Origin of the sequence: Burkholderia sp. AU31652, from assembly GCF_002223155.1 — a bacterium.
In the GTDB taxonomy this organism is placed as follows: Bacteria; Pseudomonadota; Gammaproteobacteria; order Burkholderiales; family Burkholderiaceae; genus Burkholderia.
In genome coordinates this window covers 225,374-283,044 of the sequence record NZ_NKFG01000008.1, presented here as the reverse complement: position 1 = coordinate 283,044, position 57,671 = coordinate 225,374, and the positions used below count along the sequence as shown (strand labels likewise).

Sequence of the window (57,671 nt, the reverse complement as noted above, 5' to 3'; positions counted from 1 at the left end):
TTTGGCGGGCGCACGTTACCTGGTCAAGGTCAAGGAGATAGCCGTGGTCAAGACTCATTCTTTCAAGAAATCCGCTTCGCTCATCCGATCGGCAGCGAAATTGTCCGTCATCGCTTCCGCCGTCGCGATGTCCTTGACCGGTGCGCTTGCGGAAGGGACGGATGCTTCACATACGCCGTCGGGCGCCGAAATCGCCGGCACCGCGAGCGGCATTCCCGCCTGGACCCCCGTGGGCAACGTCGGGGCGGGCTGGAGCTACGGCAAGCGCCGCGCGGATTTCTTCAAATACAAGTCCGACAAGCCGCTGTACACGATCGACGCCAGCAACGTCGACAAGTACGCGGACAAGCTCAACCCGGGCCAGATTGCGCTGCTGAAGAACCTGAAGGGCTTCACGATGCCGGTCTATCCGTCCCGGCGCACGTGCGGCGTCCCCGATTTCGTCGCGGAGAACACGAAGAACAACGCGGGCTTCGCCAAGATGTCGGCCGACGGATCGGAACTCACCGATGCCCACCTGCCCGGCTACCCGTTCCCTGCGCCCAAGACCGGCGCGGAAGTGATGTGGAACGCGAAGCTGCACTACCGCGGCGCCGGCGTCGAGATGCGCGACATCATCACCGTCGTCTCCCCGCGCAAGGGCGCGTCCGACTGGATCAAGAACGTGTCCGACGCGTGGATCTACCAGCCGTGGGGTGACAAGGCCGGCACGACGTTCGCGAAGGTCAATCAGATCGAAGGCAACGCCTACTACGCGTACAAGTCCCCGGCGGCCATTGCCGGCCAGGCCGCGATCTTTACGAACTATGCGGACAAGCCGACCGAAGTCTTCTACTACTTCCCGGGGCAGCGCCGGACCCGTCGCATGCCGTCGTATGCGTACGATGCGCCGCAGATCGGCTTCGACAACCAGTACAACATCGATGAAGCGCTGGTCTTCTCCGGACAGACGGACCGATTCTCGTGGAAGCTGCTCGGCAAGAAGGAAATGATCGTTACCTATAACGACCTGGGCATGTATGACTTCTCGGACAAATTTGAAGATGCGTACGGCCAGGACTTCGTGAACCCGGCGAAGCGTCGCTACGAACTCCATCGCGTGTGGGTCGTGGAAGCCACGGTCAAGCAGGGGATGCGTCATACCGCGCCCAAGCGCCTGTTCTACGTCGACGAAGACAGCTGGAGCTACCTCGGCGCGGTGGACTACGACGCGCAGGGCAACATCTCGAAGGTCCGCGAGGGCTACATCATTCCGGTGTACGAAACGGGCAGCTGCGACACGCTCGCATTCGCGCAATACAACCTCGTCGACGGCCGGTATCTCGTGGACGGTTCGATGCTCGCGGCCGGACGGGACGCGAAGTGGTCGGTCGACTCGTCGGCGGACCAACACTACAAGCCGAGCTTCTACAACGCCGATAATCTCCGTGCGTTGAGCGAGCGTTGACAGGGGCCGAGACAAAATGGCTACCACCTCCTCCTTACAGCCCCGCTCCAGCGTGGTGCTCGTGCGCGCGGCGATCGCGGCGCTTGTCGCCGTCGGGTGCGGCAGCGCGCACGCCTTCACGTTCACGATCGGCAACGTCGAAGGCAGTTTCGATTCGACGATATCGGCGGGCGTCGGCATTCGCACCGCGTCGCCGAGCAGCAATCTCGTGTCGCCGACCTACAACGTGGCCACCGGTGCGCAGACGGGTGGCGGCCGGCTCGGTCAGTTGAGCGGCCTCTCCGATCAGGGCGACATCAACTACGGCAAGGGCGATCCGTTCACGAGCTATCTCAAGGGCAACCACGAGCTGGTCCTGAAGATGCCGTCGCAAGGGCTCACGTTCATGGCGCGGGGCACCTGGCAGTACGACTACTCCGGCACCCGCACGACAGGCGCAACCAGCGGACAGGACCTGTTCTACAACCCGTCGCCCAACCTGAGCGGCGGGCTCCCGTCCGATGCCGAGAAGAACATCCGCTTCAAGCCGCGCCTGCTCGACCTGTGGGTCAGCAAGCAATTCAACGTCGGCGACCAGATTGCCCGCGTCCGCGTGGGTAACCAGGTCGTCAGCTGGGGCGAAAGCATCTGGGAAGTCGGCGGGGTCAATGCGACGAATGCGATCGACGTGAATCGCGCGTCCCAGCCCGGCGCGCAGGTCAAGGAGATCATCCTGCCCGCGCCGATCGTGAGTGTCGCGTCCGGCGTCGGGCACGGCGTGAACGTCGAAGGGTACTACCAGAGCAACTGGAACCAGAATTACCTGCCGCCGGTGGGCAGCTATTGGTCGAACCAGATCGTCGGTCCCGGCAACAACACGTACGGCGTCTCGACCATCCATCCGAAGAACGGCGGGCAGTATGGTTTTTCCATTCGCTACCAGCCGGCGGGAACCGACCTGAATCTCGGCTTCTACACGATCGCGTACCACGACAAGTTCCCGCAAGTCTCGCTGAGTTCGACGGGCGGGACGGTGTTCCGGTTTCCGGAAGACCGCCACATGATCGGCGTCAGCGCCAACTTCCCGGTGGGCGACTGGGCAATCGGCACCGAACTCTCGTACCGGCCGCGAGATGCCGTTCCGCTGAATCCGGCCAGCAGATGCGTCGCGCAAGGGGGGAACTGCTGGGTCGACGAGAAGCGCTTCCAGTGGCACCTGACGACCCTCTACTCGCTGCAGCCGGGCAATTCCGCAGCGTTCCTGAAGCTGCTCGGCGCCCAGACCGCCACGCTGACGACCGAGACGGTGATCATCGCTTATCCGGGGCTTCACAAGAGCTACGGCGGATCGCCGATTTCGCCTGGCGCGCTTCTGTGGGGGAACGAATTCAACGACTTGTTCGCGACCGGCGCACTCAACACGCCGGGTAGTGCCCAGGGAACGAAATACTCCGGCGGGATCGACGTCGATTTCAACTGGGTTTACGACGGCACCGTCATTCCCGGGTGGCAGGTCAACCCGGGGATCTTCGTCCGGTACGGCCTGTTCGGCAATACGCCGAACGTGAATGCCCAGTTCATGCGCGGCGTGACGGCCATGAACCTGTATGTGAACTTCATACAGAACCCGGCGAACTGGCAGGTCGGCTTGAACTACACCCGCTTCATGGGCCCGACCAACCCGCTGGCCAACCCGCTACGTGACAGGGACTTCGTGGCAATCGTCGCATCTCGCAATTTCTGAGGTCAATATGAATCAACCGCCTGTTTCCGACGCAGCCCGACCCGGCAAGCTGCTTAGAATTCTTCATTCGCTGGAAAATACGCTGTTCGGTCACAGGCGTCTCGTGCTGGGGCTCCTGGTGCTGTTCACGGTCGTCATGGCCTGCTTCGCCGTCAAGCTGCGCATGGATGCCGGGTTCGAGAAGCAGCTGCCGCTGGGCCACGAATACACGCAGACGTTCAACGAGTATCGCGGTGACCTGCTCGGCGCCAACCGCTTGATCGTCGTCGTCAAGGCCCGCAAGGGCAGCATCTGGACGCCGGCGGCGTTGAAGCGCCTGTATGAAGTCACCCAGGCGGTCACCTTCCTGCCGAACGTGTCTCGCAGCAGCGTCCAGTCCCTCTGGACACCGAATTCATTCGTCAACGAGATCACCGAGGACGGATTCCGGGCGGACCCGCTCATTCCCGGCACCGTGACGCCCGATCAGCTCGACGGCAACACGGTCGGCGCCATTTCGCGCTCGACCGCCCAGGGCGGCTTCGTCGGCAGCCTGGTGTCGCGCGACCAGAGCAGCGCCATGGTCACCGCCGATCTCAACGAGCTGGATGCCAAAGGTGAGCGGGTCGACTACGTGGCATTCGACAAGGCGCTCGAATCGCAATTGCGCGCCAAGTTCGAGGATGCGAACTATGAAATCCAGATCATCGGTTTCGCGAAACAGATCGGCGATATTGCAAACGGCGCGTCGTCCGTCCTGAAGTTCTGCGCGATCGCCCTGCTCCTGACCGCATTGGCCGTCTACTGGTACTGCCGCTCCGTTCGCCTGACGATCCTGCCGCTGACCTGCTCGCTCGTCTCGCTCGTCTGGCAGTTCGGCACGCTGCATCTGCTCGGCTACGGGCTCGACCCGTTGGGCGTGCTGGTTCCGTTCCTGGTGTTCGCGATCGGCGTTTCACACGGCGTCCAGCAGATCAACTTCATCGTGCGCGAGATCTCCCACGGGAAGTCGGTGGAGCAAGCCGCCCGGTCCAGCTTCAGCGGGCTGCTGATTCCCGGCACGCTCGCGCTGGTGACCGCGTTCGTTTCCTTCGTCACGCTGATCCTGATTCCGATCCCGATGGTGCGCGAGCTCGCGATCACCGCTTCGCTCGGCGTGGCGTACAAGATCGTCACGAACCTGGTGATGCTGCCGCTGGCGGCGTCGTTGCTCAAGGTCGACGGCAATTATGCAAAGAATGCAGAGCTGCATGCCGTTCGTCGTGGCCGCGTGCTCCGCGTGCTCGCCAAAGTCGCCGTTCCGCGCAATGCGGCGATCGTCCTGCTGGCCGCCGTCGTGGTGTTCGCCGTGGCGGCCTGGGAAAGCCGGGACCGCGTGGTCGGCACGCTGCAAGCCGGCGCGCCCGAGCTGCGTGCCGACGCCCGGTTCAACCAGGATTCGGTTTCGATTGCGTCGAGCTACGACGTCGGCCTCGACTGGATTTCGATCGTCTTCGAAGCGCCGCCCCAGTCCTGCAACAACGTGGAGGTCGGCGCGTACCAGGATCGCTTCGTCTGGTCGATGCGTGCCGTCCCCGGCGTGTTGTCGGTCGTTTCGTTCTCGTCGTTGCTGCGGCAATACAGCGAGGGATACAACGAAGGCAATCCGAAGATGTCCGCGATCCCCATCGATCCGGATAACTATTCATCGCTGGCCGGCGAGGTGGCCCGCACGCCCGGCGTCATGCGCAAGGACTGCAGCATGACCGCGGTGAACATCTATCTGGCCGACCACAAGGCGACCACGATCACCCAGGTGATCAACGCCGCGAAGCATTTCCGCGACACGAACAAGCTGCCGGGCGTGAAGATCCGGCTCGCGTCCGGCAACGCCGGCGTGCTGGCCGCGGTCAACGACGAAATCGAGCGCAGCGAATTGCCGATGATGCTCTACGTCTATACGACCATCGTCCTGCTCGTCCTCGTCACGTACCGTGACCTGCGCGCGGTCCTCGCCTGCTGCCTGCCGCTGACGATCGGCACGTTCATCGGGTATTGGTTCATGAAGGAGCTGCAGATCGGCCTGACCGTCGCCACGTTGCCCGTGATGGTGCTGGCGGTGGGCATCGGCGTCGACTATGCGTTCTATATCTACAACCGGCTGCAGCTGCATCTCGCCAACGGCGTCGGCATCGTCAAGGCGCTCGAACAGTCGATCCTCGAGATCGGGACGGCCACCATCTTCACGGCGATCACGCTCGCGATCGGCGTCGCCACCTGGTCGTTCTCCGAGCTCAAGTTCCAGGCGGACATGGGCAAGCTCCTGGCGTTCATGTTCATCGTCAACATGGTCATGGCCATGACGGTTCTGCCCGCCTTCGCCGTCTGGCTCGAGCACATCTTCCCGCGGCGCAAGCCCGCCCGTGCCCCCGGCCTGCTCGCCCATTGAAGAAGAAGAGGATTCCATGACCCTGTATCGCAAGGTTCTCTCCCTGACGGCCGGCGCCGTCGTCTTTGGCGCGCTGCTGGGCAGCGTGCCAGGCGCCGTAGCCGCACCGGAACTCCGGCCCGTTCCGGCCGTCCAGTCCAGCATCGCGACCCAGTCCCCCGTGCTCGATGCGACCTGGGCCGGCCAGCGGGTCGTGAGTGTCGGCGCGAACGGCATCGTCATGCTGTCCGACAACCGCGGTGCGACGTACCGCCAGGCCAAGTCCGTGCCCGTGAGCTCGACGCTGACGTCCGTCAGTTTCATCGACGCCAGGACAGGGTGGGCGGTCGGCCACTGGGGCGCGATCCTGAAGACCACCGACGGCGGCGAGACGTGGGAGGTTCAACGTCTCGTGACGAGCGAGGATCGCCCGCTGTTCGGCGTGCACTTCATCGACGCCAACCACGGCGTGGCCGTCGGACTCTGGTCGCTCATCCTCGTCACCGATGACGGCGGCAAGACCTGGACCAAAAAGGAAGCCGTGCTCCCGAACGGCAAGAAGTCGGACCTGAATCTGTTCGGCCTCTTTTCGAACGGCAACGGCGAGATCTTTGCCACGGCCGAGAAGGGGCAGCTCCTGATTTCCCGCGACAAGGGCAACACGTGGGAAAGCGTGGAGACCGGTTACAAGGGGTCGTTCTGGTGCGGCGTGGCGCTGCCCAACGGGGTGCTGCTGGTCGGCGGGCTGCGCGGCACGCTGATGCGAAGCGAGGACAACGGCCATACCTGGTCACGCGCGACGCTCGACACCCGGAACTCCATTACCGCGCTTGCGTCCCGAGGCGCCACGGTATTGGCGGTCGGGGTCGACGGGCTGCAGGCTCAAAGTACCGATGACGGCAAGACGTTCCAGCGCCTGCGCACCCAGACCGGGACGACGTACACCGCGGCGCTTCCCTCGACGGGCGACAAGTGGCTGATCTTTTCTCGCGACGGGGTCATTGCGCAGTAACGGTCGGATGTCTGATGCGCGTGGCGGGCCGCGATCGTGAATCGCGGCCCGCTGGGTCGAAGCCTGCCTGACCGCGGATGGAAGGCGGGCCAAACGGCGAGCAAGTTCTCCCGCCTTGGTGGCACGGATCACCCGAAGAGGAAGCGGCTCACGGACGAGCCGCCGTGTCACGCCACGCGCGACACCCTCCCCCGTCAGCCGGATTTTCGCAGTCGATAGCCGACGCCGTGCACGCTTTCCACGATGCCCGACGCCCCTGCGGCCGCCAGCTTTCTCCGTAACCGGCTCATGTGGCTGTCGACGGTGCGCGTGGATGCGCTGACGTCCGCCATGCACGCATCGAGCAATTCGACGCGCGTAAACGCGCGATTCGGCAGCCTGGCCATGTGAGCCAGCAGGCGAAATTCGACGAGTGTCACCGAAACCGGCGTTTCACCGGAGGACGTTCTCACGCACGCCATGTAGCTTTCCGTATCGACTTCGAGCGCCCCCACCCGGAGGCGACGTTCAGGCGCGAGCGCACCGGAGCGGCGAAGAATCGCGAGCAATCGCGCGACGACCACGTCCGGGTTGAACGGCCTGACGATGTAGTCGTCAGCGCCGGCGTGCAGTGCGCGCAACTGCTCCCCGTCCCGGTCACACGCCGACATGACGACGATGGGGGCACCGCTTTGCCGTCGAAGCCTGGCGAGCATGTCCAGGGTGTCCGCACGCAGTTCACGGACGTCGAGAATGACCAGATCCGGCTTCAGGTTCAGTTGCGTGGCCAGCACGGTCTGGGAGGGGTGGGTCTGGAATGTTCGAAAGCCGTTGCGCGTCAGGCAGGTATCGAGCGTCGACGACATTTCCGGTGCGTCATCCGCGATGAGTATGAGCGAGTGCATGTTTGAATATCCGGGTCGTTGCCTTTCGTGCACGCGGCCACCTTCCGGACAGCGTTCAGGCGCTGCAAAGGGGTCCCCGTTCACGGGCATCGCTCGTCGAATTGAAGACGGCGTTCGGCATGACACACGCCGAAGCCATCGGGATGGAGGCCGGTGAAGAACATTTCCCGCACCCGGACCGGGCCGGACGCCGCGCAAGGTCGATCGGCTGACGGGTCCGCTGGTTGCAGCGGCTCGTCGCCGCGAAGCAGGCTCCGGTCTTTCCCCGGTTGCTGACGCACACAGGTCGCCACCCGGCATCGGCGCGTCGAGGGGCGACCTCTCTTTCCTCGTGCTCGCGTTGCCCTTCAAAGCGCAAGGATGCGTTCATGACTCGAGCGCGCGATGCCACCGGCAACGTCCAGTCTTGCCGCAACCGGCCGGCGAGCCCTTGCCTTCGGGTGGTAGACGTCGCCGCACACATCATGCTCGCGACGTCCACGTGCGGCTGAGGCCTTCGTGCCGACGAGCGTCGGCACGAGAGAAGGCCCTCAAACCGCGGTTTCCGGCACCGCGGACGGGAATCGGGAGATCCTCCGGATCAGGTCCGAGGCTTTCTCACCGATCATGATCGTCGGCGCGTTCGTGTTCGCGCCCACCAGCGTCGGCATGATCGACGCATCCACCACGCGCAAGCCTTCCGTTCCCCGTACGCGCAACTGGGAATCGACGACGGCGAGCGCGTCGTTCCCCATGCGACACGTTCCGACCGGGTGGTACACGGTGTCGGTCCGCTCGCGCAGCAACGCACGAATGTCGTCGTCCGAGCGCGACCGGGACGCGAACAGGTCCTCCGTCACGAACCGGGCCATGGACGGCGCGGCCATCAACCGCCGGGTCAGCTTGTAGCCCTCGACCAGGACTTCGAGATCATCGTCGTGATCGAGGAATGCCGGGTCGATCAACGGCGCGTCCAGCGGATCGGCGCTTCGCAGCTTGACCGACCCACGGCTTTTCGGCCTCAGCAGGCACACGTGACAGGAAAGACCATGTCCGAGCCGTACCTTCCTGCCGTGATCGCTGACGGGCCCGACGACGAAGTGCATCTGAACGTCCGGTCGATCCAGATCGGGACGCGTCTTCAGGAACGCGCCGCCCTCGGCGAAGTTGGTGGTCAGGGTGCCGGTTCGCGAGTTCCGGTATTGCCGGATGTCGCCCAGCGTCTTGATCGCGCCGCGTACCGATACGCCGAGCGCATCCAGGCTGTTCGTCTTGTAGCTGACGACGAAGTCCGGATGATCCTGCAGGTTCTCACCCACGCCCGGGAGATCGGCGACGACCTGGATCCCGTGACGCTCGAGTTCGTCCTTCGGCCCGACGCCGGACAACATCAGCAACTGCGGCGATTGAAGCGCGCCGGCGGAAAGGATCACCTCCTTCTTCGCCCAGACCGTCTCGACGTTCCCGCCACGCGTGACTTCGACGCCAACGGCCCGCTTGCCGTCGAACACGATGCGCCTGACCTGTGCGCCCGTCTCCACCGTCAGGTTGCCGCGCGTCTTCAGGTGCGGAAAAAGATAGGCACGTGCCGCACTCCAGCGCTCGCCATTCTTCTGGGTCACCTGGTAAATGCCGACCCCTTCCTGCTCCGCACCGTTGAAATCGTCCGTGACGGGCAGGCCGCACTCTCGTGCGGCGTCCAGCCAACGCGCCTGGAATGGATTGTCCGTCCGCAGGTCGCTGACCCACAGCGGGCCGCCGCGCCCGTGCCATTCATTGCCAAGTCGCTCGTTATGCTCGCTTCGCTTGAAATACGGGAAGACGTCGTTCCAGCCCCAGCCTTCGTTGCCGAGCGCGGCCCAGTCGTCGTAGTCGGCATGATGGCCGCGCGTGTACACCATCGCATTGATCGCGGACGATCCGCCCAGCGCCTTGCCACGCGGCTGGTAGCCGCGTCGCCCCTGCAGCCCCTTCTGCGGCACCGTCTCGAACGCCCAGTTGTTCAGTTTGGACGGGATCATCAGCACCAGGGCGGCCGGCACGGTGACGGGCCAGCCATCGCCCGTGCCGCCGGCTTCGAAGAGGCACAGCGTCACATCGGGATCTTCGGTCAAACGCGAAGCCAGCACGCTGCCTGCCGAGCCGCCGCCTACAACAAGATAATCGAATGAGTTCTTCACGGGTCTGTGTCCTGGATAGATGCCTGAACGCTTCACAAGCAACTACCTGATGCAACGATTCCGCCACGCGCGTCGCGGCCTCAGCGAGCCGTCGCGCAATCGGCTTCATGCCGTCATGCATCAGCACTGCGTGGCCGCCTCGGCAACGTTGGAGGTCATCCATCGAACCGCGTGCGGCCACGAAATGGCGAGAAGCGAAATCAGGTCGCTTCAGCCAACGTTTCAATGGTGCCGCGCGGCGCCGAGTAACTTTCGAAAGCTCGCGATGCCCTTCTCGATCCACGCCTGGGCGCCCGGGGAAATCGCCCCCATGTCGAAGAACCCGTGAATCATGCCGTCGCACCGGATCGTGTCGACCTTGACGCCGCTCGCATGGAGCAAGCGGCCATAGGCCTCGCCCTCGTCGCGCAGCGGATCGAATTCGGCGGTCAGAATGACCGCGGGCGGCAACCCGGCAAGGTCCTTCGCACGGATCGGCGCCAGTCGCGGATCCTCCCGGTTGGTCCCGTCGGGCACGTAATGCCGCTCGAACCAGGCGATCGTCTCGAGGTCGAGAAAGTAGCCTGCGCCGTTTTCCTTGAACGAAGGAAAGCCGGCGCGATCCTGCGCGACCGCGGGGTAGATCAGGAACTGGGCGGACAGCGCAATGCCGTCGGCGTGCAGTTGCTGGGTCACGACCGCGGCCAGATTGCCGCCGGCGCTGTCTCCGGCCACCGCCACGACGTCGCTGCCGCCCAGCTCACCCGCGTTCGCGATCACCCATTGGGTGGCGGCAATCGCATCGTCCGCCGCGGCCGGATACGGATGCTCGGGCGCCAGCCGGTAATCCACCGAGACGACGACCGCGTTGGCGCCACGCGCCAGCTCCCGGCAAATGTTGTCGTGGGTATCCAGGTCGCCGATGACGAACCCGCCGCCATGGAGATAGACGACCGTCGGCAGATTGCGCTCGTGGGTTGGACGATACAGCCGCGCCCGCAGCGATCCGGCCGCGCCGGGAACGGTCAGGTCTTCCACGCCGTGAATGTCGACCACGGCCTCCGGTGCGCGAACGGCGCGCGCCAGATGCTGCATCAATCCGCGAGCCTCTTCCGGGCTGGACTGCGGCAGCGGTTTCGCGCCGGACCCGGCAAGGGATTCGAGAAAACCAGCGAGGTGCAAATCGAGTGCCATAACATCACCTTTATTCGAACGTTGCGCGGAGATCAGCGATACACGAGGACTTCGGCATCCGGGCTCAATTCCGGAATGGTCTGGCGCTCCTCCTCGTACTCGAAGTGGTGCTGCCACGGCATGCGATCGCCACGCAAGTGCATCTGGTGTTGCGAGCGCATCACGTACCCGGCATTGAAGTTGTTCGGGTCGGTCCACGGCAGCCGCTGCATGTCGGCGTCTTCGGCGCGCAGGCACGGCTCCACCGTCTTCGCCCCCACCTTCTCCATATGCGCGAGGACGCGGCAGGTGAATTCGCAGACGAGATCGGCGCGCAGCGTCCAGCTCGACCGGTAGTAGCCGTAGATGAACGCCATGTTCGGGATACCCTCGATCATCATTCCCCGATACGAGACCCGCTTGGTCATGTCGACCGGTTCTCCGTCGAGGTGGAACGCGATCTGGCCGAACGCGCTCATGTCGAAGCCCGTCGCCGTCACGACGATGTCCGCCTGCAGGTGTTCGCCCGACGCCAGCACGATGCCGCTTTCGTCGAACGACTCGATGGTGTCCGTCACGACGGACGCCTTGCCGTCCCGGATGGCCGCGAAGAGGTCGCCCTCCGGCACCGCCGCCACGCGCTGCTGCCACGGGCGATAGCTGGGATTGAAGTGCTTGTCGACGTCGAACCCTTCCGGCAGCTGTTGCCGGGTCTCGTTGATCAGCCAGTCGCGAACGGCGTCCGGGTTCGCCGCGGACAGGTTGATCAGGTCGAACGTCTGCTTCAGGTGCGCACGCCGCAGAATCTCGGAGCGCCACTCCTCGGGCAGGCTCAGTTCGCGAAGCGTCGCGTCCAGCTGGTGGGTCCAGGGAACCGCCGTGAAGAACGTCGGCGACCGTTGCAGCATCGTCACATGCGCCGCGGTGCCGGCCATCGCCGGGATCAGCGTCGCGGCGGTCGCGCCCGAGCCGATCACGACCACCCGCTTGCCGGCATAGTCGAGGTCTTCCGGCCAGTGCTGCGGATGCACGACCGTTCCCTTGTAGCGGTCGAACCCGTTCCACTTCGGCGTAAAGCCCTTGCGATGGTCGTAGTACCCCGCCCCCAGCCACAGGAAGTCCGTGGTGATCGAGAAGTGTTCGCCCGTATCCTTGCGCGACACCTCGACCGTCCAGCGCTTCTGCTCGCTCGACCAGCTCACCGTTTGAACACGATGCCCGTAGTGGATCTTCGAACCGAGGTCGTATTCCTTGATGACATCGCCCAGATAGCTGTGGATCTCCTCCGCCGTGGCGATCGAGCGGCCCTGCCACGGGCGGAATCCGAATGCGTACGTGTACAGGTCGCTGTCGGAACGCGCGCCGGGGTAGCGATGGGTCCACCACGTCCCGCCGAAGCCATCCATGGCTTCCAGGATCGCGAACGAGCGGTCCGGCAAGTTCATGCGAAGATGACAAGCGGCATCGAGCCCCGAGATCCCCGCCCCGATGATTAGTACCTCTACGTGCTCAGGCAAACCCGAATCTGCTTGATTCTTAGTCATGAGATCCCTCCGATGACCCGTTATTGAAAATATCCGTAACGCCGCACGACTAGATCATTCGACTTGGTCATGTGACTACGAAGAAAAAAGACGCTCGCACGCGCATGCCGGCGACAACGCTGCAAACCCGCACGCGACAACCCTCCCTGCACCCGGCCGTACATGCACGCGGGTCATCGAGGTGTGCCTCCCGGTTTGACCGGTCACCCCGAACATGATCAATTGACCAAGTTCCACGGTTCCCAGTCTATGCAGTCGAGGGACAATTTGAATCAGGAGTTTCCATTACCCGATCGGTCGCGACGGTGGAGTGCGCCGGCCCGCGCGGCGATCGACGCGTCAAACCTCGAAGCTGTCGGTTTCGGCAAGCCGCCGGACAAAGGAAGCAGCGCGATCCAGCAGGTATCTCGCTGCCGGGATCGTGCGGGCCGCGGTGATGATGCCGTGATGATGCCCGGGTAGATGGAGATGCTCGACCGTGCTCCCCGCGCGGGCCGCGCATGACGCGTAGGCAATGCCTTCGTCACACAGCGGATCCAGCCCCACCGTGGCAATGAACATCGGCGGCTGCCGCCGGCCCTCCGCATGCAGCAACGGGGACAGGCGTGGAAGATCGAATGGCGTGCCGGCCGGCATATAGTGTTCCCGGAACCAGCGCATCGACTCGGCGACCAGCGGAAATCCGCCTTGAATGCGCTGGTAGGACGGAAGTGACGCCGTCAGGTCCGTCACGGGATAGAACAGGACCTGCCCGATGATCGCGGGTCCCGCCGCCGATGCCGCATTGGCGATGAGGGTCGCCATATTGCCGCCGGCGCTGTCGCCCGCCAGGATCACCCGGGACGCATCGATGGCGAGCGCAGAAGCGTTGGCCGCCAGGTAGTCCAATGCCCGCTCGCAATCGTCGAGCGGAACCGGCCATCGGTGCTCCGGCGCCAGCCGGTACTCCACCGACGCGACAGCACACCCGCCGTGCCGCGCGAGATGACGGCAGATGCCGTCATGCGTATCCACGCTGCCGATCACCCACCCGCCGCCGTGAATGAAGACGACCAGCGGTTTGTCCTCGACGCGCTCGCCGCCGGGCGGACGATAGAGCCGTACCCGAATGCTGCCGTCCGCGACGGGAACGTCGATATCGTCGTGGGCAACCGCTTCGTCGGCGGCGAGGCCGTTCAATTCGCAGGCCCGCACGAAGTTCACGCGCGACTGGTCGACGGAAAAGCTGCCGTAGTGTCGCCCGCCCAGTTCGCGGAACGCCCGAACGGCGTCTCGCGCATCGTCAGCCACCTCGGTCAGCGGCAACCAGTGCACCGATGTCATGGGCATCCCCGCTCAGATCGCCGCGAACACGCTTTGATCCCATTGCGTCACGGCGCGGTATTCGTCCACCGTGCCCGGCCAGTTGTTGATCACCTTGCCTTGCGCGTTCTTGTACCAGCTCGAGCAGCCCGCCGAAAACGCCGAGCCGGCCATCGCCGCTTGCAGCTTGTCGTTGTATTCGTCGAACACGGCCCGATCGACGTCGACGGCCTTCACGCCAGCCGAAGCCATGCCGCCGATCGCGTCGATGATGTAGTTCTGCTGGATCTCGAGCATCGACACAATGGAGTTGTGGTTCAGGTTCGTATTCGGCCCATACAACATGAACATGTTCGGAAAGCCCGGCACGGTCATGCCGAGATACGCTTCCGGGCCGTCTTCCCACGCCTGGGCCAACGTGCGGTCCGTGCCGCGCACCTGCAGGCTGCCCTGGAAAGCCTGACTCTCGAATCCGGTTCCGAACACGACCACGTCGAACGGAAGCAGACGGCCGTCCCGGGTCACGATGCCCTCGTCGACGAACGATTCCACCCCCGCCGTCTCCAGCGCGACGTTGTCGCGCATGAGCGCCGGGTAGTAGTCGTCCGATCGCAGAATCCGTTTGCACGCATATTCATAGTCCGGCGTCAGCTTCTCGCGCAGTACCGGGTCGGGCACCTGGCGATGAAGGTGCGCCAACGCGAGACTCTTGCCTTCCTGCTGCGCGTTGGATCCCATCCGGGTCCGCTCGAACCCGGACTCGCGGAACGCGTGCAGCGATTTCCGGCTTTCTTCGAACAGATGGGGCTCGCGCTCGTAGGCATCGAGCTGCTCCGCCGAGAAGACGATCTGGTTGCGCGGCATGATCCAGTTCGCGCTTCGCTGGAATACCGTCAGGTGATCGACCTTCGGCGCGATGAGCGGCACATACTGCACGGCGCTGGCGGCGTTGCCGATGCTTGCCACCCGCTTGCCGCTCAGGTCCACGTCGTGCCGCCACTCGGCGGAGTGGAAATACTCGCCGTTGAAATCCGCCAGGCCGCGAACCGCGGGGATCATCGGCCGGTTCAGTTGCCCCCATGCCGGCACGAAGAATCGTGCGGTCATCCGGGAGCCGTCACTCAGTGCAAACCGCCAGAGGCTTGCCTCTGCATCCCATTCTGCACTGCGAATCTCGAGGTTGAATCGCAGGTGTTCCTCGAGGTCGAACCGCGTGGCAAGCGATTTCAGATAGTGCAGCAGCTCGTTGCGGCCGGCATACATCGCGCTCACGCGCAAATGCGGATGGAAGCTGTAGCAGTACAGGTGCGATTCGGTATCGCATGCCGCGCCGGGATACGAATTGTCCAGCCACACACCACCGAGGTCGGGACGCTTCTCCAGCACGACGAAGTCGTCGATGCCTGCGATTTTCATGCGGGCGGCCATGCCGAGGCCTCCGAAGCCTGCACCCAGGATAACGATCTCGTGGTGCTCAATCCTTTCTACATTGTTCACGGTGCATTCTCTCTATTTACGTTACGGCGACTGCGGATTGGCCGGCGTCGGTTCAGTAGGCCTGTTCGTACAGGCGCAATGCGTCCGACTCCGTGACGACGACCGGATTGTTCAACAGCAAGCGCTGCTGCTTCATCGCATCGGCCGCGAGGGTCGGCAGGCTCGCTTGCGTGACGCCCACGTCGCGCAGGCGTCGCGGCGCGCCGGAGCGGTCCATCAGGTCTTCCAGGAACGCGATGAACGCCGCCGTGCGCGCCGTGGCGTCGCCCGTTCCACCCGCGCCTACCACGTCTCCGAGTTCCGAATAGTGCGAAGCGGCCGCTTCGGCGTTGAAACGCAGCACGGGCGCCAGCATCAACGCGTTGGACAAGCCATGCGGGATATGGAAATGGCCCCCCAGCGGATACGCCAGTGCATGGACCGCGGCCACCGGGGCATTGGCGAAGGCTTGCCCCGCCAGCGTGGCGCCCAGCAGCATGGCCTCGCGGGCGCGCCGGTCCGCGCCGTTTTCGCAAGCCGGGATCAGGTTGCTCACCAGCAATCGCAGCGCCTCACGCGCGAGCGCGTCGGAGAGGGCATTCTTCTTGTGCTTGCTGGTGTAGGCCTCGATGGCGTGAACCATCGCGTCGATGCCCGTCGCTGCGGTATGGCTGCGTGGCAGACCGACCGTCAGCTCGGCGTCCAGGATCACCTTGTCGGCATACAGCTGACGTGCAACGATGCCCATCTTGGTTGTTTCGTTAACCGAAACGATGGAAATGTTGGTGACTTCCGACCCGGTACCCGCCGTCGTCGGGATCTGCACCAACGGCAGGCGCGCGCCCTGAACGTTGCCGATTCCGTACATTTCCGCGATGGATTGCCGCGACACGGTGAGCACGGCGGCCAGTTTTGCGATGTCCATCGACGAGCCGCCGCCCAGGCCAATCACGACGTCCGCCTCGGCACTGCGTGCAAACTCGACGCAGCGCAACACCACGTTCTCCGGCGGGTCGGCCACGACCTCGTCAAACACCACCACGCGGAATCCCTCGGCCGCCAGCGACGCTTTCGCCGGTTCCAGCACACCGGCCTTGTGCAGCCCTGCATCGGTCACGATCAGGACATGGCGACGCTCCGTCCATGCCGCCATCACCTGACCCAGGCGGCGCGCACAACCCCATTCCTGGAGAATGGACGGAACAGTTTCGAAGAGCATCGACTGCGGGAGCATTTCCATTGACGTTTCCTTGATGCGGACGTTGGCCGTTAGACCTGGGTGCACAGGTACTTGATTTCCAGGTATTCCTCGATGCCGTAACGGGAACCCTCGCGGCCCAGGCCCGACTGCTTGACCCCGCCGAACGGCGCGACCTCGTTGGAAATCACACCGGTATTCAGGCCGACCATGCCGTACTCGAGTGCCTCGCCCACACGCCAGATGCGGCCGTGGTCGCGTGTATAGAGATAGGCGGCGAGCCCGTACTCGGTGTCGTTGGCCATCGCGATCGCTTCCGCTTCATCCTCGAAGCGGAACACCGGGCCGACGGGCCCGAAGAGCTCCTCGCGCGCGACGCGCATGGCCGGCGTTGCATCGGCAATGACGGTCGGCTCGAAAAACGTGCCGCCAAGCGGATGGCTTTTCCCGCCCGTGACGATTCGTGCGCCCTTGCTCACGGCATCGTCGATCAGCTGATTCAGGTGGTCGCAGGCGGACTGCTGGATCAGCGGCCCCTGCTGCACCCCCGGTTCGACGCCGTTTCCTACCTTGAGCGCCTGGACTCGCCGGGTGAGCGCGTCGACGAAGCGGTCATGAATGCCGGCCTGGACGAGAAAGCGATTGGCGCATACACAGGTCTGGCCGCTATTCCGGTACTTCGACGCCATCGCACCTTCAACCGCGGCGTCGAGATCCGCGTCGTCGAACACGATGAAAGGTGCGTTGCCGCCGAGTTCGAGAGAGAGTCGCTTGATCGTCGCGGACGACTGGCTCATGAGCACGCGGCCGACTTCGGTCGAGCCGGTGAACGAAAGCTTGCGCACGACCGGGCTGGCCGTGAGCACCGCGCCGATCTCGCGCGACGGGCCGCACACCACTTGAAGGACACCGGCCGGAATGCCCGCGCGCTCAGCCAGGACGGCAAGCGCAAGCGCCGTGAGCGGCGTCAGGTCCGCGGGGCGCACGATGATGGAGCAGCCTGCGGCCAGTGCCGGCGCGACCTTGCGCGTGATCATCGCGGCAGGAAAATTCCACGGCGTGATCGCGGCACACACGCCGATCGGCTGACGAATGACGACGATGCGCTTGTCGCCTTGCGGGTGCGGAATGACGTCGCCGTAGACTCGCTTCGCTTCTTCGGCGAACCACTCCACGAAAGAAGCCGCATACATGATTTCGCCGCGGGCTTCCGCCAGCGGCTTGCCCTGCTCCGACGTCATGATCAGTGCGAGATCGTCGGCATTCGCCACGATCAGGTCGTACCAGGCGCGCAGGAGCTTCGCGCGCTCGTGGCTGGTCCGCTTCTGCCAGGCTTGTTGGGCAAGCGCCGACGCGGCAATGGCTTGCTCGACCTCCGCGGCGCCGAGGCTGGCCACGCGGGCCAGGATGTCACCCGTGGCCGGATTCGTGACGGGAAACGAGCGGCCGTCCGTGCCCTCCGCCCATCCCGACGCAAGCCACGCACGCGTCTCCAGCAGCGCGCCATCTCGCAGTTGGGCGCGTAGCGCCGAAGGGTCAATCGCTTGGTTCGTCCTGCTGTGCATTTCGTTCACTAGCACCGTCTCCAGAAATTCTTGTTTTTCAACCTCGCGCTTTCAGCCGACAGGCGAAAGCTGCCCAGGCGTCAACACGCGGACGCCTGCTTCATCTCCCGGGATTTCGCCTGACTTCCTGTGGCCGATGCGCGCCAATCTCCGCGCCGCCCCAAAGCTTTCGCAAAACGTTGTCCGCCCTGGGACAGTCCGCGCTTGCGCAGCGACGTCCAATTGGGGATGAAACAGATGTGTAGATCATTTGACATGGTCATTTGACCATAAACCATTTTTTGCGGCAACTCAGTAGTTGCACGGGCCTTCGCGACTCGTGGGGAGATGGCTGCGCCAGGCCGGGGAGTCGCTCGGTGAATGCAATGCCAAGGAGAATCCGGCAGATGCACTCGGCGGCGTATCAAGCCAATGCGACGCCACGTGCCGTCAACGGCGCGGGGATATTTGCCCTACCTGACGGCCCGATCCGATCCGCAACTATGCGATTTCCCAAGGCAGTGCTCGCATATGCGTCGATTGCGCCGGAGAGAACAGCATCAATGGCGTCGGTCTGTTGCGCAAAGATGACTATCTGGTCCTCGTTCACGCCCACCGCTTTCGCTGAGTCGTGCTGAACCTGTCCGGCAATGATGCCAAGGCGGGCATCGGAGCGTTCGGCAAATGCCGCATAGCTGTTGAGGCCCTTCTGGTTTCCAGCACGAACCAGAAAGCCGTCTCCGATCCCCCATACAGGTACGCTGAACGCCACCGTCCCGGCGCGTTCAGGCGTAGTGAAGAGCGGGACGTTCATATCCCAGCGTCCAGCTTCAACGCCGGGTAGCAATTCACTGAACGTCGTCAGACGATGCTCGATCTGCGTGACGCCAATCGCCCGAAGAATTGCATCGGCCAATTCAATGTCAGCACCCGTAGCAGCACCCCCGGGTTCCGTCCATCCAAAAGGGGGTTCGTCAATGTACGCAATCGTTACCTTCATCGCTATGTCTCGCGAAATGGGAACGGCCACCGAATCTAGAGCCGATTGGCAACGATTCTACCTATGCGCGCGGATGTCGCTTCCTTGCCGAGAGCAGCCGGACGCAATCGACCCCGAACGTCCCGCAACACTGCTTTCCCAGCATAGGTGACAGAGCTTGAGGCAGAGAGAGTCCTGCTTGAACTCAGCGCTTCGACCGGCAGAGCGGTGCATCGACAATCGGCCTAGAAATCAGGACGTTACGGCCGGATCGCTTGGTTCACAACGCGAATCGACAAATTTACTGCGGACGTAGGCGAATTGACGACATTATTTTGGAAAGACCGTCAATAAAGTCGCCAACTCAGGGTCCGGATGCCTAGATTGGCGGGGATTCTGGAGTGACAGATTTAATTTGCTCTACGCCACTGCACAGACCGCGTGTGGTCTACGCCGATCGTGGTTGCGACTCCGAGCGACATCGGCAATCGTTGCGAAATCGCGGTATCGAGCCGGTGATCGCCAAGCGTCGTACCGCACATGGCAGTGGCCTTGGCAAATATCGCGGGGTCTTGGAACGCGCGCATGCTTGGCTGCATCACTTCCATCGCCTTCGTATTCGTTTCGAGCGACGTGCCGATATACACGGCGCGTTCCTCAAACTCGGTTGCTGCCTGATCTGCTGGAACACCCTCCGGCGCGCCGAACAGTCTTTATGAAACCGTCTCTAAGGCGCGACCAAGAAATTTGTTCGAGTTCGATTCTCACAAGTAGATAGACCGGTCTAGAATAGCACCGCCTGTTGCCCTCTAAGAGCATCGTCCCATGTCAAATCCAATGCAAATGAAGGTTCGAGCGGCGGCCATCTTCATTCTCGCTGCCATTGCTCTGTCTGGCTGTGCTGTTATGCCGCCTGCGGCGCCTGACCCACAGCAGCAGTTGGTGAACGCGACGCGAGATGACAACGTTCGCTACACCAAGGCACTGAGGGCATATCAAGTCATGGGCGGCGACTCCGCTGCCCACAGCCATGCAGAGATCCTGGAAGCGTATCAAGACCTCCTGTATCAATACTCCGTTGCAACGACAGGTTGGGTCCGGGTTGTCTATCCCACCGGTCCGCAGACCCTGCCGCCTTCATTACGGCCATTTCCCGCTCGTTCCGGAACGCCCTCATTGGCGGACGTGAACCGGAACTATGAACACGCGCTCGAAATCGATGTCGCCGTGTGGGAGATCGGTAAGGCAGCGAATTGGGGCAATCCGTCGAAAGAGGGCATACCAAAATACACCGGTCCGCTGGTGTTCATGCCCATTGCGCCGCCGCTGCCGCCCTTGCAGGATGCGCACGATCCGAAGTACGCGCGACTCATTTCGATTACCAAGAAGGTGGACGAGGCCCAGAAAACAGATCTTCTCAACCAGAGGATAGCTGTCGGCAAAGCACTGAGTGAGTCCCGAGCGATGATGCCAGCACGCTCTTCTGGGAGCGATGCCTTTAACCCGATGACTGGGCAGTCGTACGCAGCGCCGCAGGCGCAACCACAGCAACAAGAGGTTCAACGCTGGTGTATTCAGTCCACCCCAGGTGTGACCGCGCGCGTGCCGTGCTGATGCAGAGGTAGGTGCTATCCATCCGTCAGCGCCCGAGCAGCACCGTCGTGCAGGTTGTTGACGATGGGGATCCGCGACGCTATCGGACGGGCTCGACGCGAGCAGTAGACGGCAGCGACGGCGCCACGTGCCACGGCAGCAGCTCGTCGATACGGTTGGCAGGATGGTTCGAGATGCGGTCGAGTACGTAGGCGAGATACCCCTCGGGATCGAGGCCGTTCAAGCGCGCCGTGCCGATCCGTGGACCAAATTAATGTCGTCACCGTTTGCGATGTAAAAATGTCACTTCGCCGCCTCGCACCGGCGATGAAGGGCGAAACCGTCGTGAATTCATGAGGTTGCACGTTACGAACTGAAGTTGTCACCGGCCACGTCTTTGCGAAGATCATTGTCAACTTACGCGCGGTGCCGTTGCAGTGCCGGCAGCCCCTGTCACGCGTTATGCGAAACCTGAGTTTGAGCAGGTAATCGTGCCGGGGTAATAAGAAGGATTATCTCGCGGGCGAGTCCCTCGGCGATGTCTGCTGACAGCTGCGAGCGATACCGGGTGGCTGTTCTTGAGTCGCGCGAAAAGGCCCTTTACGACCCTGAGCGGGCGTTCGGCGCACGACCAGCTCAAAGTCTCGTACCGAAGGCATAGCGCTCGCTCTGAGAGCAACGGTGATCTTTAAGGCTTGACCCGATGATCCGTGAATTCATAGTCAGACATGCAATCGACCGTGGGATCTCGCTCAATAGCCGAAATATGAACTGTATCGTCGTCTGTAAAAGTGTAGGTGTAGACATCGGGGGTGGGAACGCCCTCTGTGAAGACGGAAATCTTGTCGCCCTTTGTTTCCCACTGGCCTCGCTCCTCGTTTAAAAGCTGAGTCTTTTCAGGATTTTTGAAGAACGCGATTTCGAACTTTCCGTCTGATGATCTTTTCATGGCCCACGACATATAGGAACATTTTCCACTCTCGTCCCTTTGACCCTGCCAGTTACCAACCAAATGGCTGTCGAGAGCCAAAGCGAGCTTGGATACCGAAAGAAGAACTGCAACAAGCAAGATATTTGTAGTTATGAGTTTCATGGCGAATTTCAGTAATGGATAAGAGCTGTAACGTCGGTAAGAAGCTGCGCTACAAGCGAAAGGCCGAATGGCTGTCGGCGCCGACGCCGTTTTGATTGCAGCCGCCCCCGGATGCGTTGGACGCCCCGCCCGCAACCGAACAAAGGGCAATCACACCGGCTCTACGGCAACTGAGCGTGAAACTTGAGCGGGCCATTGACCGACCGGATGCATCCGGCGAGCGATGCTTCGTGGCCGAACTGAGTCAGGCGCTCTGGCGCTGTCTGTTTGGTCTAGTCCAGCCTTATACACATGGGCACCCACCCCACTGCAGCACCGACACTCATCACCCCAATGATGTAGCAGTACGTGCGTCCTATTTGCCAAGGCCCAGCGCAGAAACCTACGCCGCCAATTTCGAGATCGACGTCACTCACACCTCTCGTCGCCCTTCAGCGTCCCAATACGTCTAGTCCCCTGATTCGGTTCCGTGATCGTAGTCCCCAAGCGCAGCTAGCTGTCCGTTTGGGTGAAAATCCTTCCAAACCCCGTGTTCGACGCCGTGTTCGTACGTTCCTTCGGACGCGACAGTGCCGTCCTCTCTGTATTCAACAAAGAGGCCGTGCCGAATCCATCGTTGCTTATCGGCAGCCAAGTATCTGCAATAGCGATATCTAAGCGAACCGCTTGGATAAAAGACTTCCGCGATATCCAATTCCGCCATTGCGGTATCCCATTCGCTTGCAATTCACCGTGACATCATGATGTCATTCGTCTTGCAATCTATCGTGGTAGAACTGTCTTGTACTTCCAGCCTCGCGCTTGTGATAGCCATTGGTCGTACATCACTTGGCGATCTACCAGTTCCATGCTCAGCGCTGCCATGGCCATGTACTCCAGCACGCGCCAGTTCGCGTCGTCCCCCTTCCTGAAAGTGGCGTCGATTGCGTCCAACGCCAGTTCCAACTCGTTGTGCTTCAAGAACTCCTCAAATTCGGCGATCTCATCCGCGCAAACGCCCTCGGCAGCTTCCGACAGGTGGGCTCGCGCCTCGCGAAGATACTCCGAGATCCTGCTCCAGTTGGAGTGGAGGTCGCGATCAGCCAGCATATGATTTCTCTTTAAGTCGGACGTGCCAATTGTCGGCAACTTCAACCCAAGTGTCGACTGACCGCTCCTGGCCGAACCGAGCCACAGAGCAACCCTAAAGCTGGCGGACCGGCTTCGACCACAACCTTGAAGTAACTTCACAGGTCAACGTTGAGCGAGGGAAATTCCAAGTAGCGTGAATCTCGACACTGCGTGCGCCACGGCAGGCAGAGTAACCGTCTAGTCACCGCGATGAATGCACCACCAGGCTGCTGACGGTGCGCGCGGCGCATCCGGTCGGCTTTGCACGCGAATACACGCTCCGTCACGCGCCTTCCGGATGGCAAAACCTCGTAATTTCAGTGTAATATCCGCTGCAGAAGACCATTTGTATTATCAATCGAAATAATGAAAACAGTCAGCCGGATTCGATCCGGCGACTGATACGGGGAAAGCTTGAACTCGCCATTCAATACCGGGGCATCCGGATCCGTTGGGCCGTCCGTGCCAGTTCACGTCGGCCGGATCTCTTCTTCTCTACGCCGGCACTTCCCGCGCGGCCGACCCCATTCCGACTGATATCCCGCGCTGAACGGCCCGCGCCGCGTCGCTCGCCTTCGTAGCACGCGGCCGGTACGCCGCCATCCCGCGATTCGGACACACGTGCGCATACCCGCGCGGCGCCGTCACGTCGATCGTTCAAAAGAAGAGGATTACTGAATTATGACTGCGTGTACCCACTGCGGAACCGATCTGCCCGGCGGTCTCAAGTTCTGCAAGCAATGCGGAACCCCGGTTGCGGCCATCCGGACCGAAGCGGCCAGCGCACCGTGCCGGAACTGCCACGCCGCGCTGATGCCGAACCAGCGTTTCTGCAACAAGTGCGGGACACCCGTCGCATCGGTCAATGACGCCGGTGCGATCGAGATGGAGGTGGAGGTGCCCGCGCCGCCGGCCGAGCCCGCACTGCAATCCGCACACGTGGCCGTGGAATCCGCTCGCGAATCTGCATCCGGCACCGTCGACGCGCAAGATACGCAAGCGGACATCAGCGGCGAATCGATGGCGGCGAACACTGCAGGGAACGACCTCTCGCGCGTCGCGAATACCGCCGATCCGGTATCGGGTCGTGCGAACGCACCGCTGCCATCGCACGACGCCGCGACCACTGCCACGCCCATCGCAGCGGCAGACCAGCGGGGCGATACGGTCGCTTCGTCGCAAGCCTCGCCTGTCGTCACGGATGCGCAATCCGCGCCTGCGGGCGTATCGGCGCATACCGCGGCGGCACTCGCCGACGGCGAAACAGACGGGGTCGATGCGGCGGCCAAGCCTCACGACGTACCGGTTGCCGATGTAACGTCGGCGTCGGCCGAATCCATGCGTCCGCATTCCGGTGTGGTGCCCCCGCCGATACCGCAGACCCCGACGACGAACGACGCTACGTCGGCAAGACTCAAGATCGTCGCAGCCGGCGTCGCGGTCGCCATCGCCTGCGCGGGTGGCGCGTTCTGGTGGCACGGCCGCCAGGCGAGCGCACCTGCAACGCCCGAACCGGTCGCCGCATCCACGGTTCCTGCGTTCACGGCCAACGCCGCATCGGACATCGCGGGACCCGGTTCCGCCACCACCGGCGCGGCTGTTGTGACGACACCGCCCGACGCACCGGCGTCCGCGCCGACCGATACGGCCGCCGCAGCCATGACCTCGCCCGCGTCGGGCCCGGCCGTCGTCACGAATGTCACGACGGCTCCGGTGCCCGCGACGCCGCCGGCGTCGAACGCGCCGCCCGCAGCCGCGAACGCGCAGCCGCCGTCGCCCTTCGCGAAACTGCAGGACGACACGCCCACCCCAACCGCCCCCGCCACCGTTGCAGAGGCACCGCGCAACAAGCCGCACCCGACACCGCCGGCCCGCCCGTCCACGGCGGCCAACCCTGCCGCGCCCGCCGTCGACGGCCTGCTGAAACGCGCGCAGGGCGACCTGTCGCGCGGCCAGTACGACAAGGCGATCGCGACAGCGGAAAGCGTCCTGGCGATCGAGCCGGGCAACCGTCCGGCGAAGACGTTGATCGCCAAGGCAAAGGCGCGGCAGATGGATGCACTGCGCAACAACAGCACACTTGAATGAAGCGCCGGAGAAAACCGACATGACAATCCAGAAAACCCTCGCCGTGGCCTGCGCGGTCACCTTGCTCGCCAGCGGCTGCGCCACCCAGAACGGCACCGGCGGGATCTCATCCGAATCGGTGCTGCGCTGCACCGCGCTCGGCGCCGGCGGCGCGCTGGTCGGTGCGCTGATCGGCGGCACCAAGGGCGCGATCGGCGGCGCGGTGGCCGGGCTTGCCGCGTGCGCCGTGATCGAAGTGGCAACGCGGCAGACGAAGACGGCGGCCGAAGTCGATCGCGATTACCGCGCGAACAACCGCAACAACCTGCCGCCGTACGCGAAGATCGACGCCTACACCACGGTTGTCACGCCGCGCTCCGCGGTCAAGACCGGCGAGCCGATCAAGCTGGCCTCGCAGATTCGCGCGGTATCCGGCACGAACGAGCCCGTCCAGGAAGTCAAGGAAGTCGTGACCGTCTACGCGCCGTCGGGCGAGCAGTTCAAGCGCGGCGAGAAGATCGTCAACGCGACGCCGGGCAGCGGCGAATTCGACAACAGCTTCACGCTGAAACTGCCGTCGGGTGCGCCGCAAGGCACGTACACGCTGAAAAGCCAGGTCTACCTGAACGGCAAGCCGGGCTCGACCCGGCAATCCAGCATCCAGCTCGCGCAGGTCGACGGCGTCACCGTCGTCGCGCTGCTCGACGCCCCCGCCGCACACTGACCGGCCCGCCCCTGCAAGGAGATTCAACGATGTCAACGCTCGATCAAGCCCCGGTGTCGGGAAAGTTCGGCCTGCTGCGTGCCGCCGAGGCCGTCACGAACTGGCGCGCACTCGCGATGTGCGCGTTCGCGCTCGTCGCCAGCATGCTGATGGCCATGCTCACGATCCAGGTACTCGGCCACAGCCCCGTGCTCGGCCTGCTGTTCGTCATCGCGACGCTCGCGATCTCGCTGATCGGCTATTCCGCGGTCGGCATCGTGCTGATGCGCGATGCACAGGGTGAATCGGTCGGATTCGTCGACGCGCTGCTGCAGGCCACGTTCAGCGTCCACCGCCTCGTCGGCATCGGCGTACTGCTGGTGGTCGGCTGGATCCTGCTGCTGCTCGCGTTGCTGATCGTGTTCCTGGTCTGCAAGCTCCCGGGCGTCGGCCCGCTGCTGTACGCGATCGCGTATCCGGTCGCGGCGATCGCCGCGGGCGCGATCTTCGCCGGCATGGGGTACGTCGGCTATCCGCTCGCCGCGCCCGCCATCTGGCAAGGCAACACGACGCTGCAGACCGCCGCGCGCCTGCTGCAGATCGGCCGCCGCCAGCTGCTCGGCGTGATCGTCCGGATGTTCGGGCTGCTGCTGCTCGTCGGCGTGCTGTCCGCCATCGTGTTCGGCATTCTCGGCACCGGCGCCGCGATCGCATCGTCGATCTCGGCGGCAACCGGCACCAGCCCGCTGGGTGGCCTGATGGGCACGCTCGGCGGCCTGGGCGGCCTCGGCCGGCACGCCAGCGCCTACGGCCTTGGCGCGGAGGCGGCGGGAGGCGGATTCGACTACCGCAGCATGGCCTACCTGGGCGCGTACGGCTTCGGCAACGGCCTGCTGTTCGCGATCGGTCTCGTGATTCCGTTCCTGACGTTCGTCAACGGCACGTGCCTCATCTATCTGCAGACGGTCAGCGGCGTCGATTTCTCCGCAACGGAAGAGAAGCTGAGCCAGCACGTCGCGGACGCGAAACGCCACGCCGAACAGGCACGCGAACGCGCCGCCGATCACCTTGCCAAAGCACGCGACTCGCATGCCGCCAGCACGGCGAGCGCAGCGGAGACGGCTTCGCTGCCGGAGTCGGATCCGAAATCGGCCGCCGCGGACGAGGCCACGGCCTGTGCGCAGTGCCACAAGCCGATGGCCGCCGACGACCTGTTCTGCGGCGAATGCGGCGCGCGCCGTCACGCTTGACGACAGCGTGACGGCGCATCAAAGCGCGGCCCGCGGCCAGGTATCGCCGCGGGTCGCGGGGTTCGGGCAAACAACCGGCACGTATCGGCGGCCGGTTTCCTGAACGCGGTCGATCGGTTCGCGCAACACGTCGCGTCTACCGGCGCGATGACGAAAGCGCGACGCTGCGCGAACATCCCGCGCTCGCGTACCCGGTCAACCGGCCCGCGCAAGCGGCCTGAGCGCCCGCCGCACGTGGCTTGCGCAACGGCAAGCCGGCAGCCTGACCCGACGCTCGCCTTCGCGACCGTGACAGCGACAGCGAACGCCGCAGCGCACGACCCTGCCTACACCCGCCCTGCCAGATGAAACCGTGACGCCGGATGCCACAGCTGCACCGACGTCGCGACCTGCCCGCCGACCCACGTGCGCCGCCGCAGCAGCAGACACGGTTCGCCGATTTCCATTACGAGGTGCCGGCGCACCTGCGCATCGGGCTTCTGCGCGTAGATGCGGAATTCCGCGCGCTGGATCGGCGCGAGCCGCACCATGTAGTGGTTCGGGGTCTCGACCGTGAAATCCTGCTCGAGATAGTCGGGAAACAGCGCCGGATTGACGTAGCGATCCTCGAACTGGATCGGCTCGCCCTCCTCGCAATGCACGATGCGCGAATGAAACACCGGCCCCGTGCGAAGTCCGAGCGCCTCGATCGCTTCGGGATCATCGCTGCTTTCGATCATCAGCACGCGTGCACTGTGCCGGTGGCCGCGCTCGGCGATCTCGTCCGCGATGTTGCGGATCTCGAGCACCGTCGATTCGTAATGACGGCGCTCGACGAAGGTGCCCGCCCCCTGGATGCGGGTCAGCACGCGCTCGGCGGTCAGCTCGCGCAGCGCACGCGATACCGTCATCCGCGCCACGCCGAACTCCTTGACCAGTTCGGCTTCGGTCGGAATCGCGCCACCGGGCTTCCAGTCCCCGTTCGCGATCCGCTCGACCACGTAGCGCTTGATCTGCTGGTAGGCCGGCAGCGCGCGTGCCGGCACGTCGTCGCCCGGTACGGCCCCCGGCCGGGCCGCCGTATATCGTTCCGCTTCGTTCATGCGCCCTCGATCGAATGAAGATGGGATGACCTGCCGACCGTCGCCCCGCCGCTGCGTCACGCCAGCGACGGCGGTACGCCCGCGACGATGGCGGCCGCGCTCGCGATGTCGTCCGCGAGCGGCCGGTCGTCGTGATATGCCGGCACGCGGTCGCGCACGTAACGCCACAGCGCGTCGGTCGGCGCCGCCCGCGACGCTTCGTTTTCCTGCAAATCGTACGCCTGCGCGGCGGCCAGCAACTCGATCGCGAGCACGCGCGTGGTGTTCTCGATGATGTCGAGCGCCTTCAGCGCGGCCGGCGTCGCATGGCACAGGTGGTCTTCCTGCAGGCCCGACGTGATGCCGCCGTCGAGGCTCGCGGGCGCGGCGAGCCGCTGGTTCTGCGCCACCAGCGCGACCGCGGTGTACTGCGCGATCATGAACCCGGAACACGTGCCGCCCGGCGCCGCGAGAAATGCCGGCAGCCCGCTCACGAGCGGATTGACGAGCCGGTCGAGCCGTCGCTCGGCAATCGCCGCGACCTGCGCCATCGCGGCCGCAAGGCTGTCCATCGCGAGCGCGATGCCCGCGCCGACCGCATGCGCCTGCGAATGGACGGCCGGCGCGTCCCGGGTGCCCGCGACGATCGGATTGTCGGTCACGGACGCGAGCTCGCGGTCGACGACTTCCGCCGTGACCGCCAGCACGTCGCGCGCCGCGCCGTGCACGTGCGGAATCGTGCGCAGGCTGAGCGGGTCCTGCGTATGTCGCCCGTTCGCCGCGGCGAGCATCGCGCTGTCGGCGAGCATCGCACGCAAACGCGCGCCGACGTGCCCGATGCCGGGCGAAATGCGCAGCGCCAGCGACGCCGGATCGAACGCGGCGAGCTGGCCGCCGAGATTCTCGAAGCTCGTCGCCGCGATCCAGTCGGCCCAGTCGAGCAACCGCTCGGCGCGCGCGAGCGCGAGCGCGGCGAGCCCCGTCACGCACGGCGTGCCGTTGACGAGGCTCAGCCCCTCCTTCGCGCCGAGCGCCAGCGGCTCGCGGCCGATGCGGCGCAACGCTTCGTCGCCGCGCACGCGTTCGCCGCGATGACGCGCGTGGCCGTGGCCGATACAGACGAGCGCGACGTGCGCCATGTGGGTCAGGTAGCCGACCGACCCGTGCGCCGGCACTTCCGGCAGGCAATCGTGCTCGAGCAGGGCGACCAGCTGGTCGACGATGTCGGCCCGCACGCCGGAATGCCCGTGCGCGTAATTGTTGATCGCGGCCGCGATGATCGCGCGCGTTTCCGCCGCCCCGAGCGGCGCGCCGACGCCGACCGCGTGGCTCATCAGGATGTTGCGCGACAGCGTGCCCTGCTGCGCGGGCGACACGATCACGTCGCATAGCGCACCGACGCCCGTGTTGACGCCATATGCGCGAATGCCGCGCGCGACGATTGCGTCGACGAGTTCGCGCGCCGCGACGACACGCCCGCGCGCGTCGTCGGTCAACGCGAGCGGCGCGCCGGCCGCCACCGCCGCGATCTGCCGCCAGTCGAGCGGCCGGGCCGAACGAAATACGGTCATGGCGGCCTCAGTTCGCGGCACGGTCATGATGGCTCGACACGAACTGGCGGAAGCGTTCGGAGCACTGGCCGCCGAACAGTTCGCCAGGCGTCCCGTCCGCATCGACCTCGCCCTGATGCAGGAACATCACGCGATTCGACACGTGCCGCGCGAAACCCATCTCGTGCGTGACGACCAGCATCGTGCGCCCTTCCTCCGCGAGCGAGCGCATCACGCGCAGCACCTCGCCGACCAGCTCCGGATCGAGCGCCGACGTCGGCTCGTCGAACAGCATCACCTTCGGATGCATCGCGAGCGCCCGCGCGATCGCGACCCGCTGCTGCTGGCCGCCCGACAGATGGGCCGGATAGTAGCCGCGCTTGTCCGCGAGGCCGACGCGCGCGAGCAGCGCCTCGGCTTCCTCGACCGCTTCCGCGCGACTGCGCTTCTGCACGCGCAGCGGCCCTTCGACGAGATTGTCGAGCACGGTCATGTGCGACCACAGGTTGAAGTTCTGGAACACCATCCCGAGCTGCGAGCGGATGCGGTCGACCTGGCGCCGGTCGCCCGGATGCAGCTTGCCGTCGCGCGCGCGCTTCATCTTCAGTTCCTCGCCGGCGAGCGCGACCGAGCCGTCGTCGGGCGTTTCGAGCAGGTTCAGGCAGCGCAGGAAGGTGCTCTTGCCCGAGCCGCTCGCACCGAGGATCGAGATGACGTCGCCTTCGTGCGCGTCGAGCGAAATGCCCTTCAGCACGTGGTGATCGCCGAACGACTTGTGGATGTTCCTGACCGACAGGGCGACGGGAGCAGCGGTATTCATCGATTTCTCCTGGAAGGAAGGACGCGGTCAGGATGCGACACGTCGCGCATTGCGTGCGTCGGCCGCGGGTGCGCCGGACGGCTTCGGCGCGCGCAGGTGGCCCGACAGCCGCCATTCGAGCGCGCCGAGCAGGCGGACGATGATGAAGTTCAGGCCCAGGTAGATGAGGGCCGCACACACGAACACCTCGGTCGTCCGGTAGGTTTGCTGGATGATCTGCTGCGCGACGCCCGTCACCTCCCACACGGTCACGAGGCTGGCGAGCGCGGTCGACTTGACCAGCAGCACGGCTTCGGTCGAATACGCGGGCAGGCACTGGCGCAGCGCGATCGGGCCGATCACGCGGCGCAGCAGCGCGAAGCCCGACAGGCCGATCGAATAGCCGGCCTCGATCTGCCCGACCGGCACGGCCATCAGCCCGCCGCGCAGGATCTCGGCCGTGTAGCCGGCCGTACACAGCGCGAGCGACAGCACCGCGCACACGTACGGCTCGCGCAGCAGCGGCCACATGAAGCTCTCGCGGATCACGCCGAACTGGCCGAGCCCGTAGTACACGAGAAACATCTGGATCAGCAGCGGCGAGCCGCGAAACACCAGGATGTAGGCACGCGCGAAGCGGTTCGGCAGCCAGCGCGGCGACACGCGCATCGTGACGATCACGAGCGACAGCAGGCCGCCGAGCACGAGCGACGCGAAGAACAGGCCGAGCGTGGTCGGTACCGCCGCGAGCAGCTGGCGCAGCGTGTCGAACAGGAAGTCGAAATCGAGTGACATGGGCGCTCCGTCAGTTGCGTGCGAAGTTGCGGCGGAACGACCGGCCGACGATCGCTTCAGCGCGGTTGAACACGCGGTTCGACAGCCCCGTCATGACCAGGTAGAGCGCACCGCCCGCGACGAAGAACACGAAATACTGATGGGTCGAATTCGCCGCGATCTGGCTCGTGCGCAGCAGCTCGGCGAGCCCGGTGACCGAGATCAGCGCCGAATCCTTCAGGCTCAGCTGCCACACGTTGCCGATGCCGGGCAACGCGAAGCGCAGGACCTGCGGAATCAGGATGCGCCGCAGCACCATGCTGCGCGGCATGCCGATCGAGCGCGCCGCTTCGAGCTCGCCCTTCGATACCGCGAGCACGGCCGCGCGATACACCTCGGCCTGGTACGCACCGGAAATCATCCCCACCGCGAGCGCGCCGATCACGAACGGCGGCACGCCGATGAAGCCTTCCGCACCGAACCACTGGCCCACGGCCGTGACGAGCGTCGAGCCGCCGAAATAGAACAGGTAGATGACGAGCAGTTCGGGCACGCCGCGAAACACCGTCGTGTACAGGTCGCCGAGCAGGCGGGCGCTGCGATAGCGCGACAGCTTCGCGGCCGCGATGCCCGCGCCGATCACGGCGCCGACCGCGAGCGCGGCAAGCGTCAGCGCGACCGTCATCAGCGCGGCGAGCAGCAGCACACCGCCCCAGCCTTCGGTTCCGAAGCCCAGCATTTCAAGGATCGCCATGCGTGCCTCCCGGCAAGCGTTGATAGGAACGGCAGGATGCGCGCCGCCGCGCTCAGCTCATGCCGCTTGCGCGGCGGCGGCCGGACGTGCGCTTACGGGGTGACGTCGGTCTTGAACCACTTGTCGGCGAGCTTCTTCACGGTACCGTCCGCGAGCGCGGCGCCGATCGCCGTATCGAACTTCGTCTTCAGGTCGGCATCCTGCTTGCGGAACGCAAGCCCTTCGCCCGGCCCCCAGATCGGGCCGCCGAGCTTCGGCCCCGCGAGCACGATCGATGCGGTGTCCTTCTTCGTGTTGTTCGCCGCGTAGTACGTGACATCGTCGAACGACGCGTCGATGCGGCCGGCGACGAGGTCGAGATCGCGCTCGGGCGAGGTCTTGTACACGCGGATCGACGCGATGTCCTTGAAGCTGTCGTTGATGAACTTCGTGTAGACGGTGCCCGACTGGATGCCGATCGTCTTGCCCTTCAGCTGCTTGCGCAGCGCGTCGACGGTCGATTTGTCGGCATTCGCGTCGCCCGACAGCTTGACGATCGGCGCGCCCGGCGCCGCCTTCGGCAAGATCTTCGTATCGGTGACGGCGAACGTCGCGGGCGTCGCGGCATAAGGACGCGAGAACAGCAGGATCTTCTCGCGCTCCGGCGTGATCGAGATCGCATCCATCAGGACATCGAACTTGCCGGCCTGCAGCCCCGGGATCATCCCGTCCCAGTCCTGCGCGACCATGTTGCACTGCACCTTGATCCGCTCGCACACGTTGGCGAGCAGTTCGGGCTCGAAGCCGCCGAGCTTGCCGCCCGGCAGCGTGAGGTTCCACGGCGCGTAGCCGCCCTCGAGCGCCACCGTCACCGTCTTCCATTCCTTCGCCTGCACCGGTGCGGAAAGCGTGGCCGCTGCCGCTGCGATGATGCCGATCGTCCTGACTGCCCACTTGATGCGCTTGCCGTTCACGAGATTTCTCCTTGTGTTGAAGATCGTCATCCCTTCGGTCATGCAAGCGGCCTCAGGAATTTGTCTATACAAGCATGCAAGAAGAAAAAACGAGCGACAAGCGTTGATCAAAAAAAACCGGGAAAACGCGGGAAATCCCCTAATTCCGGGGCTCTGACGTGCCTCGCGGTGGTGATTCCCGGCACGAACATGGTGCATTTCATCTGATCTTTCGATCAGGATGACTAGACAAATTCGTGATTCGAATGTTTCGCTAAACACACTAAAACAGCCGGCGAATCGTGCCGTCATGCCGGCAGGCGCATCGCTCGCACGCCTCCCGCGAACTGGCGACTGCGCGACGCGCAGGCCCCGTCCTCACCACGCGGCAAACACGTCCTGTGCGATCCCGAAGCCCGTGCTCATCCCGGCGCCGCTCGTCACGACGACGACGCGCGTGCCGTCATCCGGCGCCTCGATCACGCAATCGGCATCGGCTGCCGACGGATAGCTGCCGGTCCAGCGTTCGACGATGTCCAGTTCCGGCGCATCGAGCGTCTCGTGCAGCAGGCGCAGGATCTGCGCATCGATCTCCTGCGTCGCGAACGGCAGCGGTGCGGCGCCATATTCATGCGAATCGCCCACCACGAGGCTGCCGTCGGCGCTCTGCACCGCGATCAGGTGGATGCCGTAACCGAGGCACACGGGTTCCTCCGCTTTCAGGCGCGTGCGCAATGCGTCGGCGGCGGGCAGCGCCGCGAAACCCGCGTAACGCAGCAGGCTCAGGTCGCTCATCACCGCGGCGCGCAGCGCCAGCGAGCGACGCGGCCGCACGCGCAGCATCTGTAACTGGCACAGCCGCACCGCGTGCCGCGCGAACCAGTCGCCGACCAAGTGACGGCTGTCCGCATTGCCGCAGACGATCACGCGCTCCGCGTGCAACACGCCGCGCGACGTACGCACGGTCGGCGTGCGCACCTCGTGCACCATCTCGCCGTAGCGAAACGCCACGTCGAAACGTTCCGCCAGCCAGGACGCCAGCAACGGGATCGCCGTACGCGGCTCGATGCGCAGTTCATGCGGGCTGTGCAGCACGCCCTGCGCACCGTCGAGCCGCAACTCCGGCGCCACTGCCGCCGCTTCACCGGGCGTCATGACCCGGCAACCGTCGGCCATGCCGGTCTGCATGAACGCATCGATCAGGCGCATCGCCTCGGGGCGGCGTGCAATCAGGTGGAGGCCCTTGTGAAGCACGTCGATGCCGGCTTGCGGCGCGACGTCCGCCCAGACCTCGCGGCTCGCCCGCGCACGCCGCCAGCTGTGTCCGGCGTGCTGCCCGGTGACGGTGATGAAGCCGAAATTGCGGATCGACGCGCCCACGCATGCGGCATCGCGTTCGATCACGCAGACACGCAGCCCCTTGCGGGCCGCCGTATAGGCATGGGCGAGGCCGACGATGCCGGCGCCGACGATGATCACGTCATAAGCGTCTGCCGCTGCGATGGCGTTCACGATTGCACGTTCCTTCTGTCGAGATGACACGCGCCGCCTTCAGGGCGGGCGTAACGGTTGCTGTTTGCCGCGTCCCATGGACGGTTTCCCGGCGGCGAGGCGAACGGGCCGGCTCGCGTCGTTCGTTCCCGGGACTGGCGCACGATCCCGCACTATCTCGACGCGAGATGACATTCGAATGAAAAGCCACGGAACTGCATAAATTGGCAGATTTTGCCATTTCGACACGTGGCGTATCCCGCTTCGCCGGTCAGCGCGGCAGCGCAGCGGGATCGTAGCGATTGCGCGGATTCCACAGCATCCATCCGTCCGTGCCGGCCGCGTCGGCGGCGTCCACCTGAGCACGGATTTCCGCCGCGTCGAATGCGCGCCGGTCGAACGCATAGTCGCGAAACGCCTGCAGCCAGGGCCGGAAGCGCACGCGGTCGAGCCCGGTGCGGCGCATCGCCTCGGCGAGCGAGCGCCCGACGATCTCGCCCGGGTGATCGGTCGGCTTGCGGCAGCCCGGGAGGCCCCACGTGAAACCCGACGGATACAGCATCGGCGAAATGTAGTCGACCAGCCCGCCCAGTGCGCCGAGCCGCTGCCCGATCTGCGTGTCGTCGGCATTCCAGCACACGTAGCCGAAGATGTCGGCCGACAGGTAGAGGTTGTAGGGCCGCAGCCGTGCACGCGCGCCTTCCAGGAATCCGGTGATCGCGGCCACGCGGTTCGCCTCGGTGTTGGGCTCGCCGAACCGCAGGCCGCTCGCGTCGGGAAAGCGCAGGTAGTCGAACTGGATCTCGTCGAAACCCATCCGCGCGGCCTCCTCTGCCACGTCGAAGTTGTGTTCCCACGCGGCGCGCACGGTCGGGTCGATCCAGCGCAGGTGTTCGCGATCGCGCCAGATTCCGCCGGCCGCGTCGCGCACCGCCCAGTCGGGATGCGCGGCCGCAAGCGGATCGTCCTTGAATACGACGAGGCGCGCGATCAGGTACAGCCCGCGCGCATGGAATGCGCGGATCAGCGCCGGCAGGTCCGCGACGCGCGGCCCCGGCTCGCCGCCTGCGCCGATCGCTTCGCGCGCGGCGCTGCGATACGGCGTCATGCCACGATCGCCCTTCACGTCGATCACGAACGCGTTGACCGCCGTGCGACCCGGCAGCGCGAGCGCCGCGTCGCGCAGCGTGCGGTCCGCGACACCGTAAGCCGACAGGTAGACGGCCTTGGGACGAAACGGGACGAGCCGCACCGTGCGCGCCGACTCGCCGGCGGCGAGCGCGACCTCCGCGCGTCCATAGCCGGGGGCGGTCACGCTGAGCGTCGCGTCGCCCGACGGCGCGGCAAACGTGCCGGCGGCCGACGCGATCAGGCTGCTGCCCGACGCATACCCGAGCGCGCCCGCCACCGGCCGGCCGCTGCCGGCATCGACGACCGTCACTGCGACAGTGCCGGCCCGGCCGACAACACACGCAAGTGCCAGCAGCATGCCCGCGAGCCCGCGGCCGACCCGCGCCCCAGATCGCCACCCGCATCGCCACGACTCATGCGGCTGCCGCCCGGCGCGCGCCCCACCGACGTTTGCCCGAATCTCCAATGCACACCTCGCGACGCGAATTCCCGTGGACATTGTTGCGACTCCGGCGCAACGCCACGTGAGGCAGATCAACGGTACGCCACGCGCTACCGCGCGCTCCGCATCGATCGAAGCGTGCGTCTAGGGCCGTGCACGCGTACCGGTTCCCTGACAACCGCTGCAAAGCCGGATCACGCCGCGGCGCTCCGGGTTCTGCCAGTGGAACCGCACATCGATACCGCCGCGCGCCGGCACGACGACGTGCCGGACTTCCTGGACGCCCCGGTCGCGCGCCGACACCGTGTAACGCCCCGGCGGCACGCGTGCGAACAGGAACGGGCCGGCCGTGTGTGCGTCGAGAACCGTCGACTTGCCGGACGTCAACGTCACATCGACATCCGACAGGTAATGCCCGCCCTTCGTCGCGAACATGATCCGCAGGTTGTAACGCGGCGCGGCGGCACGAAACGCAGCGACCTCCTCCGCCCCGATGCCGCCCGTGATGTACACGGTGCCGTTCTGCTCAACGGGCTCGGGCAGCGCTTGAGCCGGCGCGTTCGACGCAGCGGCCAGCAAACAGGCCGACAGCAGCAGCGACCCGGCGATTCCAGTCCGCATTTCATTCTCCCGGTACAGGCACGCGGGTGGCGATGCGGCTCGTTCGTTCGGGCGCGTCACGGCCGGCGTGCCGCGACGTGACGCATGCGCATCGTTGACGAAGCCAGCGTCGCGCGGAACGCCGATTTCCCGTTGATGCAGGTCAAGCACACCAGACAGGCCAGCGGCGCGGCGCAACGGTGCGAGACCGTCGGTCGGTACGGCGGCCCCACAAGGCCTGAAGCGGCGGCTGGCCGGCGCCGTTGTCCGTTCCGGCTGTCAGCCGATATTGCACGGCGCGTCGGAAATTTCCGACACGACGCCCCGACATCGGACAGCAAGCTCAGACCGCGCTGATTGTCGGGCCCCGGTCCGCCGCCAATACTGGAGACGTGACAGGACGCAACGTGTTCCGCGGCCGGCAAGCCGGTTTTCCAGCCAGCCGCCGCGAGATCCAGGAGCTGGCCATGACTCACCCGACCGCAGCACAAGCCGACGACGCCATGCCGGATCGCGACCTTCCTGTCGGCGCCCACCTCGTGACACGGCGCCACGGTTACGTGCATCACGGGATCTATATCGGCGACGGCAACGTGATCCATTACGCGGGCCTGGCGCACAGCCTGAGCGGCGGCCCGGTTGAAATCGTCTCCGTCGACGGCTTCTGCGCCGGTTTCGAACTCGCGATCGTCCGGCACACGCGGCCCCTGTACGACGGCACGGAAGCGGCACGGCGCGCGGCCTCGCGCCTTGGCGAATGCCGCTACCGGCTGCTCACCAACAACTGCGAGCACTTCTGCCTGTGGTGCCTGTTCGGCGTTGCAAGGAGCGACCAGGTTGCGTCGTGCCTGCGCAACCCGGTTCACGGCATCGCGGTGGGCGTCATGCTGCTTGCCTGCGTGCTGGCCGCGCGGCTGCATGCGGCAGCCTTCGAACGCACGCCGGACGCCGGCACCTGCCCGGTTCAGTGCGGGGCCTAGCGACGTCGCTCGACAGCGTCGGCGGATGCCGCATGCACCCGCCCCCAGCGCTTCGCCTGCGCGATCGCGATACGGATCGCGCTGCCCTCGGCACGCCCTCGTCGCAGCAACGCGTTGGCGATCTCGATCGCCTTGCCGCGCACCGGCGGCGGCAGGTTCCGCATCGACGGCGGATAGCGTTCGTCATCCCACGGCATGGTGGCTCCTTCTCGTACCCGCGTGCCGATCCCGATACCCTTGTCGGCGGCTCGCACAGCAGGTTCACAGCCATTGTGCGGCCCCGCGACGTTCTGCCGGGCGTGAACCCGAACGGAAACGGCATCCGCGAACGACGGCGGCGAACCCGAGATCCGGCATTCGATCACGGTCGCTCCCGCGCGGTTTGCAGCAATCCGTTCATGCAGCGCGTATCGCACGCATCCGTCATCAGGTAGCGCGGCAGCGCCATGGCGGGATCCGCGGGCCGAACGGGCCGTGCGTCGATCGTGAACGCCGCGACATAGCCTTCGCGGGCGGCCAGCCGATCGGTCGTTGCATCATGGACGCCGAACGGCCAGGCCAGCAGCCGGATCGGCCTACCGGTTTCCGACTCGAGCCGTTCGCGGGAATGGCTCAACTGGAACGACACGAATCGTTGGTAGTCCTCCTCAGACCGCCGTGCGTGCTCGGTGCGGAAATTCGGATGCCAGTAGGTATGCGATTCGATATCGTATCCGCCGGATTGCCCGAGCACGCGCAGCTGATCCCATGTCATCGCGTAGCTCGCGTTCGAGATCGCCGATGGATAGATGAACAGCGTGACCGGTACCGGATGCGCGGCCAGCAACGGGCGCAGCATGTCGTAGACGGAGCGGTGACCATCGTCCACCGTGATCGCGACCGCCCGCGCCGGCAGCGCGTTCGCCTGACCCGCGTGCCAGCGCACGATGTCGGCGAGCGGCACGATGCGGTAGCCGCTCGCGTCGATCGCATGCAGTTGATCGAGGAAGGTCCCGGTGCGCACCGTCATCGAATCCAGGCGTTGCGCGGCAAACCGATGATAGACGAGGATCAGCACGCGCTGCGGCACCGGCTCGCCCGTCACCGTGTCGGCGAACGATACCCGCGGCCAGCACGACAGCAGCAGCAGGCAGACGATCACGCGGACGCTCATGCCGCACCACGCGCAATGGCCGCGCCGCTGGCCTGCGCAACCAGTTCCGCATGAATCCGCTCGACGTCGGCGCGCGTGCACAGCGCGGTGCCGGGATGCTCGACCGAAGCCGCCGATGCCGCCAGCGCATAGCGGCATGCATCGTCGAACGGCGCGCCGCGTGCGAGCGCCCAGACCATCCCACCGACGAAGCTGTCGCCGGCACCCACCGTGCTGCACACCGTCGCGGGCCTGCCCGGCAGGCGCAGCGCGCGCTCGCGCGTGACGACCCACGCGCCGCGCGCGCCGAGTGTCAATGCAACGATGTCCGCCCGCCCTTGCGCGACGAGTTCGGCCGCCTTGCCGCATGCCGACGCTTCGTCGAGCGGTTCGCCGGCCAGCGCGCTCAGTTCGTCGAGGCTGGGCTTCACGAAATGCACCCCGGCGTCGAGGGCCGCGCGCAGCGCCGGGCCCGCCGCATCGACGACCACGCGGGTGCCGTTGGCGGCGGCCGTCCGCGCGAGCGTCGCATACAGGTCGTCGGGCGCGCCCGGCGGCAGGCTGCCGCTCAGCACCAGATAGCGCGGCGCAGGCCGCAGGGCCGCGATGCGCGCCGCGCATGCGCGCCACTCGGCCGCCGTGACCAACGGCCCCGGCATCAGGAAACGGTACTCGCGCCCCGTCGCCGTTTCGGTCACGCAGACGTTCTCGCGCGTCTCGCCGGCAATCCGCACGCGTACGGCCGGCACCCGTTCGGCTTCGAGCAGCAACGTCAGCACGTCGCCGGTCGGGCCGCCCGCCAGGTACAGCGCGACGCAGTCGCCGCCGAGCCGGTGAACGGTCCGCGCGACGTTGATCCCGCCGCCGCCGGGGTCCCGCCGTGGCCGCGCGCAGCGCAGCTTGTGCGTATCGACGATGTGGTCGACCGACGTTGAGACATCGACGGCCGGATTCAACGTGACGGTAACGATCTCGGTCATGGCGCGTAGTCGGTAAAGGGCGTGATGCGCGGGCTTGCACGCCGCGCACATGCGGCCGCGGCGCGTGCCTGATGCCTGATGCCTGATGCCTGATGCCTGATGCCTGATGCCTGATGCCTGATGCCTGGCGCCGGCCACCGGCGCCGGCCAGTCCTGGCACCACCTTACGTGCGCGCCTTCGCGCGGCATTGACGACCATCAAGCGATGCCGCAACAGCACCGGATTGCGCTCGATCAACGACGCGGGCGGGTAGGCCCTTACATTAGGTCATCCGTCGTCGCCGAGCCCCGCCATGGACGAGCAGCCGCTTTGCACCACCGTGTTTGCCGAACGCTATGCGCAGCCCGGCGAAACGTCGCGCGCGGCCGTCTTCCAGCGTGTCGCCCGTGCACTGTCGCTCGCCGAGCCGCCCGCTCTGCGCGCCCAGGCCGAGCGCACGTTCTTCCAGAACCTGCAGCGCGGCGCGATCGGCGCCGGCCGCATCATGGCGAATGCCGGCGCGACGACGGGCGGCACGATGGTCAACTGCTTCGTCCATCCGCTCGCAGTTCCGGAGGACATGCCGCTGCAGGGCGTCGATGCGGCGCTCGCGCAGGCGCTCGACGACGCGCGGCTCACGCTGCTGATGGGCGGCGGAATCGGCTACGACTTCTCGCCGGTGCCGCCCGCCGGCGCGTACGAACGGCGCCTGTCGCCCGAACGCGGCGTATGCGCGGCGATCGACCGATTCGATGCGATGTGCCGCGCGTTGCCGTTCACCGGCCCGCGCCGCGGCGCGCAGATGGGCGTGCTGCGCTGCGATCATCCGGACCTGCTCGCGTTCGTCACGGCCAAGCACGGGCGGGCGCGCTGGCCGACCTTCAACCTGTCCGTCGGCATCACGGACGCGTTCGTGGAAGCAGTCGCGCACGACCTGCCCTGGGCGCTCGTCCATCACGCACCGCGCCATGCAGCCGCCAGCGCGTCGCCCCGGCGGCCGGACGGGCGCTACCTTCATGCGACGGTTCCCGCCCGCAAGGTGTGGCAGGCGATCGTCAACGCCACACGCGACAGTGCCGAACCCGGGCTGCTGTTCCTCGACACGATCCGCGACGCGAATCCGCTGCGCGAGCACGAACGGATCGACGCGACGAACCCGTGCGGCGAGCAGCCGCTGCCGCCCTACGGCAGCTGCGTGCTGGGGCCGGTCGACCTGTCGCGGTTCGTGCACCATCCGTTCGGCATCGACGGCGAGCCGCGCTTCGATTTCGCGGCGCTCGCCGACGCGGTGCACGTCCAGGTCCGCCTGCTCGACGATGTGCTCGACCTCACCGCGTGGCCGCTCGCCGCGCATGCACGTGAAGCGCATCGGACACGGCGCATCGGTGTGGGCGTGACGGGCCTGGGCGATGCGCTGACGATGCTGCGGCTGCGCTACGACAGCGTCGAGGCGCGCGCATGTGCGCGCAGCATCGCGCTGACGATGCGCGAGCATGCGTTTGCCGCATCGGCCGCGCTGGCCGCCGAGCGCGGCGCGTTTCCCGCGTACGATCCGGCCGCTTACCTGACCGGCCCCGCCTACCGCATGCGGCTGCCGCTGAAGGTGCATCACGCGATCCAGCGGCACGGGCTGCGCAACAGCCATCTGTTGTCGTTCGCGCCGGCCGGCAGCGTGAGTCTCGCGTTCTGCGACAACTGTTCGAACGGCATCGAACCGGCCGTCGGCTGGACCCAGCGCCGGATGGTTCGAACGGCAGACGGCCAGGTGCGCGCGTTCCGGGTGCAGAACCATGCGTACCGGCTGTTTCGCGCACTGCATGGCGACCGCGTCGCGCTGCCGGACTATTTCGCCACCGCGGCCGAGATCGCACCGATCGATCACGTCGCGATGCTTGCGGTGCTTCAGCCCTGCGTCGACGCCGGCATCTCGAAGACCGTGACGATGGACAGCCAGTGTTCGCTCGCGCAGGTCGACGCGCTGTTCTTCGCGGCATGGCGCGACCGGCTCAAGGGCATCACGGTGTTCCGGCCCGATCTGCGGCTCGCGTCGGTCGTCGTCGACGATACGGCGCAACGACGCGACGGCGCGGTCTGTATCGGCTGTTGAGCGGACTGACCGACGGTGGCCGCCAGCCGGTCAGGCCGACGTGTCCGTGGCCGTGGCAGGCTCCGCATCGGCGTGCGCCGGCCCGGGCAGGCCGATGCCGTCGTCCGGTGGCGTAATGAGCGCCACCAGTGTGTCGTGATCGATCGTTTCGTGCTGCAGCAGGCACCGCGCGATCCGTTCGAGCGCGTCGCGATGCTCGCCGAGCGTCGCCGTGACCCGCACGTGCGCGTCTTCGAGCAGCGCGCGCACCTCCTCGTCGATCAACTGCGCGGTGTGTTCGCTGCACCGGCCGTCGCCCGGCGTCCACACGCCGGGCGAACCGCCCTGCGGGGTCGCGTCGTCGAGCGTCGCGAGACCGAGCTTCTCGCTCATCCCGTACTGCATGACCATGTGGCGTGCCAGCGCGGTCGCACGTTCCAGATCGTTCTGCGCGCCGGTCGACACGTCGCCGAACGCGATTTCCTCGGCTACTCGGCCACCGAGCAGCACGTCGAGCCGGTCGAGCAGCTCGCTTCGGCGCAATACGTAGCGATCCTCGGTCGGCACCTGCTGCGTGTAGCCGAGCGCCGCGATGCCGCGCGGGATGATCGACACCTTCTTCACCGGATCGCAATGCACGCGGCTTTGCGCGACGAGCGCGTGCCCCGCCTCGTGGTACGCGATGGTCCGCTTTTCCTCGTCGTTCATCACGCGGCTCTTGCGCTCCATGCCCGTCATCGCGCGGTCGATCGCCTCGTCGAAGTCGGCCATGCCGATCGCCGGCTTGCCGAGTTCGGCCGCGTGCAGCGCGGCCTCGTTGACGACGTTCGCGAGATCCGCGCCGACGAAGCCCGGCGTGCGCTGCGCCAGCTCGGCCAGGTCGACTTCCGGGGCCAGTTTCACGCGCTTCGTGTGCACGGCCAGGATCTGCTTGCGGCCGTTCAGGTCGGGTCGGTCGATCGCGATGTGGCGGTCGAAGCGCCCGGGCCGCAGCAGCGCGGGATCGAGGATCTCGGGCCGGTTCGTCGCGGCCATGATGATCACGCCCGAATTGGCCTGGAAGCCATCCATCTCGACGAGCAGCTGGTTGAGGGTCTGCTCGCGCTCGTCGTTGCCGGACATCAGGCCGACGCCGCGCGCCTTGCCAAGCGCATCGAGTTCGTCGATGAACACGATGCACGGCGCCTTCTGCTTTGCCTGCTCGAACAGGTCGCGCACGCGTGCCGCGCCGACGCCGACGAACATCTCGACGAACGCCGAGCCGCTGATCGTGAAGAACGGCACGGCCGCCTCGCCGGCCACCGCACGCGCGAGCAGCGTCTTGCCGGTGCCGGGCGCACCGACGATCAGCACGCCTTTCGGGATCTTGCCGCCGAGCCGCTGGTAGCGTTCGGGGTTGCGCAGGAACGCGACGATCTGCTGCAGCTCGGCCTTCGCCTCGTCGATGCCGGCGATGTCGTCGAACGTGATGCCGGTTTCCTGCTGCACGTACACGCGCGCCTGGCTCTTGCCCATGCCGCTCAGGTCACGGACCCCGCCCGGCCTGCGCATCATGAAGCTCCAGAACGTCACGAGGACGATCACCGGCAATATCCATCCGGCAAGCGTCTCGAGCCAGCCCGAATCCGGCGCGCCGCGATAGCGGATGCCGGCGGCCGTGAGTTCGGCGACGAGACGATCGTCGGCGACCCGGTTGGTCGTGAAGCGCCACGGCGGGCCCGCCTTCTTCACGGCGGCCGCGTCGGAGGCCGGCAGGTTCGCACCGGCCTGCGGCATGCGCAGCACGCCCGAAATCGACGACGGGCCGATGTCCAGATCGTCGACGAGCCGCGCGTCGACCAGGTGGTGAAAGTCGCTGTACGAGATCGACGTCGTGGCCGGCTGGGCCATCAGCAGCTGATACGCCACCAGCGCGGCAAATACGAACGGGATCAGCAGCCCGGAGTAATCGAATGATTTTTTCATGGCGTCGAACCGGCACCGCGGGCGCGAGCCCGCTCATGCATCGTCATGCAACGGTCAGCCGGTCGACGACCTCGCGCACGCCCCTGACCGACGCGGCCGCACCGCACGCGGCGCGCCTTTCGGCGAGCGACGCGACCTTGCCCGTCAACGTGACGATGCCGTCGTCGTCGGCAATCGAGATCCCGGAGGATTCGCGCTGCGCGCGGCGCGCGAGCGCTTCGGCAATCCGGATGCCGACGTCCGGCACCGTGCTGTCCGTTCGCACCCGGATGCGATTCGCGACGCCGACGACGCCGATCATCCGGCTGACCATCTTTTCCGCCGCCCGACTCTGGTATGCATGATCGACTTCGCCGTCGAGCGTCACGCAGCCGTGGTCGACCTCAACACGGATCTTGTGATCGCGCAGCGCCTCCTGCCAGCCGAGCGCGAACGTGATCGCGATCGCCAGTTCCTGATCCGCGCACGCGTTCGCGGGCGGTGTGACGCTCAGTTCGAGCACGAGCGCGCGCGCATCCTCGACATGCAGCGCCGTTTTCTGCGCTTCGAGCTTCTGGGCCCAGCTGTCGACCGTGCCGCGCAACGTCACGACCCGGTCGCGCACGTCGACGTCGATCCGTCGCGCGTCGATCGCCGGATTCCAGAACAGCGCCTGCTCGACATCCTGCTTGAGTGCTGCATCGGACTTCATGTCGGTCTCCCGTCGCCCCGTACCGGTCGCGACATTCGCGATCGGTACGGGGCTTCACCGGCTTCAGCATCGCGCACGACGGCGGCAGTGGCTTGACGAGGATCAACCAACGACGTGCCGGCGGCCGTGGCCGCCGGGTGCGCGAATGCCGGATGCGTCCATTGATGCAGATCAACCGCGCGGCAAAGCGCGACACGATCACGACGCCGGACGCGGCGAAACCCGCGACACCCCGCGCGTGACAGCACGACGTTCCCCGCGCTGACCGCCGGCCTCACGTTCCCGTGCTGCTGATGATCGTCGCACTCGACGGCCGGAGCGACGCGGGCTGACACGCGGCGGTGCCGCCGTCCTGCCCGGACGTTGATTGACGTCAACCCGGAGCCGCAACGGCCGAACGGCGAACCTCGCCCGAGCCGAGCCGAGCCGAGCCGAGCACGGATGCGGCAATCCCTGATTTCCATCAATCGCTTCGCGCGCATCCGCGCTGTAATCGACTCACTGCTCCGTCCACTCCCGTGAGGCGATCCATGAAACTGACTTTTCTCGGTGCGACCGAAACCGTGACCGGCTCGAAATACCTGGTCGAGCACGGCAACCGGCGCGTGCTGGTCGACTGCGGCCTGTTCCAGGGCACCAAGAACCTGCGGCTGCGCAACTGGAGCCCGTTGCCGGTCGCGCCCGACACGCTCGACGCGGTCGTGCTCACGCACGCGCATATCGACCATACCGGCTATCTTCCGGTGCTGGCGCGCGAAGGGTTCCGCGGGCCGGTGTATTGCACGGCGGCCACGGCCGAACTCTGCGACATCATGCTGCGCGACAGCGCGCGGCTGCAGGAGGAAGAAGCCGATTTCGCGAACCGCCACGGCTATTCGAAGCATCATCCGGCACAACCGCTCTACACGCTGGACGATGCGCAGCACGCGCTGCACCTGCTGAAGCCCGTCGCGTTCGACGAATGCACGGTGCTCGGCGGCGGGCTGGCGTTCCGCCTGCTGCCGGCCGGCCACATTCTCGGCGCGGCGAGCGTCGTGATGCACTGGGATCACAAGGTGCTGGCCTTCTCGGGCGACCTCGGCCGCTATCACGACCCGATCATGCAGCCGCCGCTGGCGCCCGCGCATGCGGACTACCTGGTCGTCGAATCGACGTACGGCGACCGCCTGCATCCGGAATCGGACCCCGAGAACGAACTCGCCGCGCTGTTCGACAAGACCTTCGCGCGCGGCGGCGTGGTCGTGATGCCGTGCTTCACGGTCGGCCGCGCGCAGGAAATCCTGCACTACATCGCGCGGCTGAAGGCGTCCGGCCGGATGGCGCGCGTGCCGGTATTCGTCGACAGCCCGATGGCCACCGACGTGACCGAGATCTATCGTCACCATATCCTCGAACACCGGCTGACGCCTTCCGACGCGAACGCGCTCGGCCATGCGGCCACGATGATCCGCTCGGTCGAGCAGTCGAAGGCGATTGCCGACCATCATGGCCCGATGGTCATCATCGCCGGCAGCGGGATGGCGACGGGCGGCCGCGTGCTGCACCACCTGAGCCGCTACGCGCCCGATGCGCGCAACACGATCGCGCTGGTCGGCTACCAGGCGGCCGGCACGCGCGGCGCGGCGCTGGCCGCGCACGAGCCGACATTGAAGATCCACGGCGAGTACGTGCGCGTGCGCGCGCAGGTCGATTCGATCACGACGCTCTCCGCGCATGCCGACTACGAGGAGATCCTCCGCTGGCTCGGCACGATGCAGCGCGCGCCCGTGCGGACCTTCGTCACGCATGGCGAGCCGGCCGCGGCCGATGCGATGCGGCGGCGCATCGCGGAGCGGCTGCACTGGCCGTGCGAGGTGCCGGTGTATGCGCAGTGCGTCGATCTCGATGCGGTCGAATCCGGCGACACGCACGCGCCGGCCGCGCTTTCCTCCTGACGGCGTGACCCGCCGTGCGGTGGCGGGAACCGGGTGTCGCCTGCCGGTTCCCGCCCTGCGCTACCCGGCCATCAACCGACTTCGATGATGACCTTCAGCGCATGGGTTTGCGCGGCGCGGCCGAACGTGTCGTACGCGCGCTCGACGTCGTCGAGCGAGAACCGATGCGTGATCAGGCGTTTCGGATCGAGGCGCCCGGCGCGCACGGTCTTCAGCAGCATCGGTGTGCTGACCGTGTCGACGAGCCGGGTCGTGATCGAGATGTTGCGATCCCACAGCTTCTCGAGGTGCAGGTCGGCCTTGACCCCGTGCACGCCGACGTTCGCGACCACGCCGCCCGGCGCCACCAGTGACGTGCACATCTCGAACGTCGCCGGAATCCCGACCGCCTCGATCGCGCAATCGACGCCGACCCCGTCGGTCAGCTTCATCACTTCCGCCACCGGGTCGCCAGTGCGGCCGTCGATGCAATCGGTCGCGCCGAAGCGCTGCGCCACGTCCAGCCGGTTGCTGTCCGGATCGATCATGATGATCTGTGCGGGCGAGTAGAACTGCGCGGTCAGCAGCGCCGCCAGCCCGATCGGGCCCGCGCCGACAATCGCCACCGAGCAGCCCGGCTGCACCTTGCCGTTCAGCACGCCGCATTCGAACCCGGTCGGCAGGATGTCCGACAGCATCACGAGCGCCTCCTCGTCCGCGCCCGGCGGAATCCGGTAGAGGCTCGTCTGCGCATGCGGAACGCGCACGTACTCGGCCTGCGTGCCGTCGATCCGGTTGCCGAGGATCCAGCCGCCGGTCGTGCAATGCGAATACAGGCCGCGCCGGCAATATTCGCAGCGGCCGCACGACGAAATGCAGGAAATCAGCACATGATCGCCCGGCTTCAGCGCATCGACGGCGGTGCCGACCTGCTCGACGATCCCGACCCCTTCGTGGCCGAGAATGCGGCCGGGTTCGCAAGTCGGTACGTCTCCCTTGAGAATGTGCAGATCGGTGCCGCAGATCGTCGTGCGCGTCACGCGCACGAGCGCGTCGGTGGGCGACTGCAGTTCCGGCATCGGCCGCTCCTCGAGCGCCTTGCGCCCGGGCCCGTGGTAGACGAGTGCTTTCATCGGGGTTCCTCCATCGAAAGAAAGGGTTGCGGGTACGTTGATCAGGACTGCGGCGCATGCCGCGCCTGTGCCAGCACCATCGCGAGTGCGCACGACGCGACCCGGACGGCAGCGCCGTCGGCGCGGCTCGTCAGCACGATCGGCACGCGCGCGCCCACGACGATGCCCGCGCTGACGGCGCCGCCCAGGTATTCGAGCTGCTTCGCGAGCAGGTTGCCCGCTTCGATATCGGGCACGACCAGGATGTCGGCGCAGCCGGCGACCGGCGAATCGATCCCCTTGTCGTGCGCCGCCCGCAGCGAGATCGCGTTGTCGAACGCGAGCGGGCCGTCGACGATCGCGCCGGTAAGCTGGCCGCGCTCGTCCATCTTCGCGAGCGCCGCCGCGTCGAGCGTCGAGCGCATCGCCGGATTGACGGTCTCGACCGCGCACAGCACGGCCACGCGCGGGCACGCCACGCCCAGCGCATGCGCGACGTCGATCGCGTTCTGCGTGATGGCCGCCTTCTGCGCGAGGTCCGGCGCGATGTTCACCGCCGCGTCGGTCAGGATGAACGGACGCGGATACGCCGGTGCCTCGATCAGGAAACAGTGGGACATGCGCTTGTCGGTGCGCAGCCCCGATTCGGCCGCGACGACCGCGCCCATCAGCTCGTCCGTATGCAGGCTGCCCTTCATCAGCGCGCCGGCACGGCCCGCCGCCGCGAGTTCCACCGCGCGGGCCGCCGCCGCATGGCTGTGCGGCACGTCCTCGATCGTCCACGACGACAGATCGACGCCCGCATCGTGCGCGACACGCAGCACCTTGTCGCGCGGCGCGACGATCAGCGGCTCGATCGCGGCCGCCAGCGGCGACTCGGCGAGTTCGGCCAGCGCGACGAGACTGGTTGCATCGCACGGATGCACGACGGCCACGACGAGCGGCGCTGCGTTGCGTGCCCGCGCGATCAGCCCGGGCCATGCGCCGTCCGCGCGCGGCAGCAGGCCGGGCAGGCACGCGCCGCCGCACGGATCCGGATGCCGATGCCCGTTCATGTCTGGAGCACGTAGGCGCCCGGCGCCGCCGCGAGCCCGGCGGCCGGCGCGCGGGCCGGCACGTCACCCGACGAGCGCGCATGCAGCCAGTCGCGCCAGCAGGTCCACCACGATCCGTCGACCGCGGGCGCGGCCGCGAGCCACGCCTGCGTCGCGAGTTCGAAGCACTTGCCCGGCGACACCGCCAGGTGAGCGCCCCAGTCGAGCAGGGCCAGCGCCAGCGACACGGGCGACAGCCCGAAGGTCATCGCGGCGACGTTGGCATGCACGGCGCGGTTCCATTTTTCAGCGGGTGTTGCCTCGGGCGCCGTGCATTGGCGCCGGTCGGGCGTCTGCCCGTTCCGATCCGACGGCTGCCTCGATTCGCGCACGAGCGGCGCGCGGATGACGGACGCTTTCATCGCATGTACATGCCGCCATTGATGTCGAATTCCGCACCGGTTGCGAAGGCGCCCGCGTCGGAACACAGGAACGCGACGAGCGCGGCGATTTCGTCGGGGTCGCCGAGGCGACCGGCCGGAATCTGCGGCAGGATCTTCGTGTCGAGCACTTCCTTCGGCACCGACTCGAGCATCGCGGTGGCCAGGTAGCCCGGGGCCACCGTGTTGACCGTGATGCCGTGCCGCGCAAGTTCGAGCGCCAGCGACTTCGTGAAACCGTGGATACCGGCTTTCGCGGCCGCGTAGTTCGCCTGCCCGTACGCGCCGCGCTCCCCGTTCACGGACCCGATGTTCACGATCCGTCCGAAGCCGGCGTCGATCATGCCGGGCACGAACGGCTTCGTCATGTTGAACAGGCCGTCGAGATTGGTGCGCAGCACCGCATCCCACATGCTCTTGGTCATCTTCACGAAGGTGGCATCGTGCGTGATGCCCGCGTTGTTGACGAGCACGTCGACGCGCCCGAATTCAGCCAGCACGCGTGCCGCGCAGTGCTGGCACGAGTCGTAGTCGGCCACGTCGACCTCGTACGCATGAAACGTGCGGCCCGCCTCGCGCTCGTGCGTGAGCCACGTCGCAACGTGGTCGTTGCGTTCGGTGTGCGACACCGCCACCGTCATGCCGGCCTCGTGAAGACGGCGGCTGATCGCGGCACCAAGGCCACCCATTCCACCCGTGACGAAAGCGACGCGCTTAGCGGACATGATCGTGCTCCTGCACCGCATGGCTGCCATCGAGACGCCGGACGGCCGCGGCCTCGTCGCCTGCATCGACTGCTTCCGTGATGCCGAGCTCGAACGCGGCCATCCAGTCGCGCCACGGCATGCTCGCCTCGTTGACCACGGCCAGCCGCCCGAGATCGGGCCACCAGTCGGTCTGGTAGCGCGATAGCGCGCCAGTGCCGTAATCGCGCAACCACGTGCGCCACGCACTCGCGCTCTCGAACTGCCCGCGCATGCACAGCTCGGTGGCGTCCTGCCAGATCGCGACGGTCGCGATCGTGTAGTCGCGCATCACATGCCGGGCCGCCTCGCCGAACGCCGTCCACTCGTTCGTCGCGGTCAGCGCCTGCTGCAGGCCGCGCACCGCGTCGCGGTCCCGCTCGATGCGCCGCCCTGCCAGCGCGTGCCATTCGTGCTGCCAGTCGCGAGCCAGCACGGCCATGCGCAACGCGAGATCGCAACCCGCGCGGCAAGCGTCGTTCGGTGTGGTCAAAGCCTGGGGGCTCATCGTCTTCCCTCCTTCGATCCGGTCGGTGAATGGGCGTCCACTTCACTGTGCGGCCGTGGCGCACGGCACCCGTTGATCTGAGTCAAGCACGCGGAAACCCTGCTTCGTAGACTGGATTGCACTGGCGGATCACCCGTCGATGGAGCGATTCCGATGAGCTACAAAAGCCTGGTCGTACACCTCGATACGAGCGCCCGCGCGCATTCGCGTCTCGAGTTGGCGTTGCGTCTTGCCCGGCGCTTCGGTGCGCATCTCACCGGGCTGTTCGCGGTCTACACGCCGGAGCCGCATTCGTTCTACGTGATGGCCGGTTCCGCAGACTATTTCCGCGCGCACCGCGAGCAACGCGACGAGCGGCTCGGCGCACTGGAGCGCCTGTTCCATGCGGAAACCGCGCGGGCCAAAGTGCCGGCCACCTGGGTTCGCGCGGACGAGAGCGCGAATGTGGCCGTGCCGCGTGCCGCCCGTCTTGCCGACCTCGTGATTGCGGGCCAGAGCGACCCGAACGATCCCGAAACCTACATCGACGACCAGTTTCCGGAGAACCTCGTGTTGTCCGCCGGTCGGCCGGTGCTGTTCTGGCCGTACACCGGTGAATTCCCGTCAATCGGCGAACGGGTCTTCGTCGCCTGGGACGGCAGCCGCGAAGCCGCCCGCGCCGCGCACGACGCGCTCCCGTTTCTCGAGCATGCGAAGCGCACGACGGTCGTCGCCGTGGTCGACGGCGATTCGGAAGCGGCGACTACACGCATTCCGGCCGCCGACGCCGCGCTGATGCTGGCGCGCCATGCGCGCGACGTGAACGTGCTCGATATCGACACCGGTACCGGCGCGTCGGTCGGCGACACGCTGCTGTCGCGCGCTTACGAAACGGGTTCCGACCTGCTGGTCATGGGCGCGTACGGGCATCCGCGCTGGCATGAACTGATCATGGGAGGCGCCACGCGCACGGTGCTCGCGTCGATGACGCTCCCGGTGCTGATGTCGCACTGAATCGATCGATGCGTACGCTCGCGCTGCTCGTCGTCAATGCCGGTTCGTCGAGCGTGAAATTCGCGGTGTTCGCGTATCCGCCGCACGGGGATCCCGCGCGGCGGCCGCTGCACGAGGGTGAAGCGATCGAAACCGGCAACGGCGTGTCGATCCGCTTCGACGCCGCCCCGGGCGGCACGCTGCCGCTGCGCACGGGCGATCCATACCGCGCGGTGCTCGCGCAGGTCGCGATGTGGATCCGCGTGCAGCTGCCGCATATCGCGCTCGGCGCCATTGCACACCGTGTCGTGCATGGCGGTGCCCGGTACGTCGACCCGGTCGTCGTCGACGACGCGGTGCTCGACGCGCTTCGCACGCTGACGCCGCTCGCGCCGTTGCATCAACCGCACTGCCTCGATGCGATCGACGCGCTGCGCGACGCGTTTCCCGACGTGCCGCAGGTGGCCGTGTTCGATACCGCGTTTCATCACACACTGCCGCGCGCCGAGCAATTGCTGCCGCTGCCGCATGCATGGTTCGACCAGGGCGTGCGCCGCTACGGGTTCCATGGTCTGTCGTACGAATACCTGGCCGTCGCGCTCGACGAGCGGTTCGGCGCGCGTGCGCACGGCCGCGTGATCGCCGCCCATCTCGGCAGCGGTGCCAGCCTGTGCGCGATGCGCGGCCGCCGCAGCGTCGCGACGACGATGGGCTTCTCGGCGCTCGACGGGCTGATGATGAGCACACGCTGCGGAACCCTCGATCCCGGCGTGGTGCTGCACCTGCTCGAGGCCGGCAAGCTGTCCACCGACGCATTGGGCCACATGCTCTATCACGAGTCGGGCCTCAAGGGCGTGTCGGGCGCTTCCGGCGATCCGCGCGTGCTGCTGGCGTGCGAAGCCGCCGGTGATGCATGCGCCGGCGATGCGCTGACACTCTACGTCCACCGCATCGTGCGCGAAGCCGGTGCGCTCGTCGCGCTGCTCGGCGGCCTCGACATGCTGGTCTTCACGGCCGGCATCGGCGAGCACTCGGCCGTGTTGCGCGAGCGGATCTGCGCGGCGCTCGCCTGGCTCGGCATCGACATCGACGTGGGCGCGAACGCGGACCATGCGCAGGTCGTGTCGTCCGCATCGAGCGCGGTCACGGTTGTCGTCGAGCCGACCAACGAAGCGTGGATCGCCTCGCGCGCCGCGGTCGGGGTGCTGCGCGCCAACCGCGACGCTTGATCCAGATCAGCGCGATTGGCGCGCACGCGCCGATGATGATCTCATCCACCTCCGTTCAAGGGACATGCCATGTTCTCGAACATTCTGGTTGCACTCGACGGCAGCGACACGTCGTCCCGTGCACTCGACGCCGCGCTGGCTATCGCGTCGGAGACGGGTGCCCGACTGACTCCCGTCTACGTCGTCGATTTCCTGGTGCCGGCGTACGACATGTACGGCTACGACCCGTCGATCCTGGTCGACGCCTTTCGTGAAGAAGGGCTGCGCGTCACCGAGGACGCGGCGCGGCGCCTGAAGGCGCGCGACGTCGCCGGCACGCCGCAGATCTCCAACGTCGCGCCGGCAGGCGAAGACATCCCGCACCGGATCGTCAGTCTTGCCAACGAACTCGAGGCCGACCTGATCATCATGGGCACGCACGGCCGACGCGGCGTCCAGCGCCTCTTCCTCGGCAGCGTGGCCGAGCGCGTGCTGCGCCTGGCCACGTGCCCGGTGCTGATGATTCCGGCGGGCTGCCCGTCGGGCAAACCTGCCGAGACCACCGCCGCATCCACCGAAAAGGAGCCGTCATGAGCTACAAGACCCTGCTCGTCCACCTCGACGACAGCGAGCGCTGCGCGACCCGCGTCGACCTCGCGCTCGACCTCGCGGCACGCTGGAATGCGCATCTGATCGGCCTCTACGTGGTCTGCCAGGATCTCTTCGAACCGTTGCGGCGGCCCGACGAGCCGCTGAAGCTGGCCGTCTACGAGCGCCTGTGCGACCAGCGGCGCAAGGAGGCCGAAGAAAGATTCCTGATGGCCGCCGAGCGCGCGGGACGCAGCGTCGAATGGCAGGCGCCAACCGGCGACCCGACCGCCACCGCCATTCTGCACGCGCGCCACGTCGATCTGCTGATACTCGGCCAGGAGGACCCGGACGATCGCATGACCTACGTGGCGCGTCATTTCGTCGAGGATCTCGTGATGGGCAGCGGCCGTCCGGCGATCGTCGTGCCCTACGCGGGCGACGTGCGGACGATCGGCGAGAACGTCCTGATCGGCTGGGACGGCGGGCGCGAAGCCGCCCGTGTGATGGCCGATGCGTTGCCGCTGCTCGCGCGCGCGCGCTTCGTCAACGTCGAGACGGTCGTGCGCGGTCAGCCCGATCCGGACAAGACGCCGGCGGGCGTCGACGTGGCCGCGTATCTCGAACGGCACGGCGTGCGCGCATCGTTCTCGACGACGCCGCGCGACCGGTCGGTCGGTGTCGGCGCGACGCTGCTGAACCGGGTAACCGACCTGCATGCGGATCTGCTCGTCATGGGCCTGTACAGCCATGCGCGCATGCACGAGCGCGTGCTGGGCGGTGCGACGCGCACCGTCCTCGAGACGATGACGGTACCGGTACTGCTGTCGCACTGACACCGCACGCAAGACGACGGGGCAGCCGCCCGCGGCTGCCCTCTTTCGTCACAACACGGCCGCACACGCGCCCTGCCCTTCACGCACGACCAGCACCGGCCGGTCCGCGGTGCGCACCAGCGATTCGGCGACGCTGCCGAGCACCGCGCGGCGCACGCCGCGGCGTCCGTGCGTGCCCATCACGATCAGGTCGGCGTCGCATTCCGCGGCAGCTCGCGCCAGCACGGACGAGACATCCTCGCCGCACGCGTCGATCGTGTGCGCGGTGCCGAGCACGCCGCACAGGCGAAACGCGGTCTCCGCGTCCGCCACCGCGATCGCGGCCCTGTCCGCATCCAGCCCCGCCGGATCGCGCTGGTCGATATAACCGCTGTCGACGTCCGTCAGTCGAGGCGCGTCCGATACCACGCACACGGCGACGATCAGGCCGCCTGAATCGCGGACGAGCGCGATCGCCTCGTCGAGCGCCAGCCGCGAACTGCGGCTGCCGTCGAGTGCCGCGAAGATCCTTGCATACATGATGCCTCCCTGGTGCCGTCGGGTTTCGACCGGCATGCCACACCAGTCTGGGCCCGACGCGCGTCATCCGGTTGACGCCGGTCAAGCCGGCACGGCAACCGGCATACGCATCGGTCTCGATTGGCGAACGCAGACAAAACGCGCACAATTTCGGGCGACATCACCGTTTCGGCCCGCCCCGCGTTTCGTGCCTCGCGCCCGGCCAGCCGCCCGCCAGCCGCCGGAAAAATCCGTCAGGATGAACGGCCATGACAGTCAATGCGCCCTCCTTCAAGGCCGGGCCGGATCCGCGCAGGATTCGGCCTGCGCGATACGCGACCCTGGCCGCGCTGCTGACGCTGGCGCTCGGCCTGGCTGCGTCATTTGCCTGCGCCCGGCATCTACAGACCCGGGGGCAGGAAGCCGCCCAGGCACGCTTCGCGCAATCGGCGACGCTTGCGACGGCCGACCTCCGGCGCAGCCTCCTCGGCGCCGCTACCGTGTTGCGCGGCGCGCGCGGCTTCGCATCGACGCTGGCCATGCCTCAATCCGGCGACGCATGGCACCGCTACCTCGCCAGTCTCAATCTGGACGGTTTGCAGTCGCCCGTCCGCAGCGTTGGAAGAATCGAGCCGAGCGCCGACGACGACAATCAGGCGACCCGGCGGGCGCTGCAGCGCGCGGCGGAAACCGGCAAGACCGCGCTGGCCGCGAACGCAATCCAGGACAGCGCGGACACGACGATCGCCCGCACGGCGCTGACGCTGTATCTGCCGATTTATGCGAACGCTGAAGACGGGGCTTCGTCCGGGCCGCAGCATGCGCGCGCGACCGGATATGTTTATGCGGCGCTCGATCCGGAGCGTCTTGTCGATCCGTCGGTCCTGGATCGTCTGCACATGAAAATCACGGCCGACAACCCGGCGGCCCCCATCTATTCCGGCGGGTTCAGCGGCGACGACGCCACCGCCGCCCGCGACATGCTCACGCGAACGGATACGTTGACGTTCGGCGGCACACCGCTCTCGCTGCGCTACAGTGCGCCGCCCGCCGATACGGCCGGATCCGCGATGGCCGTGATGGTGGCCGGAATCGCGCTGTCGCTGATACTGGCCGCCCTCGTTCGGCAGGCCGCCGTCAGGCAAATGTCGGGCGCCGTCCCCGGCGGCGAAGGCCAGCCGACCGAGGCCCGGATGATGGGCATCATCCGGTCATCGATGGAAGCGATCATTACCGTCGATGAAGGCCAGACGATCGTGATATTCAATCCGGCCGCGGAACGCGTGTTCGGCGTCTCGGCGATGGAGGCGATCGGCGCGCCGCTCGCCCGCTTCATCCCCGAGCGCTTCCGCGCCGCGCACACGCGGCACGTCGAACAGTTCGGCGTGACGGGCGTCACCGAGCGGCAGATGGGACAGCAGCGCGTGCTGTTCGGCCTGCGCGGCGACGGTTCGGAGTTTCCGATCGAGGCGTCGATCTCGCAGATTCGCGACGGCACCGGCAAGCTGTACACGGTCATGCTGCGCGACGTCACCGAGCGCGTCCGGGCGGAAAATGCCCTCAAGCAGTCACGCGAGGAACTGCGCGACCTGTCCGCCAACCTGCAGAATGTGCGCGAGGAAGAAAAAACGCGGATTGCGCGTGAACTGCACGACGACCTCGGCCAACAACTCACGGCGCTCAAGATGGATCTCTCCGCCGTCGAACTGGGGCTCGCGGGCGTCGTCGCCCCTCACACCGGCGTGCGCGAGCAGTTGGGCGGCATGCATCGCCTGATCGATTCGACCGTGGCGTCGGTTCGACGCATTGCGGCCGATCTGCGGCCGGTGATGCTCGATGACCTGGGCCTCATCCCGGCGATCGAGTGGCTGGTCAATGATTTCACGCATCGCTACCGGATCACGGTCGACCGGGACATCGCCCCCGTCGATACCGCGTTCACTAGCACCGGTGCCACGACGCTGTTCCGCATCGTGCAGGAAGCGCTCACCAATGTCGCGCGCCACGCCGATGCGACGCAGGTGACGCTCGCCTTGAAAGTGGAAGACGGCTACTGCGTGCTGCGCATCGCGGACAACGGCCACGGCGCCCCGGAGAACACGCACGACGAGCGCGATCGTCCGTCGTTCGGGCTGATCGGCATCCGTGAACGCGCGCACATGCTCGACGGCACGGTGACGATCGACAACCGGCCCGGAACGGGGTTCACGATTACCGTGGCGCTACCGCTTCATGCCATCCAGCAAGGAGATGTGCTGTCATGATCAGGGTACTCATCGCCGACGACCACGCCCTCGTCAGGGACGGCCTGCGGCACATCCTGCAGAGCGCGAGCGGCTTCGAAGTCGCGGGCGAAGCGAGCGACAGTGCATCCACGATCGCGCTCGTGCGGGACACCCCCGCGAATGTCCTGGTGCTCGACCTGTCGATGCCGGGCCGAAACGGCGTCGAACTCATCAAGCAGATCAAGGACGAGAAACCGGCATTGCATATCCTCGTGCTGACAATGCATGCCGAGCAGCAATACGCGGTGCGCGCGTTCCGCGCCGGCGCGTCCGGCTACATGACCAAGGAGAGCGCGAGCGCCGAGCTGGTGGCGGCGCTGACCAAGATCGCGGCCGGTGGCGTCTACGTCAGCCTGACGATGGCCGAGCAGTTCGCGCAGAGCCTGAACGAGCCGGCCGATCTCCTGCCGCACCAGCGCCTGTCCGATCGCGAGTTCGACGTGTTCCGGCGCGTCACCACCGGCGAGTCGATCTCCGAGATCGCGGAAGCGCTTTGTGTCAGCGTCAAGACGGTCAGCACGTACAAGACGCGGATACTCGAGAAGATGCAGATGCCGAACGACACGGCGCTCGTGCGCTATGCGATGCGTCACAAGCTGTTCGACGACCCGGACGATCTCTGATGCGGCTCCGGCGCACGACCGGTGCGCCCCCGCGTCGCCCCGCCAGGATGCCGCGCCTCTGTAGGAAACGTCCTACAACCCTTCCGCGTGTCCTACCGCATCTTCAATTGCGGCTGATTTCCGTCGCGGCGCGCGCCGTCCATACTGCGTATCAAGAAAAACAAGCAAGCGTGCCTCCCGGAGCAAGGGCCGCATCACCATCGAGACCGGCGTACCGGTCTCCTGGCCCTCCGGTGTGGTTCCCCATCAGGTAGGCGGCAGACGCCGGGGCCGCCGATACGACGGCCAGCGCGAACCTGCACGACAGCGATTCGCCGCCGCCCCAAGCACTGGAGCCGATCATGCAGAGCCATGCCGAAGTCTCGCCGACCATGCCGTTACGCCCGTTCATTCCGCTGCATCCCGTCGAACGGGTGGACCAGCCGAAGCGCGCCGCGTCCCGTTGCTCGACGTGCGCGTTGCGTACCGTCTGCATGCCGGCCGACCTTTCGCCTGACGATTTCGCGCGTGTCGACGCGATGATCTGCACGACGCGGCACGTCCGGCGCGGTGAAACGCTGTTTCGCGCAGGCGACACGTTCAACAGCATCTATGCGGTCCGGACCGGGTCATTCAAGACCATCGTGATGCATCGCGACGGCGACGAGCAGATCACCGGCTTCCAGATCGTCGGTGAATCGCTCGGGCTCGACGGCGTGCACACCGGGCACCACAACGGCGACGCGATCGCGCTAGAGGACAGCACCGTCTGCATCATTCCGTTCGGCCAGCTCGAGCAGATGTGCCGCGAAGTGCGGCCGATGCAGCATCACGTGTACCAGATGATGAGCGGCGAAATCGTCCGCGAATCCGCGCTGATGCTGCTGCTCGGCACGATGACCGCCGAACAGCGCGTGGCCGCGTTCCTGCTGAACCTTTCCACCCGCTTCAAGGCGCGCGGC

General features: G+C 66.2%; 49 protein-coding genes and 4 pseudogenes (1 of these 53 cut by a window edge). 19 read left to right on the top strand and 34 right to left on the bottom strand.

Annotation, left to right across the window (positions count from 1 at the left end; genetic code table 11):
• Window positions 1–54: 54 nt before the first annotated feature.
• A complete protein-coding gene (locus tag CFB40_RS39370) occupies window positions 55–213 on the bottom strand; it encodes a hypothetical protein (RefSeq protein ID WP_254610226.1) in 159 nt (52 codons plus the stop codon).
• Window positions 214–229: 16 nt separating this feature from the next.
• On the opposite strand from CFB40_RS39370, the gene CFB40_RS37035 reads away from it, so the two are divergent.
• Genes CFB40_RS37035 through CFB40_RS37020 form a run of 4 tightly spaced genes read left to right on the top strand, consistent with a single transcriptional unit; the run spans window position 230 to window position 6,568 of the window.
• Window positions 230–1,447 carry a DUF1329 domain-containing protein gene (locus CFB40_RS37035; RefSeq protein WP_256976995.1) on the top strand — a complete coding sequence of 406 codons (1,218 nt, stop codon included), beginning with the start codon at window positions 230–232 and terminating at the stop codon, window positions 1,445–1,447.
• Between the two features lie 16 nt (window positions 1,448–1,463).
• Window positions 1,464–3,170, top strand: a complete 1,707-nt coding sequence (locus tag CFB40_RS37030; RefSeq protein WP_089429435.1) for a DUF1302 domain-containing protein — start codon at window positions 1,464–1,466, stop codon at window positions 3,168–3,170.
• 7 nt (window positions 3,171–3,177) lie between these two features.
• On the top strand, window positions 3,178–5,577 hold the full coding sequence (locus CFB40_RS37025) for an efflux RND transporter permease subunit (RefSeq protein ID WP_089434205.1): 2,400 nt from the start codon (window positions 3,178–3,180) through the stop codon (window positions 5,575–5,577).
• 16 nt (window positions 5,578–5,593) lie between these two features.
• Window positions 5,594–6,568 carry a WD40/YVTN/BNR-like repeat-containing protein gene (locus CFB40_RS37020; RefSeq protein WP_179255343.1) on the top strand — a complete coding sequence of 325 codons (975 nt, stop codon included), beginning with the start codon at window positions 5,594–5,596 and terminating at the stop codon, window positions 6,566–6,568.
• A gap of 194 nt (window positions 6,569–6,762) precedes the next feature.
• On the opposite strand, the gene CFB40_RS37015 is transcribed toward CFB40_RS37020, so the two are convergent.
• The 9 genes and pseudogenes from CFB40_RS37015 to CFB40_RS36975 form a co-directional block, all read right to left on the bottom strand.
• Entirely contained in the window at window positions 6,763–7,452 is a 690-nt protein-coding gene (locus tag CFB40_RS37015) for a response regulator transcription factor (RefSeq protein WP_089434204.1), read from the bottom strand.
• 530 nt (window positions 7,453–7,982) lie between these two features.
• Window positions 7,983–9,611, bottom strand: coding sequence for a GMC family oxidoreductase (locus CFB40_RS37010; protein ID WP_089434203.1), 1,629 nt, complete (start codon window positions 9,609–9,611; stop codon window positions 7,983–7,985).
• 222 nt (window positions 9,612–9,833) lie between these two features.
• Window positions 9,834–10,784 carry an alpha/beta hydrolase gene (locus CFB40_RS37005; protein ID WP_089434202.1) on the bottom strand — a complete coding sequence of 317 codons (951 nt, stop codon included), beginning with the start codon at window positions 10,782–10,784 and terminating at the stop codon, window positions 9,834–9,836.
• Between the two features lie 32 nt (window positions 10,785–10,816).
• A complete protein-coding gene (locus CFB40_RS37000; protein WP_089434201.1) occupies window positions 10,817–12,307 on the bottom strand; it encodes a flavin-containing monooxygenase in 1,491 nt (496 codons plus the stop codon).
• A gap of 339 nt (window positions 12,308–12,646) precedes the next feature.
• The gene (locus tag CFB40_RS36995) at window positions 12,647–13,630 is read right to left on the bottom strand and encodes an alpha/beta hydrolase (RefSeq protein WP_089434200.1); all 984 of its coding nucleotides are present in this window, start codon (window positions 13,628–13,630) and stop codon (window positions 12,647–12,649) included.
• A gap of 12 nt (window positions 13,631–13,642) precedes the next feature.
• Window positions 13,643–15,106, bottom strand: a complete 1,464-nt coding sequence (locus CFB40_RS36990; protein ID WP_089434199.1) for a flavin-containing monooxygenase — start codon at window positions 15,104–15,106, stop codon at window positions 13,643–13,645.
• A 52-nt stretch (window positions 15,107–15,158) separates the two neighbouring features.
• Complete coding sequence (locus tag CFB40_RS36985; protein ID WP_089434198.1) at window positions 15,159–16,325, bottom strand: iron-containing alcohol dehydrogenase; 1,167 nt, start codon at window positions 16,323–16,325, stop codon at window positions 15,159–15,161.
• Window positions 16,326–16,354: 29 nt separating this feature from the next.
• Window positions 16,355–17,848: an NAD-dependent succinate-semialdehyde dehydrogenase gene (locus CFB40_RS36980; protein ID WP_089434284.1), complete on the bottom strand. Its 1,494-nt coding sequence runs from the start codon at window positions 17,846–17,848 to the stop codon at window positions 16,355–16,357.
• Between the two features lie 463 nt (window positions 17,849–18,311).
• Window positions 18,312–18,827, bottom strand: a pseudogene (locus CFB40_RS36975) (transporter substrate-binding domain-containing protein); the annotation flags it as partial.
• A gap of 404 nt (window positions 18,828–19,231) precedes the next feature.
• Between CFB40_RS36975 and CFB40_RS36970 the strand changes: the two are divergent.
• Window positions 19,232–19,525: pseudogene (locus CFB40_RS36970) on the top strand (transposase); the annotation flags it as partial.
• Between the two features lie 106 nt (window positions 19,526–19,631).
• A complete protein-coding gene (locus tag CFB40_RS36965) occupies window positions 19,632–20,420 on the top strand; it encodes a hypothetical protein (RefSeq protein ID WP_089434196.1) in 789 nt (262 codons plus the stop codon).
• A gap of 79 nt (window positions 20,421–20,499) precedes the next feature.
• On the opposite strand, the pseudogene CFB40_RS36960 reads toward CFB40_RS36965, so the two are convergent.
• The 4 genes and pseudogenes from CFB40_RS36960 to CFB40_RS36945 form a co-directional block, all read right to left on the bottom strand.
• Window positions 20,500–20,658 (bottom strand): annotated as a pseudogene (locus CFB40_RS36960) (transposase domain-containing protein); the annotation flags it as partial.
• A gap of 429 nt (window positions 20,659–21,087) precedes the next feature.
• Window positions 21,088–21,492 carry a hypothetical protein gene (locus tag CFB40_RS36955; RefSeq protein WP_089434195.1) on the bottom strand — a complete coding sequence of 135 codons (405 nt, stop codon included), beginning with the start codon at window positions 21,490–21,492 and terminating at the stop codon, window positions 21,088–21,090.
• A 448-nt stretch (window positions 21,493–21,940) separates the two neighbouring features.
• Window positions 21,941–22,195 carry a toxin-antitoxin system YwqK family antitoxin gene (locus tag CFB40_RS36950; protein ID WP_089434194.1) on the bottom strand — a complete coding sequence of 85 codons (255 nt, stop codon included), beginning with the start codon at window positions 22,193–22,195 and terminating at the stop codon, window positions 21,941–21,943.
• Between the two features lie 59 nt (window positions 22,196–22,254).
• Entirely contained in the window at window positions 22,255–22,581 is a 327-nt protein-coding gene (locus tag CFB40_RS36945; RefSeq protein ID WP_089434193.1) for a hypothetical protein, read from the bottom strand.
• 702 nt (window positions 22,582–23,283) lie between these two features.
• On the opposite strand from CFB40_RS36945, the gene CFB40_RS36940 reads away from it, so the two are divergent.
• From CFB40_RS36940 to CFB40_RS36930, 3 genes are read left to right on the top strand one after another with little or no spacing between them, the layout of a single operon-like run.
• Window positions 23,284–24,690, top strand: coding sequence for a zinc ribbon domain-containing protein (locus CFB40_RS36940; protein ID WP_089434192.1), 1,407 nt, complete (start codon window positions 23,284–23,286; stop codon window positions 24,688–24,690).
• A 19-nt stretch (window positions 24,691–24,709) separates the two neighbouring features.
• Window positions 24,710–25,393, top strand: coding sequence for a hypothetical protein (locus CFB40_RS36935; RefSeq protein WP_256976994.1), 684 nt, complete (start codon window positions 24,710–24,712; stop codon window positions 25,391–25,393).
• A 29-nt stretch (window positions 25,394–25,422) separates the two neighbouring features.
• Window positions 25,423–26,622, top strand: coding sequence for a hypothetical protein (locus CFB40_RS36930; protein WP_089434190.1), 1,200 nt, complete (start codon window positions 25,423–25,425; stop codon window positions 26,620–26,622).
• Window positions 26,623–26,948: 326 nt separating this feature from the next.
• On the opposite strand, the gene hutC is transcribed toward CFB40_RS36930, so the two are convergent.
• From hutC to CFB40_RS36885, 9 genes are all read right to left on the bottom strand, one after another.
• A complete protein-coding gene (hutC, locus tag CFB40_RS36925; RefSeq protein WP_089429422.1) occupies window positions 26,949–27,704 on the bottom strand; it encodes a histidine utilization repressor in 756 nt (251 codons plus the stop codon).
• Window positions 27,705–27,760: 56 nt separating this feature from the next.
• Window positions 27,761–29,254 carry an HAL/PAL/TAL family ammonia-lyase gene (locus CFB40_RS36920; protein ID WP_089429421.1) on the bottom strand — a complete coding sequence of 498 codons (1,494 nt, stop codon included), beginning with the start codon at window positions 29,252–29,254 and terminating at the stop codon, window positions 27,761–27,763.
• A gap of 7 nt (window positions 29,255–29,261) precedes the next feature.
• The gene (locus tag CFB40_RS36915) at window positions 29,262–30,053 is read right to left on the bottom strand and encodes an ABC transporter ATP-binding protein (RefSeq protein ID WP_039353363.1); all 792 of its coding nucleotides are present in this window, start codon (window positions 30,051–30,053) and stop codon (window positions 29,262–29,264) included.
• Window positions 30,054–30,080: 27 nt separating this feature from the next.
• Window positions 30,081–30,827, bottom strand: a complete 747-nt coding sequence (locus tag CFB40_RS36910) for an ABC transporter permease (RefSeq protein ID WP_089429420.1) — start codon at window positions 30,825–30,827, stop codon at window positions 30,081–30,083.
• Between the two features lie 10 nt (window positions 30,828–30,837).
• Window positions 30,838–31,560: an ABC transporter permease gene (locus CFB40_RS36905; RefSeq protein ID WP_039353368.1), complete on the bottom strand. Its 723-nt coding sequence runs from the start codon at window positions 31,558–31,560 to the stop codon at window positions 30,838–30,840.
• A 92-nt stretch (window positions 31,561–31,652) separates the two neighbouring features.
• Window positions 31,653–32,513, bottom strand: a complete 861-nt coding sequence (locus CFB40_RS36900; protein ID WP_039353370.1) for a transporter substrate-binding domain-containing protein — start codon at window positions 32,511–32,513, stop codon at window positions 31,653–31,655.
• A gap of 357 nt (window positions 32,514–32,870) precedes the next feature.
• Window positions 32,871–34,004 (bottom strand): TIGR03364 family FAD-dependent oxidoreductase, encoded by a 1,134-nt coding sequence (locus CFB40_RS36895; RefSeq protein ID WP_256976993.1) that lies wholly within the window; start codon window positions 34,002–34,004, stop codon window positions 32,871–32,873.
• A gap of 250 nt (window positions 34,005–34,254) precedes the next feature.
• Window positions 34,255–35,472: a putative glycoside hydrolase gene (locus tag CFB40_RS36890; RefSeq protein WP_089429418.1), complete on the bottom strand. Its 1,218-nt coding sequence runs from the start codon at window positions 35,470–35,472 to the stop codon at window positions 34,255–34,257.
• A gap of 228 nt (window positions 35,473–35,700) precedes the next feature.
• Window positions 35,701–36,177: a hypothetical protein gene (locus CFB40_RS36885; protein WP_089430095.1), complete on the bottom strand. Its 477-nt coding sequence runs from the start codon at window positions 36,175–36,177 to the stop codon at window positions 35,701–35,703.
• A 446-nt stretch (window positions 36,178–36,623) separates the two neighbouring features.
• Here CFB40_RS36885 and CFB40_RS36880 point away from each other — a divergent pair, with 446 nt between their 5' ends.
• Entirely contained in the window at window positions 36,624–37,136 is a 513-nt protein-coding gene (locus CFB40_RS36880) for a lecithin retinol acyltransferase family protein (protein WP_047852861.1), read from the top strand.
• On the opposite strand, the gene CFB40_RS39520 is transcribed toward CFB40_RS36880, so the two are convergent.
• Genes CFB40_RS39520 through CFB40_RS36865 form a run of 3 tightly spaced genes read right to left on the bottom strand, consistent with a single transcriptional unit; the run spans window position 37,133 to window position 39,248 of the window.
• Complete coding sequence (locus CFB40_RS39520; RefSeq protein WP_256976992.1) at window positions 37,133–37,501, bottom strand: hypothetical protein; 369 nt, start codon at window positions 37,499–37,501, stop codon at window positions 37,133–37,135. The genes CFB40_RS36880 and CFB40_RS39520 overlap by 4 nt on opposite strands.
• On the bottom strand, window positions 37,498–38,289 hold the full coding sequence (locus CFB40_RS36870) for a polysaccharide deacetylase family protein (protein WP_089434188.1): 792 nt from the start codon (window positions 38,287–38,289) through the stop codon (window positions 37,498–37,500). The genes CFB40_RS39520 and CFB40_RS36870 overlap by 4 nt, the downstream gene beginning before the upstream one ends.
• On the bottom strand, window positions 38,286–39,248 hold the full coding sequence (locus tag CFB40_RS36865; protein ID WP_089434187.1) for a 1-phosphofructokinase family hexose kinase: 963 nt from the start codon (window positions 39,246–39,248) through the stop codon (window positions 38,286–38,288). Before CFB40_RS36865 ends, CFB40_RS36870 begins: the two co-directional genes overlap by 4 nt.
• Before the next feature lie 293 nt (window positions 39,249–39,541).
• On the opposite strand from CFB40_RS36865, the gene CFB40_RS36860 reads away from it, so the two are divergent.
• On the top strand, window positions 39,542–41,335 hold the full coding sequence (locus CFB40_RS36860) for an adenosylcobalamin-dependent ribonucleoside-diphosphate reductase (RefSeq protein ID WP_089434186.1): 1,794 nt from the start codon (window positions 39,542–39,544) through the stop codon (window positions 41,333–41,335).
• A 30-nt stretch (window positions 41,336–41,365) separates the two neighbouring features.
• Here the strand turns inward: CFB40_RS36860 and ftsH are convergent, their stop codons facing one another.
• Both ftsH and CFB40_RS36850 read right to left on the bottom strand, forming a co-directional pair.
• Window positions 41,366–43,279 (bottom strand): ATP-dependent zinc metalloprotease FtsH, encoded by a 1,914-nt coding sequence (gene ftsH, locus CFB40_RS36855; protein WP_089434185.1) that lies wholly within the window; start codon window positions 43,277–43,279, stop codon window positions 41,366–41,368.
• Between the two features lie 43 nt (window positions 43,280–43,322).
• On the bottom strand, window positions 43,323–43,970 hold the full coding sequence (locus CFB40_RS36850; protein ID WP_089434184.1) for a BON domain-containing protein: 648 nt from the start codon (window positions 43,968–43,970) through the stop codon (window positions 43,323–43,325).
• 530 nt (window positions 43,971–44,500) lie between these two features.
• Between CFB40_RS36850 and CFB40_RS36845 the strand changes: the two genes are divergently transcribed.
• Entirely contained in the window at window positions 44,501–45,904 is a 1,404-nt protein-coding gene (locus tag CFB40_RS36845; RefSeq protein WP_089434183.1) for an MBL fold metallo-hydrolase RNA specificity domain-containing protein, read from the top strand.
• Between the two features lie 71 nt (window positions 45,905–45,975).
• Here CFB40_RS36845 and CFB40_RS36840 read toward each other — a convergent pair whose 3' ends face one another.
• From CFB40_RS36840 to CFB40_RS36820, 5 genes and pseudogenes are all read right to left on the bottom strand, one after another.
• Window positions 45,976–47,016: a zinc-dependent alcohol dehydrogenase family protein gene (locus tag CFB40_RS36840; RefSeq protein WP_089429411.1), complete on the bottom strand. Its 1,041-nt coding sequence runs from the start codon at window positions 47,014–47,016 to the stop codon at window positions 45,976–45,978.
• A gap of 41 nt (window positions 47,017–47,057) precedes the next feature.
• On the bottom strand, window positions 47,058–48,050 hold the full coding sequence (locus tag CFB40_RS36835) for a bifunctional enoyl-CoA hydratase/phosphate acetyltransferase (protein WP_089429410.1): 993 nt from the start codon (window positions 48,048–48,050) through the stop codon (window positions 47,058–47,060).
• A 116-nt stretch (window positions 48,051–48,166) separates the two neighbouring features.
• Window positions 48,167–48,451, bottom strand: a pseudogene (locus CFB40_RS36830) (poly-beta-hydroxybutyrate polymerase N-terminal domain-containing protein); the annotation flags it as partial.
• Window positions 48,448–49,194, bottom strand: a complete 747-nt coding sequence (locus CFB40_RS36825; protein WP_089434182.1) for a beta-ketoacyl-ACP reductase — start codon at window positions 49,192–49,194, stop codon at window positions 48,448–48,450. The gene CFB40_RS36825 and the pseudogene CFB40_RS36830, both read right to left, overlap by 4 nt.
• Window positions 49,184–49,720 carry a hypothetical protein gene (locus CFB40_RS36820; RefSeq protein WP_089434181.1) on the bottom strand — a complete coding sequence of 179 codons (537 nt, stop codon included), beginning with the start codon at window positions 49,718–49,720 and terminating at the stop codon, window positions 49,184–49,186. The genes CFB40_RS36825 and CFB40_RS36820 overlap by 11 nt, the downstream gene beginning before the upstream one ends.
• A gap of 153 nt (window positions 49,721–49,873) precedes the next feature.
• Here CFB40_RS36820 and CFB40_RS36815 point away from each other — a divergent pair, with 153 nt between their 5' ends.
• The 4 genes from CFB40_RS36815 (at window position 49,874) to CFB40_RS36800 (ending at window position 53,324) form a co-directional block, all read left to right on the top strand.
• Window positions 49,874–50,713, top strand: coding sequence for a universal stress protein (locus tag CFB40_RS36815; protein ID WP_089434180.1), 840 nt, complete (start codon window positions 49,874–49,876; stop codon window positions 50,711–50,713).
• A gap of 8 nt (window positions 50,714–50,721) precedes the next feature.
• Complete coding sequence (locus tag CFB40_RS36810) at window positions 50,722–51,921, top strand: acetate/propionate family kinase (RefSeq protein ID WP_089434179.1); 1,200 nt, start codon at window positions 50,722–50,724, stop codon at window positions 51,919–51,921.
• Window positions 51,922–51,990: 69 nt separating this feature from the next.
• Window positions 51,991–52,494, top strand: coding sequence for a universal stress protein (locus tag CFB40_RS36805; RefSeq protein WP_089429407.1), 504 nt, complete (start codon window positions 51,991–51,993; stop codon window positions 52,492–52,494).
• Window positions 52,491–53,324, top strand: a complete 834-nt coding sequence (locus tag CFB40_RS36800; protein WP_089434178.1) for a universal stress protein — start codon at window positions 52,491–52,493, stop codon at window positions 53,322–53,324. The genes CFB40_RS36805 and CFB40_RS36800 overlap by 4 nt, the downstream gene beginning before the upstream one ends.
• Before the next feature lie 48 nt (window positions 53,325–53,372).
• On the opposite strand, the gene CFB40_RS36795 is transcribed toward CFB40_RS36800, so the two are convergent.
• Window positions 53,373–53,843, bottom strand: a complete 471-nt coding sequence (locus tag CFB40_RS36795) for a universal stress protein (RefSeq protein ID WP_089429405.1) — start codon at window positions 53,841–53,843, stop codon at window positions 53,373–53,375.
• Window positions 53,844–54,091: 248 nt separating this feature from the next.
• Between CFB40_RS36795 and CFB40_RS36790 the strand changes: the two genes are divergently transcribed.
• The 3 genes from CFB40_RS36790 to fnr all read left to right on the top strand — a co-directional run.
• Window positions 54,092–56,086 carry a PAS domain S-box protein gene (locus tag CFB40_RS36790; RefSeq protein WP_089434177.1) on the top strand — a complete coding sequence of 665 codons (1,995 nt, stop codon included), beginning with the start codon at window positions 54,092–54,094 and terminating at the stop codon, window positions 56,084–56,086.
• Window positions 56,083–56,730, top strand: a complete 648-nt coding sequence (locus CFB40_RS36785; RefSeq protein WP_089434176.1) for a response regulator — start codon at window positions 56,083–56,085, stop codon at window positions 56,728–56,730. Before CFB40_RS36790 ends, CFB40_RS36785 begins: the two co-directional genes overlap by 4 nt.
• A gap of 341 nt (window positions 56,731–57,071) precedes the next feature.
• Window positions 57,072–57,671, top strand: partial view of a fumarate/nitrate reduction transcriptional regulator Fnr gene (gene fnr, locus CFB40_RS36780; protein ID WP_089434175.1) — the 5' portion only. 174 nt of this gene lie beyond the right edge of the window; only the first 600 of its 774 coding nucleotides appear in the window; it begins with the start codon at window positions 57,072–57,074; its stop codon lies beyond the right edge, outside the window.

Coding starts and splice junctions, on each gene's coding strand:
- CFB40_RS36935 (WP_256976994.1), top strand. CDS start 24,710: ATGACAATCCAGAAAACCCTCGCCGTGGCCTGCGCGGTCACCTTGCTC.
- CFB40_RS36915 (WP_039353363.1), bottom strand. CDS start 30,053: ATGAATACCGCTGCTCCCGTCGCCCTGTCGGTCAGGAACATCCACAAG.
- CFB40_RS36865 (WP_089434187.1), bottom strand. CDS start 39,248: ATGACCGAGATCGTTACCGTCACGTTGAATCCGGCCGTCGATGTCTCA.
- CFB40_RS36790 (WP_089434177.1), top strand. CDS start 54,092: ATGACAGTCAATGCGCCCTCCTTCAAGGCCGGGCCGGATCCGCGCAGG.
- CFB40_RS36945 (WP_089434193.1), bottom strand. CDS start 22,581: ATGCTGGCTGATCGCGACCTCCACTCCAACTGGAGCAGGATCTCGGAG.
- CFB40_RS36815 (WP_089434180.1), top strand. CDS start 49,874: ATGAGCTACAAAAGCCTGGTCGTACACCTCGATACGAGCGCCCGCGCG.
- CFB40_RS36950 (WP_089434194.1), bottom strand. CDS start 22,195: ATGGCGGAATTGGATATCGCGGAAGTCTTTTATCCAAGCGGTTCGCTT.
- CFB40_RS36785 (WP_089434176.1), top strand. CDS start 56,083: ATGATCAGGGTACTCATCGCCGACGACCACGCCCTCGTCAGGGACGGC.
- CFB40_RS36980 (WP_089434284.1), bottom strand. CDS start 17,848: ATGCACAGCAGGACGAACCAAGCGATTGACCCTTCGGCGCTACGCGCC.
- CFB40_RS36810 (WP_089434179.1), top strand. CDS start 50,722: ATGCGTACGCTCGCGCTGCTCGTCGTCAATGCCGGTTCGTCGAGCGTG.
- CFB40_RS36930 (WP_089434190.1), top strand. CDS start 25,423: ATGTCAACGCTCGATCAAGCCCCGGTGTCGGGAAAGTTCGGCCTGCTG.
- CFB40_RS36835 (WP_089429410.1), bottom strand. CDS start 48,050: ATGAACGGGCATCGGCATCCGGATCCGTGCGGCGGCGCGTGCCTGCCC.
- CFB40_RS36840 (WP_089429411.1), bottom strand. CDS start 47,016: ATGAAAGCACTCGTCTACCACGGGCCCGGGCGCAAGGCGCTCGAGGAG.
- hutC (WP_089429422.1), bottom strand. CDS start 27,704: ATGAACGAAGCGGAACGATATACGGCGGCCCGGCCGGGGGCCGTACCG.
- CFB40_RS37000 (WP_089434201.1), bottom strand. CDS start 12,307: ATGACTAAGAATCAAGCAGATTCGGGTTTGCCTGAGCACGTAGAGGTA.
- CFB40_RS37020 (WP_179255343.1), top strand. CDS start 5,594: ATGACCCTGTATCGCAAGGTTCTCTCCCTGACGGCCGGCGCCGTCGTC.
- CFB40_RS36805 (WP_089429407.1), top strand. CDS start 51,991: ATGTTCTCGAACATTCTGGTTGCACTCGACGGCAGCGACACGTCGTCC.
- CFB40_RS36910 (WP_089429420.1), bottom strand. CDS start 30,827: ATGTCACTCGATTTCGACTTCCTGTTCGACACGCTGCGCCAGCTGCTC.
- CFB40_RS39370 (WP_254610226.1), bottom strand. CDS start 213: ATGCCGCTCGCGGTGCCGGCGATTTCGGCGCCCGACGGCGTATGTGAA.
- CFB40_RS36870 (WP_089434188.1), bottom strand. CDS start 38,289: ATGAGCGTCCGCGTGATCGTCTGCCTGCTGCTGCTGTCGTGCTGGCCG.
- CFB40_RS36880 (WP_047852861.1), top strand. CDS start 36,624: ATGACTCACCCGACCGCAGCACAAGCCGACGACGCCATGCCGGATCGC.
- CFB40_RS36965 (WP_089434196.1), top strand. CDS start 19,632: ATGTCAAATCCAATGCAAATGAAGGTTCGAGCGGCGGCCATCTTCATT.
- CFB40_RS36820 (WP_089434181.1), bottom strand. CDS start 49,720: ATGAGCCCCCAGGCTTTGACCACACCGAACGACGCTTGCCGCGCGGGT.
- CFB40_RS36860 (WP_089434186.1), top strand. CDS start 39,542: ATGGACGAGCAGCCGCTTTGCACCACCGTGTTTGCCGAACGCTATGCG.
- CFB40_RS37015 (WP_089434204.1), bottom strand. CDS start 7,452: ATGCACTCGCTCATACTCATCGCGGATGACGCACCGGAAATGTCGTCG.
- CFB40_RS37005 (WP_089434202.1), bottom strand. CDS start 10,784: ATGGCACTCGATTTGCACCTCGCTGGTTTTCTCGAATCCCTTGCCGGG.
- CFB40_RS36905 (WP_039353368.1), bottom strand. CDS start 31,560: ATGGCGATCCTTGAAATGCTGGGCTTCGGAACCGAAGGCTGGGGCGGT.
- CFB40_RS36850 (WP_089434184.1), bottom strand. CDS start 43,970: ATGAAGTCCGATGCAGCACTCAAGCAGGATGTCGAGCAGGCGCTGTTC.
- CFB40_RS36955 (WP_089434195.1), bottom strand. CDS start 21,492: ATGAAACTCATAACTACAAATATCTTGCTTGTTGCAGTTCTTCTTTCG.
- CFB40_RS36995 (WP_089434200.1), bottom strand. CDS start 13,630: ATGACATCGGTGCACTGGTTGCCGCTGACCGAGGTGGCTGACGATGCG.
- ftsH (WP_089434185.1), bottom strand. CDS start 43,279: ATGAAAAAATCATTCGATTACTCCGGGCTGCTGATCCCGTTCGTATTT.
- CFB40_RS36985 (WP_089434198.1), bottom strand. CDS start 16,325: ATGGAAATGCTCCCGCAGTCGATGCTCTTCGAAACTGTTCCGTCCATT.
- CFB40_RS36885 (WP_089430095.1), bottom strand. CDS start 36,177: ATGCGGACTGGAATCGCCGGGTCGCTGCTGCTGTCGGCCTGTTTGCTG.
- CFB40_RS36940 (WP_089434192.1), top strand. CDS start 23,284: ATGACTGCGTGTACCCACTGCGGAACCGATCTGCCCGGCGGTCTCAAG.
- CFB40_RS37030 (WP_089429435.1), top strand. CDS start 1,464: ATGGCTACCACCTCCTCCTTACAGCCCCGCTCCAGCGTGGTGCTCGTG.
- CFB40_RS36800 (WP_089434178.1), top strand. CDS start 52,491: ATGAGCTACAAGACCCTGCTCGTCCACCTCGACGACAGCGAGCGCTGC.
- CFB40_RS36825 (WP_089434182.1), bottom strand. CDS start 49,194: ATGTCCGCTAAGCGCGTCGCTTTCGTCACGGGTGGAATGGGTGGCCTT.
- CFB40_RS36920 (WP_089429421.1), bottom strand. CDS start 29,254: ATGACCGTATTTCGTTCGGCCCGGCCGCTCGACTGGCGGCAGATCGCG.
- CFB40_RS36845 (WP_089434183.1), top strand. CDS start 44,501: ATGAAACTGACTTTTCTCGGTGCGACCGAAACCGTGACCGGCTCGAAA.
- CFB40_RS36795 (WP_089429405.1), bottom strand. CDS start 53,843: ATGTATGCAAGGATCTTCGCGGCACTCGACGGCAGCCGCAGTTCGCGG.
- CFB40_RS36890 (WP_089429418.1), bottom strand. CDS start 35,472: ATGCTGCTGGCACTTGCGTGTGTTGTCGGCCGGGCCGGCACTGTCGCA.
- CFB40_RS37025 (WP_089434205.1), top strand. CDS start 3,178: ATGAATCAACCGCCTGTTTCCGACGCAGCCCGACCCGGCAAGCTGCTT.